The 57,365-nt window shown below is 66.7% G+C and carries 49 protein-coding genes and 4 tRNA genes (2 of these 53 cut by a window edge); 15 read left to right on the forward strand and 38 right to left on the reverse strand.

Going from position 1 to position 57,365, the window contains the following annotated elements; all coding sequences use genetic code 11:
- On the forward strand, positions 1 to 134 hold the 3' end of the coding sequence (locus QZ951_RS11005) for a hypothetical protein (protein ID WP_293000635.1). Its footprint begins 433 nt before the window's first position; only the last 134 of its 567 coding nucleotides appear in the window; the start codon falls outside the window, past its left edge; it ends in the stop codon at positions 132 to 134.
- Positions 135 to 138: 4 nt separating this feature from the next.
- Here QZ951_RS11005 and QZ951_RS11010 read toward each other — a convergent pair whose 3' ends face one another.
- Entirely contained in the window at positions 139 to 678 is a 540-nt protein-coding gene (locus QZ951_RS11010; RefSeq protein WP_293000636.1) for a hypothetical protein, read from the reverse strand.
- A 129-nt stretch (positions 679 to 807) separates the two neighbouring features.
- Positions 808 to 1,239 carry a DUF1801 domain-containing protein gene (locus QZ951_RS11015; protein ID WP_293000637.1) on the reverse strand — a complete coding sequence of 144 codons (432 nt, stop codon included), beginning with the start codon at positions 1,237 to 1,239 and terminating at the stop codon, positions 808 to 810.
- Between the two features lie 335 nt (positions 1,240 to 1,574).
- On the opposite strand from QZ951_RS11015, the gene QZ951_RS11020 reads away from it, so the two are divergent.
- The gene (locus tag QZ951_RS11020; protein ID WP_293000638.1) at positions 1,575 to 2,096 is read left to right on the forward strand and encodes a hypothetical protein; all 522 of its coding nucleotides are present in this window, start codon (positions 1,575 to 1,577) and stop codon (positions 2,094 to 2,096) included.
- A gap of 108 nt (positions 2,097 to 2,204) precedes the next feature.
- Here QZ951_RS11020 and QZ951_RS11025 read toward each other — a convergent pair whose 3' ends face one another.
- The 5 genes from QZ951_RS11025 to QZ951_RS11045 form a co-directional block, all read right to left on the reverse strand.
- Positions 2,205 to 3,017: a nucleotidyltransferase family protein gene (locus QZ951_RS11025; protein WP_293000640.1), complete on the reverse strand. Its 813-nt coding sequence runs from the start codon at positions 3,015 to 3,017 to the stop codon at positions 2,205 to 2,207.
- Position 3,018: 1 nt separating this feature from the next.
- The gene (locus QZ951_RS11030) at positions 3,019 to 4,167 is read right to left on the reverse strand and encodes a dATP pyrophosphohydrolase (RefSeq protein ID WP_293000641.1); all 1,149 of its coding nucleotides are present in this window, start codon (positions 4,165 to 4,167) and stop codon (positions 3,019 to 3,021) included.
- A gap of 105 nt (positions 4,168 to 4,272) precedes the next feature.
- The gene (locus tag QZ951_RS11035) at positions 4,273 to 5,361 is read right to left on the reverse strand and encodes an LptF/LptG family permease (RefSeq protein WP_293000642.1); all 1,089 of its coding nucleotides are present in this window, start codon (positions 5,359 to 5,361) and stop codon (positions 4,273 to 4,275) included.
- Complete coding sequence (locus tag QZ951_RS11040) at positions 5,358 to 6,551, reverse strand: LptF/LptG family permease (RefSeq protein ID WP_293000643.1); 1,194 nt, start codon at positions 6,549 to 6,551, stop codon at positions 5,358 to 5,360. The genes QZ951_RS11035 and QZ951_RS11040 overlap by 4 nt, the downstream gene beginning before the upstream one ends.
- Positions 6,552 to 6,654: 103 nt before the next feature.
- Positions 6,655 to 7,578, reverse strand: coding sequence for a metallophosphoesterase (locus QZ951_RS11045; RefSeq protein WP_293000645.1), 924 nt, complete (start codon positions 7,576 to 7,578; stop codon positions 6,655 to 6,657).
- A 243-nt stretch (positions 7,579 to 7,821) separates the two neighbouring features.
- Between QZ951_RS11045 and QZ951_RS11050 the strand changes: the two genes are divergently transcribed.
- Genes QZ951_RS11050 through QZ951_RS11065 form a run of 4 tightly spaced genes read left to right on the forward strand, consistent with a single transcriptional unit; the run spans position 7,822 to position 12,244 of the window.
- Positions 7,822 to 8,793 carry a diacylglycerol kinase family protein gene (locus QZ951_RS11050; protein ID WP_293000647.1) on the forward strand — a complete coding sequence of 324 codons (972 nt, stop codon included), beginning with the start codon at positions 7,822 to 7,824 and terminating at the stop codon, positions 8,791 to 8,793.
- A gap of 10 nt (positions 8,794 to 8,803) precedes the next feature.
- Positions 8,804 to 9,772, forward strand: a complete 969-nt coding sequence (locus QZ951_RS11055; protein ID WP_293000649.1) for a hypothetical protein — start codon at positions 8,804 to 8,806, stop codon at positions 9,770 to 9,772.
- The gene (locus tag QZ951_RS11060) at positions 9,769 to 11,136 is read left to right on the forward strand and encodes a lipopolysaccharide biosynthesis protein (RefSeq protein ID WP_293000651.1); all 1,368 of its coding nucleotides are present in this window, start codon (positions 9,769 to 9,771) and stop codon (positions 11,134 to 11,136) included. Before QZ951_RS11055 ends, QZ951_RS11060 begins: the two co-directional genes overlap by 4 nt.
- Positions 11,137 to 11,140: 4 nt before the next feature.
- The gene (locus QZ951_RS11065) at positions 11,141 to 12,244 is read left to right on the forward strand and encodes a glycosyltransferase (RefSeq protein ID WP_293000652.1); all 1,104 of its coding nucleotides are present in this window, start codon (positions 11,141 to 11,143) and stop codon (positions 12,242 to 12,244) included.
- A gap of 154 nt (positions 12,245 to 12,398) precedes the next feature.
- On the opposite strand, the gene QZ951_RS11070 is transcribed toward QZ951_RS11065, so the two are convergent.
- From QZ951_RS11070 to QZ951_RS11105, 8 genes are all read right to left on the reverse strand, one after another.
- The gene (locus QZ951_RS11070) at positions 12,399 to 13,385 is read right to left on the reverse strand and encodes a fatty acid desaturase (protein ID WP_293000653.1); all 987 of its coding nucleotides are present in this window, start codon (positions 13,383 to 13,385) and stop codon (positions 12,399 to 12,401) included.
- A 58-nt stretch (positions 13,386 to 13,443) separates the two neighbouring features.
- The gene (locus tag QZ951_RS11075; protein WP_293000654.1) at positions 13,444 to 14,658 is read right to left on the reverse strand and encodes a hypothetical protein; all 1,215 of its coding nucleotides are present in this window, start codon (positions 14,656 to 14,658) and stop codon (positions 13,444 to 13,446) included.
- A 130-nt stretch (positions 14,659 to 14,788) separates the two neighbouring features.
- Positions 14,789 to 16,075: an aminotransferase class I/II-fold pyridoxal phosphate-dependent enzyme gene (locus tag QZ951_RS11080; RefSeq protein WP_293000655.1), complete on the reverse strand. Its 1,287-nt coding sequence runs from the start codon at positions 16,073 to 16,075 to the stop codon at positions 14,789 to 14,791.
- Between the two features lie 4 nt (positions 16,076 to 16,079).
- The gene (locus QZ951_RS11085) at positions 16,080 to 16,331 is read right to left on the reverse strand and encodes an acyl carrier protein (protein ID WP_293000656.1); all 252 of its coding nucleotides are present in this window, start codon (positions 16,329 to 16,331) and stop codon (positions 16,080 to 16,082) included.
- Positions 16,332 to 16,514: 183 nt separating this feature from the next.
- Complete coding sequence (locus tag QZ951_RS11090) at positions 16,515 to 17,468, reverse strand: NAD(P)-dependent oxidoreductase (protein WP_293000657.1); 954 nt, start codon at positions 17,466 to 17,468, stop codon at positions 16,515 to 16,517.
- Positions 17,468 to 19,210, reverse strand: coding sequence for a fatty acyl-AMP ligase (locus tag QZ951_RS11095; protein WP_293000658.1), 1,743 nt, complete (start codon positions 19,208 to 19,210; stop codon positions 17,468 to 17,470). The genes QZ951_RS11090 and QZ951_RS11095 overlap by 1 nt, the downstream gene beginning before the upstream one ends.
- A gap of 264 nt (positions 19,211 to 19,474) precedes the next feature.
- Positions 19,475 to 19,981 (reverse strand): DUF1993 family protein, encoded by a 507-nt coding sequence (locus tag QZ951_RS11100; RefSeq protein ID WP_293000659.1) that lies wholly within the window; start codon positions 19,979 to 19,981, stop codon positions 19,475 to 19,477.
- A 43-nt stretch (positions 19,982 to 20,024) separates the two neighbouring features.
- Positions 20,025 to 21,269: a threonine ammonia-lyase gene (locus tag QZ951_RS11105; protein WP_293000660.1), complete on the reverse strand. Its 1,245-nt coding sequence runs from the start codon at positions 21,267 to 21,269 to the stop codon at positions 20,025 to 20,027.
- Positions 21,270 to 21,391: 122 nt separating this feature from the next.
- On the opposite strand from QZ951_RS11105, the gene ettA reads away from it, so the two are divergent.
- Entirely contained in the window at positions 21,392 to 23,056 is a 1,665-nt protein-coding gene (ettA, locus tag QZ951_RS11110) for an energy-dependent translational throttle protein EttA (protein WP_293000661.1), read from the forward strand.
- 90 nt (positions 23,057 to 23,146) lie between these two features.
- Complete coding sequence (locus QZ951_RS11115; protein ID WP_293000662.1) at positions 23,147 to 23,797, forward strand: HAD hydrolase-like protein; 651 nt, start codon at positions 23,147 to 23,149, stop codon at positions 23,795 to 23,797.
- A 109-nt stretch (positions 23,798 to 23,906) separates the two neighbouring features.
- Here QZ951_RS11115 and QZ951_RS11120 read toward each other — a convergent pair.
- From QZ951_RS11120 to efp, 8 genes are all read right to left on the reverse strand, one after another.
- Positions 23,907 to 23,983 (reverse strand) — tRNA-Arg (locus QZ951_RS11120).
- Between the two features lie 26 nt (positions 23,984 to 24,009).
- Positions 24,010 to 24,104 (reverse strand) — tRNA-Ser (locus QZ951_RS11125).
- A gap of 93 nt (positions 24,105 to 24,197) precedes the next feature.
- The gene (gene csrA / locus QZ951_RS11130) at positions 24,198 to 24,389 is read right to left on the reverse strand and encodes a carbon storage regulator CsrA (RefSeq protein ID WP_293000663.1); all 192 of its coding nucleotides are present in this window, start codon (positions 24,387 to 24,389) and stop codon (positions 24,198 to 24,200) included.
- A gap of 239 nt (positions 24,390 to 24,628) precedes the next feature.
- Positions 24,629 to 25,861 (reverse strand): aspartate kinase, encoded by a 1,233-nt coding sequence (locus QZ951_RS11135; protein ID WP_293000664.1) that lies wholly within the window; start codon positions 25,859 to 25,861, stop codon positions 24,629 to 24,631.
- Positions 25,862 to 25,981: 120 nt separating this feature from the next.
- Positions 25,982 to 28,609: an alanine--tRNA ligase gene (gene alaS, locus QZ951_RS11140; RefSeq protein WP_293000665.1), complete on the reverse strand. Its 2,628-nt coding sequence runs from the start codon at positions 28,607 to 28,609 to the stop codon at positions 25,982 to 25,984.
- A gap of 346 nt (positions 28,610 to 28,955) precedes the next feature.
- Positions 28,956 to 29,456 (reverse strand): regulatory protein RecX, encoded by a 501-nt coding sequence (locus QZ951_RS11145; RefSeq protein WP_293000666.1) that lies wholly within the window; start codon positions 29,454 to 29,456, stop codon positions 28,956 to 28,958.
- Between the two features lie 13 nt (positions 29,457 to 29,469).
- Positions 29,470 to 30,486 (reverse strand): recombinase RecA, encoded by a 1,017-nt coding sequence (gene recA, locus QZ951_RS11150; RefSeq protein WP_293000667.1) that lies wholly within the window; start codon positions 30,484 to 30,486, stop codon positions 29,470 to 29,472.
- 44 nt (positions 30,487 to 30,530) lie between these two features.
- Positions 30,531 to 31,100, reverse strand: a complete 570-nt coding sequence (gene efp, locus QZ951_RS11155) for an elongation factor P (RefSeq protein ID WP_366943879.1) — start codon at positions 31,098 to 31,100, stop codon at positions 30,531 to 30,533.
- Positions 31,101 to 31,343: 243 nt separating this feature from the next.
- Here efp and QZ951_RS11160 point away from each other — a divergent pair.
- The 3 genes from QZ951_RS11160 (at position 31,344) to QZ951_RS11170 (ending at position 33,497) form a co-directional block, all read left to right on the forward strand.
- A tRNA-Ala gene (locus QZ951_RS11160) sits at positions 31,344 to 31,419 on the forward strand.
- Positions 31,420 to 31,461: 42 nt separating this feature from the next.
- Positions 31,462 to 31,537, forward strand: a tRNA-Glu gene (locus QZ951_RS11165).
- Between the two features lie 388 nt (positions 31,538 to 31,925).
- A complete protein-coding gene (locus tag QZ951_RS11170) occupies positions 31,926 to 33,497 on the forward strand; it encodes a long-chain-fatty-acid--CoA ligase (protein ID WP_293000669.1) in 1,572 nt (523 codons plus the stop codon).
- 276 nt (positions 33,498 to 33,773) lie between these two features.
- Here the strand turns inward: QZ951_RS11170 and QZ951_RS11175 are convergent, their stop codons facing one another.
- From QZ951_RS11175 to imuA, 5 genes are all read right to left on the reverse strand, one after another.
- Positions 33,774 to 34,112, reverse strand: coding sequence for a hypothetical protein (locus QZ951_RS11175; protein WP_293000670.1), 339 nt, complete (start codon positions 34,110 to 34,112; stop codon positions 33,774 to 33,776).
- The gene (gene lexA / locus QZ951_RS11180) at positions 34,109 to 34,732 is read right to left on the reverse strand and encodes a transcriptional repressor LexA (protein ID WP_293000672.1); all 624 of its coding nucleotides are present in this window, start codon (positions 34,730 to 34,732) and stop codon (positions 34,109 to 34,111) included. Before lexA ends, QZ951_RS11175 begins: the two co-directional genes overlap by 4 nt.
- A gap of 176 nt (positions 34,733 to 34,908) precedes the next feature.
- Positions 34,909 to 38,106, reverse strand: a complete 3,198-nt coding sequence (locus tag QZ951_RS11185; protein WP_293000673.1) for an error-prone DNA polymerase — start codon at positions 38,104 to 38,106, stop codon at positions 34,909 to 34,911.
- Positions 38,107 to 38,121: 15 nt separating this feature from the next.
- Positions 38,122 to 39,573 carry a DNA polymerase Y family protein gene (locus QZ951_RS11190; protein WP_293000674.1) on the reverse strand — a complete coding sequence of 484 codons (1,452 nt, stop codon included), beginning with the start codon at positions 39,571 to 39,573 and terminating at the stop codon, positions 38,122 to 38,124.
- A 5-nt stretch (positions 39,574 to 39,578) separates the two neighbouring features.
- The gene (gene imuA, locus QZ951_RS11195) at positions 39,579 to 40,214 is read right to left on the reverse strand and encodes a translesion DNA synthesis-associated protein ImuA (RefSeq protein WP_293000675.1); all 636 of its coding nucleotides are present in this window, start codon (positions 40,212 to 40,214) and stop codon (positions 39,579 to 39,581) included.
- Positions 40,215 to 40,362: 148 nt separating this feature from the next.
- Here imuA and QZ951_RS11200 point away from each other — a divergent pair, with 148 nt between their 5' ends.
- A complete protein-coding gene (locus QZ951_RS11200) occupies positions 40,363 to 41,580 on the forward strand; it encodes a hypothetical protein (protein WP_293000676.1) in 1,218 nt (405 codons plus the stop codon).
- A gap of 9 nt (positions 41,581 to 41,589) precedes the next feature.
- Here QZ951_RS11200 and QZ951_RS11205 read toward each other — a convergent pair whose 3' ends face one another.
- Positions 41,590 to 41,880, reverse strand: coding sequence for a SemiSWEET transporter (locus QZ951_RS11205; RefSeq protein WP_293000677.1), 291 nt, complete (start codon positions 41,878 to 41,880; stop codon positions 41,590 to 41,592).
- Positions 41,881 to 42,141: 261 nt separating this feature from the next.
- Here QZ951_RS11205 and panE point away from each other — a divergent pair, with 261 nt between their 5' ends.
- Positions 42,142 to 43,074, forward strand: a complete 933-nt coding sequence (panE, locus tag QZ951_RS11210) for a 2-dehydropantoate 2-reductase (RefSeq protein WP_293000678.1) — start codon at positions 42,142 to 42,144, stop codon at positions 43,072 to 43,074.
- Between the two features lie 64 nt (positions 43,075 to 43,138).
- Here panE and QZ951_RS11215 read toward each other — a convergent pair whose 3' ends face one another.
- Positions 43,139 to 44,866 carry a serine hydrolase gene (locus QZ951_RS11215; protein ID WP_293000679.1) on the reverse strand — a complete coding sequence of 576 codons (1,728 nt, stop codon included), beginning with the start codon at positions 44,864 to 44,866 and terminating at the stop codon, positions 43,139 to 43,141.
- Between the two features lie 352 nt (positions 44,867 to 45,218).
- On the opposite strand from QZ951_RS11215, the gene QZ951_RS11220 reads away from it, so the two are divergent.
- Both QZ951_RS11220 and QZ951_RS11225 read left to right on the forward strand, forming a co-directional pair.
- Positions 45,219 to 48,329 carry an efflux RND transporter permease subunit gene (locus tag QZ951_RS11220; protein ID WP_293000680.1) on the forward strand — a complete coding sequence of 1,037 codons (3,111 nt, stop codon included), beginning with the start codon at positions 45,219 to 45,221 and terminating at the stop codon, positions 48,327 to 48,329.
- 32 nt (positions 48,330 to 48,361) lie between these two features.
- Entirely contained in the window at positions 48,362 to 49,405 is a 1,044-nt protein-coding gene (locus tag QZ951_RS11225) for an efflux RND transporter periplasmic adaptor subunit (protein WP_293000681.1), read from the forward strand.
- 113 nt (positions 49,406 to 49,518) lie between these two features.
- On the opposite strand, the gene alr is transcribed toward QZ951_RS11225, so the two are convergent.
- The 8 genes from alr to QZ951_RS11265 all read right to left on the reverse strand — a co-directional run.
- The gene (gene alr / locus QZ951_RS11230) at positions 49,519 to 50,601 is read right to left on the reverse strand and encodes an alanine racemase (RefSeq protein WP_293000682.1); all 1,083 of its coding nucleotides are present in this window, start codon (positions 50,599 to 50,601) and stop codon (positions 49,519 to 49,521) included.
- Between the two features lie 31 nt (positions 50,602 to 50,632).
- Entirely contained in the window at positions 50,633 to 51,985 is a 1,353-nt protein-coding gene (dnaB, locus tag QZ951_RS11235; RefSeq protein ID WP_366943880.1) for a replicative DNA helicase, read from the reverse strand.
- Positions 51,986 to 52,237: 252 nt separating this feature from the next.
- Entirely contained in the window at positions 52,238 to 52,690 is a 453-nt protein-coding gene (gene rplI, locus QZ951_RS11240) for a 50S ribosomal protein L9 (RefSeq protein ID WP_293000684.1), read from the reverse strand.
- Between the two features lie 11 nt (positions 52,691 to 52,701).
- Positions 52,702 to 52,929 (reverse strand): 30S ribosomal protein S18, encoded by a 228-nt coding sequence (gene rpsR, locus QZ951_RS11245; RefSeq protein WP_293000685.1) that lies wholly within the window; start codon positions 52,927 to 52,929, stop codon positions 52,702 to 52,704.
- 3 nt (positions 52,930 to 52,932) lie between these two features.
- On the reverse strand, positions 52,933 to 53,343 hold the full coding sequence (gene rpsF, locus QZ951_RS11250) for a 30S ribosomal protein S6 (RefSeq protein ID WP_293000686.1): 411 nt from the start codon (positions 53,341 to 53,343) through the stop codon (positions 52,933 to 52,935).
- 211 nt (positions 53,344 to 53,554) lie between these two features.
- Complete coding sequence (locus QZ951_RS11255) at positions 53,555 to 54,508, reverse strand: hypothetical protein (RefSeq protein WP_293000687.1); 954 nt, start codon at positions 54,506 to 54,508, stop codon at positions 53,555 to 53,557.
- 7 nt (positions 54,509 to 54,515) lie between these two features.
- Positions 54,516 to 55,283, reverse strand: a complete 768-nt coding sequence (gene rlmB / locus QZ951_RS11260; protein ID WP_293000688.1) for a 23S rRNA (guanosine(2251)-2'-O)-methyltransferase RlmB — start codon at positions 55,281 to 55,283, stop codon at positions 54,516 to 54,518.
- Between the two features lie 31 nt (positions 55,284 to 55,314).
- Positions 55,315 to 57,365, reverse strand: the 3' portion of a protein-coding gene (locus QZ951_RS11265; protein WP_293000689.1) for a DUF2339 domain-containing protein. Its footprint extends 706 nt past the window's final position; the window shows 2,051 of its 2,757 coding nt (coding positions 707-2,757); its start codon lies beyond the right edge, outside the window; its stop codon occupies positions 55,315 to 55,317.

A 57,365-nucleotide genomic window follows, 5' to 3' on the forward strand; every position in this document is an offset into this window, starting at 1 on the left:
AATTCGAGCCCACCGTGGTCAGCAGCTCGAACAGCCGGATCGAAGACATCGAGGACGCGCTGGCTGTCGCCGTGGCCGAGGCTGTGCGCGGCGCGGAAATGGCGATTCGTCCGGCTGATCGCGGCCCGGGCTGATCGCTCAGACGGTTGCGCGGCGGCGGAAGAAAATCAGGCTCCATAACGGGCCGAACACGAACCAGAAGAAGACCGCACCCAGCGCGTGCTGGTGCCAGATGCGCAAAGGCGCCTTGACGGCCTCATCGGCCAGCACGGCGATCATCAGCTCCAGCAGGCTCAGCGCGATGATCCACGCGACGATCGAGCGCAGCCACAGTGCCAGCTCGTGGCGCACGGCAGCCCATCCGGTGGGCGCTGGCGGCGGAATGGCGCCGCCCGCGAAGCGATGGGCGAAGTTCACGTCAGCCCATCGGATGGCGATGGCGCCGAAAGCGACCGTGAATCCGACATACACCGCCGCGAACCCGTGGGCGAAGGTCGCGGCAGTGCCGGAATGCAGGTCCAGCGCCGTGAACGCGAGCAGCAGCAGATCGATCGCCGGCAGGCTCCGCAGCAGCCAGCGGCTCGCGCCTTCCCGACGCAGCCGGTAGCGGACGACGAGGCTCAGCAGCAGCACCAGCCAGAACCCGATCTCGCAGCCGACGATCAGCAGGTAAAGCATGAATGGCCTCGCAGCGGGTGGCGCGTCGCCCCCGTTGATCCTGACGCCGATGGCGTCGATGCGAATTCGCGCGGCGACTTCAGCAATGAGCGCGGCTTGCTCGCCGTCGCGGAGCCGTCGACGCGGATATCAGGCGCTGGCCGGCCCGGGATGGCGACGCTGGATCTCCGCCACCGACTCGGCAACCAGTTGCGCAAGCACCTGGGCATCGAGATCGGCCAGCCGCCGGAAATAGAGGCAGGCCTTGCCCATCCTGTGCTTGCCGAGCCTTGCCAGCAGCGCCTGCTGTTCGGGGCTTTCGGCCACCAGATAAACGACCAGGTCCTTGCCGCGGACGGCGAAGCCCGTCAGGCACGACTCGCCGGTACGGCCGCTTTCATAGGTGTACCGATAGCTGCCGTAGCCGACGATGCTGGGCCCCCACATCCGGGGCGACTGCCGGGTGACCGTCTTCAGCAGGGTCATCAGCTTCGTGCAGTCGTCCCGCTGTTCGCCGCTGGCCTTCGACGACAAATACTCGTCGACATCGACCGCTGTGGGCTTCGTCTTGGCTTCGGACATCGACTGGGACTCCGTACCGGGTGGATATCGGCGATGACGACGGCTTCGCGCCGCGTCTGACCACGATCAACTTGCCAGAGACACTCGCCACTCGGCAATGACGCGCCTCGCCATCGGCCATCAAAGCCGTTGCTGAATGGTTCTCGCAATGCCTCATCCCGCGTCGGCAACGCGGTCAACCGCTGGACGCTTCTCCGGACACCGCCGTTGGCAAAGCGTTGGATCCCGATGGGTATTCCGTGGGGACCTCGGCGAGCCATCCGGACAAGGCTCGCTTGCCGGTGACGGATCGACCGTCGCCTGCCGCAAGCCGCCCATTCCACGAGGAACTCCCGATGTCCGACAACAACCCGCCGCGCCACCCCATCGTGTTTGGAGAAACGGTGATCGTGGGCGCCAAGCAAACGAGCAGCGTCACCCGCGTCGCTGGCCAGATCTCCGTGCTGTTCGACCGACTGGGAGCCGCGGCCTGGCGCGATCAGCCGTCCGCCAGCCACGCGGTCGAGATCGTGATCCCGATCATCGAGGCTGCGGGGAACGCAGCGGTGATCATCGACATGCGCGGCCAAGGTGGCACCTACAGTGACGGTACCGCCCTGGTGGTGGCCCACGACGGCAATCTCGATCAGACCGCTCGCTTCGACGAACCGCGCGATTTCCATACGGGCTGGGCGTGCCCGGTGTTCGCCGGCCAGCGCCTGCGGCTCAGCCTGCTGGTGACGGCACGGCAGGGCGATCAGGCGAACAGCGATGCGCTGGTGCAGGTCGATTCAATCGACATCACGGCGGCCCAGGCGCCGAGTGGGACGATGTCGAAGCCGCTGCCGACAGCGGAGCGCATGAAAAAGCTGCGTTGAAGGCGTCTGCACGTCGTATGACCGCTCGCGGGTCGCGCTTCGGCGCAACGAGGCCACGGTCGAGGTCGTCGCGCCGTCCGGATGAAACGGACGTTGCCCGGTTTCGATTCAGCTTGAACGGAGGCTGGCGTCCTGTGCCAGCAACCGTTCGACCAGTTCGTGGTCGGCAGGCTTGTCGACGTCCACCGCGGCGCGGCCGAACGGCATGTCGACGACGGCCGGAACCGCCCCGCCGGCCAGCACGCCGAGACGCTGCATCGCACTGGCGAGGCTCAGCCAGCCCACGGCGTAGCGCAGCGCGTAGCTCGGACCGAGCAAGCGCAGCATGCGGATCGGCTGCTTGCGCAGCGCTTCGACATGCTTCCACAGCTCGGCGAGGCCGTTGGCCTTCGGTGTGGCGAAATAGAACAGGTTGCAGCCGCTGTAGTGCGCCTCGCGGAAGCGCAGCCAGGTGCGCTGCGTCCCGGGCGTGGCGGCCAGCACGACGTCCGAACGCGCGAGCCCCAGCGCGGCATCGGCACCGGCCGGCACATGGCCGAGGAAATGGCTGACCCAGGCCGGCTGCAGCAGCGCGTGGTCGGCGGTGGTGATCAGGATCGGGGCCGGATGCTGCGCAAGCGCGGCCACGACACTGCGGCTCGGGCTGCCGGCGGCAGGAAAGGTCTCGACCGGCTTGCCGTTGGCGGCAGCCGCCAGCCCGGGCAGCACGCGAACCAGTTCCGGCGCTTCGATGATGACGACGATCCGGGCGATTTCCGGTGTCTGACCGAGCGCAGCGATCACGCGCAGCAGCATCGGCACGCCGCCCACCGGGATCAGCGCCTTGTGCGGCACGCTGAACGCCTGCGCCATCGGATCATCCGGCCCGCGCGATCCGGCCAGCACGAGCGCGGTCAGGCCGGTCTTGATCGATGCCGCCATGTCAGGCGAGCGTCTTGCCGTAGACCCGATAGGTCTTGTACGCGACACCGCCCAGCGCTTCGTTCAGATGCCGCATCGGCAGGTTGTCTTCCAGAATCCACGACAGCTCGGCACTTTCGTAGCCGAGCTTGCGGGCCTCGGTACGCATCGCGTCGATGATCATCACCGGAATCACGGCCCGGGCCAGACCCGCGCAATGCTTGCTCTTGCGCACGCCCATCAGCGGCACGCGCACGGTCTTGACCTTCTTCACCTTCAGGCGCCACAGCAGCTTGGCCCAGCCGAACGGCAGCAGCTTGCCATCGAGACCTTGCAGCGCCTCGTTGATGTTCGGCAGCGACACGCCGAAGGCGATCGGAATGTCGTCGACGTCGACGAACCAGACCATGCGCTCGCTCAGGATCGGTCGCATGGCCTTGGCCAGATGGTCGGTATCGGCCGCGGTCAGCGGCTCGAACCGCCAGTTTTCGGACCAGGCGTCGTTGAAGATCGCCGTGATCGATTCGATGTCCTTCTCGTACTGCTTGAAGCTCAGGTGGCGCAACTTGAAGTTCGGCGGCAGCGGGCGGCGAATCAGCGCTTCGATGTTGCGCGGCAGCGGCTGGGTGATGTCGGCCAGATACGCGTACATGTCCTTGGCCTTGGCATAGCCCAGCGCTTCGATCTGCGTGGCGACGTACGGCAGGTCGTGCCCCATCATCAGCATCGGCGGCGTGTCGTAGCCCTTGACCAGCACGCCGGTTTCTTCGTTGATCGACAGGTTGAAAGGCCCCAGCACGTCGCGCATGCCCTTGGCCTTGAGCCAGCCTTCGGCGGTGGCGAACAGGGCCTGAAAGATCGCCGGATCGTTGTCCGCCGCGATCATGCCGAAGTGACCGGTGCCGCCCGGTCCCGAAGCCTTGCTGACCTGCGCCGAGATCCGGCCGACATCGCGACCGCCTTGCACCGCAAGCCAGAACTTCACCTCGGTATGCGCGAACAGAGGGTTCTTCTTCGGCGACAGCGCTTCCTCGCGCTCCATGTCCAGCGGCGTGATCCAGTTCGGATCGTGGGCAGAGATCCGCGATGGCAGTCGAATGAAGCGCTTCATCTCCGCCCGCGACTCGACGGGAATGATGCGGATCGGGCCTTCGGCGGCGGCAGCGGTCATCGGGTGCATCTCCAGTTGCAGCGGGCGCGGCCTGCCGTGGTCGGCAGGCCTCTGTGCAGGATAAGGGTCAATGCGATTGGCGGCAGGGTGCCGCCCGTGGCGCGCTCAATGGCGATCCAGCCGCTGGACGAAGAACAGACCCAGCAGCGAGAACGCCAGCGGCGTGCTCCATGCGGCCAGGCGCGGGCTGATCGTCCCGGCTTCGCCGAGTGCCGCCATCATGCCGTTCAGCAGCAGGAACAGCAGGCCGCAGACCAGCGCACCGAGCACCTGCACGCCGCCGGCACCGCCGCGGGTCAGCGCGATGGCGACCGGTGTCGCGATCAGCAGCATGATCAGCGCCGCCAGTGGATCGGTCAGCGCCCGCGCGATGCGCGTGCGGTAGAACGATTCGGTCTTGATGCCGGACTGGTTGCCGGCCAGCACGGCCGCGGCGAGGCCGCTCGACACATAAGGCTCCGACGCCGACAGCCGCATCAGATCGGCCGGCTTCAGGCGCGTGTCCCATGGCATCGCAGCGGCCACCGCGGCGGTACTGCCGGCGCGAAGATCGGTGCTGACCGCGTCAACCAGCGTCCAGGCGCCATTCGCGTATTCCGCTCGGGCGGCGACCACGCGGCTGGTCAGCAAGCCGTCGTCGTCACGGCGATAGATGCGGACATCGTCGAGGCGATGGCCATCCGGCAGCACCTGCGCCACGCCGACCACGGCACCAGCGGTGCGGAACCACAGCAGTTCGGTGTCGACGTCCTTGTCCGGCGACGGCGGCAGGCTGGCCCACCATGCGGTCAGCGCCTTCTGCGATTTCGGCACGATCACTTCGGCCAGCAGCCAGTGCAGCCCGCCGATGACGATGACCGTCGGCAGCAGCGCCAGCAGCACGCGGCGGAACGGCAGGCCGGCGGCGCGCATCGCGCAGATCTCGTTCTGGCGCGACAGGGTCGAGAACGCGAAGATCGCGCCGAGCAGCGCCGCCAGCGGCAACGCCTGCAGCAGCACGCTCGGCGAGCGCAGCGCGGCGTAGTGGCCGATGCCGAGCAAGCCCTGACCGCGGCTCAGGATATCGGTGGAGATTTCAAGCAGATCGAGCACCTGAAACAGCCCGCCGAGCGCGCACAGCACGGCGAACGTGCGCATCGCGAGCAGACCCCGCAGGTAGCCGCCGAGCGATCCCGGCAGGAAGAGCTTGGTCATGCCGCAGCCTTCCTGGCCGGCCGCAGCCGACGCGCGATGGCGCTGGTCACGTCCTCGACGCGGGCCACCGCGCGGGTCACCGGGTTGTCGCCCGGGCGCGCCAGGCTCTGGCTGTAGATCCAGATGCAGATTGCGGCGAACAGCAGCCACGGCCCCCAGACACCGAGCATCGCCGGCACCTTGCCCGATTCGGTCAGGCTTTCGCCGAGCTGCAGGCTGTGATGGAACAGCAGCATCATCACCGCCGCGACGATCAGGCTGGCGGTGCGCTTGCCGCGCTTGGCCGACATGCCGAGCGGAATCGCCAGCAGCGGCAGCAGCGGCAGCGACAAGGTGCGCGCGATGCGGCCGTTCACTTCGCCGCTGATCTTGGCCGGCGTCAGCGGCTCCGCCGGTGCCGGCAGGCCGCCGCGCCACAGTTCGAGGAAGGTCTGTTCGCGCTCGCTGCCACCGCGGGCGCGGAACGGCGGCGCGTCGGGCGTGAACGCGGTGTTGCTGTCCATTTTCTGGAAGCGCACCGCCAGCAGGTCCTGCCCGGGCTTGTCGCGGAAATGCTCGCCGTGATCGAGCGACAGCAGCAGCCAGCGACCATCGCCGGACGGCGTCAGCGTGCCGGTTTCGCCGGTGGTCAGCTCCTCGCGGCCCTCGACGGTGCGGCGGATGAAGACATGCCGCAGGTTGCGGCCGGTGGCGTCGACCTGATCGGCCGTCAGCGTGTAGCCGTTGCCGGCACTGGCGAACGTGCCCGGCTGCAGGCGCGCATCCCAACCCGCGTTCAGTGCCGAATACATGGTGGCGCGATAGGCGTAGCGGGCATACGGCTGCAGTGCGCCGAAGACCCAGGCGGTGAGCAGCATCAGCACGATCGATACCGCGAGGAACGGCCGCGTCAGCCGGGCAATCGACTGGCCGCCGGCCAGGTAGGCATCGAGCTCGTTCTCGTCGCCGAGCTTCGACACGACCACGAACAGCGCCACGAAGAACGCGGCCGGCAGCGCCAGTCCGAGGTAGTGCGGAATCAGGTCGACCACCAGCTTGAACACCGCCGGCAGCGCATGGCTGTTCTCGGCCAGGATGTCGAACAGGCGCAGCAGGCGTTCCAGCAGCAGCGCCACCAGCACGGTGCCGAGGCAGATCAGCAGCGTCGGAATCAGCTGCCGCAGCAGATAACGGTCGAGGATCGTCGGCATCAGCGTCGAGTCGGCAGGCAGCGCGCGGGGGTCGGGAGCATCGTCAGGCGGTGGTGGCGGCTGCGAAAAACGAAGACGGGACGCAAGAAAGTCGAGCGGAAGATTAGCCGGTGACGCCGTTCGCTGCACCGGATGCCGGCAGCAGCAGCCGGTAACTTCCGGCAGCGGCGAAACGCTGGTCCTGCGGCTGCCAGCGCCGCGCGTGCACCGCCAGATGCCAGCCACGCACGGTGCGCTCGATCTCGATCAGGTTCCAGCGCGCGCCTTCGTCCTTCGGGTTCGGGATGGCGGAGATCGATGGCACGCCGAGCACCGGAATCAGACCCTGCGGCCCGCGCAGCGGGTCGAAGCGGGCATCGCGCGAATGGCCGTGCAGCACCAGTTCGGCTCCCGTCCGGGCAAGCACGGCGCGAAACGCGCTGCGATCGACCAGCGCCTTGCGCGCGGTCACCACGCCCTCCGCCGGCGGGTGATGCAGCGTCACGATGCGCGCGAAGCCGCGCTGACCAAGGTCCACGAGCCGCGCTTCGAGCGCCAGCAGCTGTTCGGCGCCCAGTTCGCCGCTGGCAAAACCAGGTGGTGTCGGGATTGCGCTCGACAGGCCGATCAGCGCGACATCGCCGCGAATCCGCACGAACGGAAAACCGGTGGCGCCGTCATCGCCGCGCAGCCACGGCTGCCAATGGTCCCAGCCGTCCGCCGCCGGCATTGGCACCAACGCGTCGTGATTGCCCGGGACCACGGTCACCGCATCGGCCGGGCCCAGCGCTTCGAGCCAGCGGGCGGCCGCCACGAACTCGCTGGGCAGCGAGAAATTGGTGATGTCGCCGCTGACCAGCCAGTGATCCAGCGCGTGGGCGCGAATGTCGGCAACCGCCGCCGCCAGGACTTCCGGCCGCTGCAGCGCGCTGCGGCCGCGCGCCCACGACAGGCGGCTCAGCGCGCGCTTGGAGAAGCGATCGGACAGCGACGGCGCCGGTACGTCGACATGCAGGTGGGGATCGGAGCAGTGCGCGAGACGGAACATCAGACAGGCTTCGGGACAGGGTCGTGGCAGTTTCGGAGCAAGGTCAGGCCGAATCGGGGGTGATTCCCCGCTTGAACCCACTGGGGGATGCAGCGCTCGACCATACGGTGAGCCGCGTTGCGAACCGTCGCAATGCACCATAATACGCGCGCTTTTTCATGGCCTTCTGATGATCTTCCGCCCGCTCCGCACCCGTTCCGACTGCTTCGCCGCCGCGCCGCGTCCGCGCTGCCGCCGGCCGGCATGATCCGGATCGGGATCATCCGCAACCCGAACAGCCAGCGGAACAAGCGTCTCGGAGATCGGCTGTCGTCGGTCGTGGTGCCGGCCGGCATCGAACTGCTGCGGCTGGACCCCCGCTCCGCCGACGATGTCGCCGAGGTCGTCAAGGCTTATGGCGAACGGGGCGTGACGCATCTGATCGTCGATGGCGGCGACGGCACGCTGCGCGACGTGATGAGCGCCCTGCCCCCGGCCTTCGGCGATCGACTGCCGACCCTGATGCTGATGTCCGGCGGCAACGCCAACCTCACCATCCAGGATGTCGGCGGCGCCGGCTACGGGCCAGACGCGCTGCAGCGACTGCTCGGGACGCTGGTCACCGGTCAGGGTGCGCGCCGGGTGCAGCGTCGGCCCGTCGAGCTGCGCTGGCCGGATACCGCCCGGCCACCGGTGCTCGGTTTCTTCGTCGGTGCCGCAGCGTTCCACAAGGGCTGGAAGCTCGCGGTGGGTGCCGTGCACGACCGCGGCCTGCTGCATGGTCCCGCGGTGATGGCGACGATGGCCAGCGCGGTCTGGCAGACGCTGGCCGGCGGGCCGACCAGCGAGTGGCAAGCCGGCACGACGATGGGCATCGGCGTCGACGACGAACCGGAACGCGAAGGCAAGCGTTTCGTGTTCCTGTGCACCAGTCTGCACCGGCTGTTCAACGGCATCTACCCGTTCTTCGATCACGGCGAGTCGGCGCTGCGCTGGCTCGATGTCGATGCGCCGCCGCAGCGGCTGACGCGCTCGCTGCCGGCGCTGCTGAAAGGCCGCCCGAGCGCGTGGATGCGTGAATCCGGCTTGTATCGCAGCGGCGGCGCGCAGAAGCTTTCGCTGCGGATCGAAGGTCCGCTGGTGGTCGATGGCGAGGCGCACACGCCCGGCGTCTACGGCCGCGTCGAACTCCATGCCGGCCCGCTGCTCGACTTCCACTCACCGCTGAACCACTGACGCCTGCCGCATGACCGCTCCGCTGATCTCTGCCGCCGAAGCCGCACGCGCCGCGCTGAAGGCGCTGCTGGCCGACGAACTGGCGCTGGACCTGCCGGACGGCGTGCGCGCGGCGGCCGAGGTGCTGGCCGCGCGCGGCCACGGCTCGGTCAACACCGTGCTGTTCTACGGCTCGAACCTGCGCTCCGGCGCGCTGGATGGCGTGCTCGACTTCTACGTGCTGGTCGACTCGCTGCGCGGCTGGTATCGGCGCCGCCTGCCGGCCGCCGCCAATCGCGTGCTGCCGCCGAACATCCTGTATCTCGAACACGATTACGAAGGCCACAAGCTGCGCGCCAAGGTCGCCGTGCTGCGCAGCGATCAGTTTCTCGGCGCGATGGCACGCGGCAGCCTCGACACGACGATGTGGGCGCGCTACAGCCAGCCCGCCGCGATTGCCTGGGCGCGCGATGGCGACGCCCGCGATGCCGCTGCCGAAGCGATCACCGAAGCCGTGATCAGCGCATCCGGCTGGGCGGCGCGGCTCGGGCCATTGTCCGGTCGTGCGCGGGACTTCTGGCAGGCGCTGTACAAGCGCACCTACAGCGCTGAACTGCGGGTCGAGAAAGCCAGCCGCACCGACACGCTCATGGCCTATGGCGGCGAGCGCTACGACACCGTGCTGCCACTGGCCTGGACCGCCGCCGGCCTGCCGTACTCGGCCGACAGCGAAGGCCGCCTGCAGCCGCAGATCGATGACATGACCCGCCACGCTGCCAAAGCCGGCTGGGCGCTGCGCCACGGCATCGGCAAGCCGCTGAACTTCATCCGGCTGGTCAAGAGCGCGTACACCTTCGATGGTGGTGTCGACTACCTGCTGTGGAAGATCGAACGGCACAGCGGCCTGAAGGTCGAGCTGAAGCCGTGGCAGCGGCGCCACCCGATTCTCGCCGCGCCCGGCGTGCTGTGGATGCTGCGGCGGAAAGGCGCGATCCGGTGACGGAGCCGCCAGCCGCTGCCCCGGCGCCCGATCTCGCGCCCGCAGCAGCCGTTGCGCCCGGCGGTGCGCTGGGCCGCGTGTTCCGCAATGCCGGCAAGCTGCTCGGCGGCAAGGTGGCGGCCGGTCTGATCGGGCTGGTCTACCTGTCGCTCGGCGCGCGTACGCTCGGCCCCACCGACTTCGGTCTGCTGGTGTCGATCAACTTCTACGCGCTGCTGGTCGGCAACTTCTGCGTGCTGCAGGGCTGGCACACCCTGGTGCGCTACGGCAGTGGCGACCTGATGACGCAGCACCCGGAAGACTTCGTCGCGCTGTGGCGCTACGTCGCGAAGATCGAGATCGCCAGCGGCGCTGCCGCCATCGCGCTGTGCGCGGCACTTTCAGGCATCGTCGGCCAGCATCTCGGCTGGCCGGACTCGATCGCCGCCCTCGCCGTGCTGTATTCGCTGGCGATCATCTCGAACACGCAGACCACCCCGGCCGCGGTGCTGAACCTGTTCGGGCGCTTCGACCTGCTGTCGTTCCAGCAGGCCAGCGGCCCGCTGGTGCGGCTGATCGGCGCGGGGCTCGCGTGGTGGCTCGATGGCGGGCTGACCGGCTTCATCCTGGCCTGGCTCGCCGGTTCGATACTCGAGGGGCTGATCCAGTGGGCGCTGGGCCTCGGCGAGCTGCATCGGCGCGGCCTGCTGCGCCAGCCGCGCGAGCACGCGGCGGTCATGGCGATCCGGCAGCGCCATCCCGGCATCATCAAGTTCCTGCTGACCAACAATCTCGACATCGGCCTGACCGATGCCTCGAACCGCATCACCCCGCTCGCCGTCGGCGCGCTGCTGACGCCGGCCGCGGTCGGCCTGTATCACGTGGCGCTGCGCATCGGCATGGTGCTGCAGCAGCCGATGCTGATCATCAGCCGCACCGTCTACCCGGAGCTGGCGGCGATTGCGGCCCGAGGTGAGCAGGCGCGGCTGCGGCGGCTGGTGCTGCGCACCGGCGCGATCTCGATGGCCGGCGGCATCGTGCTGGTCGGCGCCTTCGCGCTGATCGGCCGCTGGCTGCTGACGACGATCGGCGGCGCCGGCTTCGACGCGACATACGGCCTGCTGCTGCTGATCGCCGTCGCGCGCACCGTGCACCTGCTCGGCTTCCCGTTCGGTTCGGCACTGGTGGCGCTGGGTCGCCCGAACACGACCCTGACCATCAACCTGATCGCCAGTCTCGGCCTGCTGCCGGTGCTGTACCTGCTGCTGCAAGCCTTCCAGCTCGAAGGCGCCGGCCTGCATGCGCTCGCGTATGCGGTCGTCACCGTCGGCGCGCTGATCGTCGCGCTGCTGCGGCTGCCGCCCGATCCTCCGAAGACGGCCTGAGCCGATGCGCATCCTGTATCTGATCAATGGCCTGAACGGCGGCGGCGCGGCGTTTCCGGTGCCGGAACTGATCGCCACCGCCGAACGCCACGGCGACACCGTGCGCGTGCTGGCGCTGATGCCGCAGGATGGCCGCGCCGCCGAGCGCTTCGATCGCGCCGGGCTCGACTGGGCGCTGATCGGCCGCGGCCCACGCGACTTCATCCCGAGCTTCCGCAAGCTGCTCGCCGAGATCCGGGCGTGGCGGCCGGACTTCATTTGGACATCGCTAAGCCGCGCCTGCGTCTACGGCCAGATCGCGGGCCGCATCACTGGCGTGCCGGTGCTGAGCTGGCAGCACAACGCCTGGCTCAAGCCCGGCAACGTTCGCCTGCTGCGCCTGACCGGCCGGTGGGCCGATCGCTGGGTTGCCGATTCCGATACCGTGGCTACGTTCACCCACGACACGCTGGGCGTCGCGCACGAGTTGATCGATGTCTGGCCGATCTTCCGCGCCCGCGGCGACGTGCCGCAGGCCAAGCCCTGCGAGCCCGGCGGCCGTTTTCGCATCGGCAGCCTCGGCCGGCTGCACCCGAACAAGCGCTACGCAGATCTGATCGATGCCACCATCTGGCTGCGTGATCGGCATCCGGAGGCGTCGAAGCGTCTCGAAATCCTGATCGGCGGCGAAGGTCCGGAACAGGCGGCACTGGCCGCGCGGATCGAACGCGCCGGCCTCGACAATCTGCGGCTGGTCGGCTTCATCGAGCGTCCCGCGGATTTCCTCGCCGGGTTGCATGGCTACGTGCAGCCGTCGCATCACGAAGGCATGTGCATCGCCGCGCATGAAGCGATGCAGGCGGCGCTGCCGATCATCGCGACACCGGTCGGCGAGTTGCAGCGCAGTGTCATCGACGGCGAAACCGGGCATGTCGTGCCGGTCGGCGATCCACCGGCGCTGGCCAAGGCGTCGCTGGCCCTGGCCGACGACCGCGCACGCGCCGCGCAGATGGGTCAGGCCAGCCGCGACCGCGTGATCGAGCGCTTCGGCGAATCGGCGTTCGATCGCGCCGGGTTTGCGGTGCTGGACAAGATGGCGGCAGTGGTGGCGCGGCGGCAGCGAGCCTGATCCTCGACCATCACGCGATCAAGCCGCCTTGCGCACTCGAACGGACATCGAGTGGCTCGGTGTCCTGCCGACGAACGCCGATGCCGGGCGGCACCGGCGTCAATGCCTCGCCTTCGAATGCAGCGCTCGCCGGGATGACCGCGCGGCGTGCCGCTCAGTCGTCCGTAGCGACCGGAATCGCCGCACCGGCCGGCATCGTCGATGGATGCACCATGCGGCTGTAGCCGGACATCGAGCGGTCGAAGATGAAGTGGCGCAGCACGCTGAGCCACGAATCGTAGGACTTCAGGTTGTCGTACGACTCCGGCGCAATCTCGCGCAGCTTCGGCAGCTTGTTCCACGGCACGGCCGGGAAGTCATGGTGCTCGTTGTGGAAACCCATGTTGAAGCACAGCTTGTTCAGCGGACCGTAGTAAGAGTACGTGTCCTGGCCTTCCTTCGTGACGTGGTGCTCCTGAATCCAGCGACCGCCAAGCGGATGCAGGCCCAGCGCGAACAGGGTCGACAGCGCCAGATAGCCGAGGGCCGCCGGCCCGAGCCAGAGATAGATCGCGACATTCACGGCGATCACCGCCAACAGGTTGGCGACGACCCAGGCGTCCCACAGTTCGACGCCGCGCTGGGCCTTGAGCTTCATCGGCCGCAGCGCCTGCGAGATCGGCAGCAGCGCCACCCACAGCGCCTTGCGCCACGGCGAGTTGCCGATCAGCTCGGCTTCCTTGTGGCTGACGATGTCCGGGTCCATGTCGTACTGGCCCAGATAGCGGTGGTGATGCAGGTGGAACTTGCGGAAGCCCATCGCCGACGGCAGCACCAGCGCAAAGTCGCAGAAGATCGCGAACAGGCGGTTCAGCGTCTGGTTCTTGAACACCAGCGCGTGCGTGCACTCGTGGATCATCACGTACAGCGCGTGATTGACGAAGGCGCCGAACAGGAAGGCGACGGCGATGAAGACCCAGGCGTCGAAGCCCGGCGCGAACGACGCGACCAACCACTGTGACGACACCAGCGCCACGATCCAGACCGCCGACATCGGATTGCGCGACATCAGCGCCCGTACTTCCGGATGTTTGGCGGCAATTTCGCGCCGCCGCGTGACATGGGAAATCGGCTCGTCGACGTAGATGAAATCGTGGCTCATGGTCAGCTCAGGACTTTCTTGAAAGGAATTCGGGCTGCGATCACGCACATCGGGCGGATCAGCGAGCAGCGGCTTCGGCGGCAATCCACCGCTCCGCAGCGGCAAGAATAGCATTCGCACCCCGCCGGGCCGAGGGCTCGTCGGTCAGGTCGAAGCTGTAGCGGAACAGTTGGCGCTGGGTGTCGAGGTAGTCGCCATGGCTGGCGAACGCATCGTCGACGTCGTCCAGAATGTGGTCGGCATTCTCGATCACCGGGCCGCTGGTCCAGTGCCGGTAGTTGCTGTCGGCCTGCCAGTCCGCGCGCTGGGCGTTGATGAACAGGCACGGCCGCGGCGTGTGCAGGAACTCGTAGATCTGGCTCGACGCGTCGCCGAGATACAGGTCGGCCGCACGGACATAGGTCATGTCGACGCTCCGCTCGCTGCCGAGGTCGACGAGGATGTTCGGGCAGTCGCGCACCCAGTCCGGGATTTCGCCCGGCGTGTCGAGCGACAGCTTGTCGATCGAGACCTGCACCTGCTTCCGGAACAGCATCACGTGCGGCGCGACGATCAGGTTGTAGCGGTCGGACTTCGCGAACGCCTCCAGCACCTTCAAGCCTTCCGCGTACCACGACGAGAAGCGCGGCGAAAAATGCGGGTTGTAGACGACGGTCGGGCGGTCGTTGTCGAACAGCTTCGGCCGCGGCCCGCGGGTGTGCAGATCGAACTTGGCGTAGCCGACGATCGCGTGACCGTCTTCCTTCAGCAGCCCGGCCGCGCGCAGGCGATCGCGGATCTTCGGGCCGGACATCAGCACCAGATCGAACTCGCCGCTGGACTTGTCGAAGCCGACTTCGCGGTCCCCCGCCCCGTGCCGCGTGTGCACGAATTTCAGATGCTTGACGCCGAATCGCCGCCGCAGGATCAGGCTGGTCTTTTCCGGCACCACCAGCACATCGAGCGCCGCAAACGTCTTTCGATGCGCCCACAGGGTCATCAGCCGGGTGAACGGCGCGATCTGGTCCAGACGTCGACGGAAACCCGCCAGCGATGGATTCAGCGTCAGCAACCGGAAGTCGAGCCGGCTTCCCGGGTAGTCCTTGGCAAGCTCGCGCAGATAATCGAGCTGGCGCGCGTCGGACGCCAGCAAAGTCACGGTCAGATCCGGCCGCAGACGGCCGAGTTCGAACGCGATCGGCGCGCTGTGCGCGATCTGATGCAGATGCTCGTGGTTGAACAGGAAACCGATGGTCGGCGCACGCGGCGCGGCACCGGCATCGGGCTTGGTCATCGACACGATTCAGCGCTCGCAGGGCGTCGACAGCAACGAAAACGAACAAGGCCCGGAAATCCGGGCCTTGTTGCGGCAACTCACGGGCATCGACGTCGAACCGCGACGCTGGATCCCGCGAGACGGCGGATCAGCGCGCGCCGCCCGAAGCGAGCATCGCGACTTCGGCATGCGCCGGGATCGCGCTGGCGACCGGCGCCCGCTTGCGCGCGGGCGCCACCGCCGGCGGCAGCACGCCGAGCTGGCGACCGACGGTCTCGAACAGCTGCACCGCACGGTCGATCTGTGCCGGCGTGTGCACGGCGCTGACGCTCGACCGCAGCAGCGGCGACGGCGTCGGCGTGGCCGGCGGCATCGCCAGATTCAGGTACACGCCGCCTTCGAGCAGACGGTTCCAGAACTCGACCGCGACCGGCACTTCCGGCACGGCGACCGACACGATCGGGCTGCACTGCGGGCCGACCGCGAAGCCGAGCTTGCGCAGGCCGTGATACAGGCGCTGGGCATTCTCGTGCAGGCGCTGGCGGCGCTCCGGCTGCTCCTGCATGCGGCGCAACGCGGTGATCGTCGACGCCATCACCGCCGGCGGCAGCGAGGCCGTGAACATGTACGGACGGCAGGCCACGCGCAGGATGTCGAACTCCGGCACGTTGGACACGCAGAAGCCGCCGACGCTGCCAAGGCTCTTCGAGAACGTGCCGACGATGAAGTCGCAATCCGCTTCAACGCCCGCCTCTTCGGCCAGACCGCGGCCGTGCTCCCCGAGCACGCCGAGCGAATGCGCCTCGTCGACCATCAGCCAGGCGCCCATCTCGCGCTTCACTTCGGCGAATTCACGCAGCGGCGCGGTGTCGCCGAGCATCGAGTAGATGCCTTCGACGACCACCAGCTTCTGGCCCGGCTCGTTCGCGAGGCGCTTCAGGCGCTTGCGCAGGTCATCCGGATCGTTGTGGCGGAAGCGCACGACTTCGGCGTGGCCCAGACGGGCGCCGTCGTAGATGCTGGCGTGGCTGTCGGTGTCGAGCAGCAGATAGTCGCCCTTGCCCGCCAGGGTCGACAACATGCCGAGGTTCGCCTGATAGCCGGTCGAGAAGACCATGCAGTGCTGGCGATTGAAGTACTTGGCGAGATCGCTTTCGAGCTTGCGGTGGGTGCCGTAGCTGCCATTGGCGATGCGCGAGCCGGTGGTGCCGGTGCCGTGGGCACGGACGGCGGCGACCGATTCCTCGATGCAGGCTTCATCGAACGTCAGGCCCAGATAGTTGTTGGTGCCGAGCAGAATGGTCTTCTTGCCGCGGTAGATGCCTTCAGTCGAGGACAGCATGTCCTCGAACACCATCTCGAACGGGTTCTGGCCGACCGAACGCAGCTGGTCGTAGGTCTGCCGCAGAGGGGCAAACTTCGAAAGTATGCTCACTATTTCAATTCCTTCCGCGCAATTGATCGACGACTCGCGCCAGATCACCGAGGGTTTCGACTTCTGCCACGCGATCCAGCGGGATCACGATTTCGAAGCGATCCTCGAGCGACATGATGAAGTCCATTACCACCAACGAATCCAGCTGCAGGTCGCGGACGATGTTGGTCGTCGCGTCGAGCTGAGCCGGTCTTTTCAGAATTTCCTTGAGGCCTTCAATGATTTCGGCCTGAGTGTTCTGCAACGTCTCGGTCATCGTCCGATCTTCCCCTGATATTGCACCGGATACGCCCATCGGGCCGAAACAGATGTCGGCAGTCTGAGGACTCGGATCGGCGGATTGTAAAGCACGGATAACGGTTTTGTCATAGCGCCTTCACAATGGCCGCGGCCGCCGCCGTCAGCCGACAAGTCTGCGTAAGTCACTGCTTTGTGAAGCTTACAGCCAGCCGGCCTGACGATACCAGACCGCCGTTGCGGCGAAACCGGCCGAAAGCGCAGGCCCGGTTCCACCATCCGGCGAGCGGCGCAACTGCTCTTCCGGCACGCTCCAGTCTTCGTGCAGCAATTCTCGAATCTTCCCAGCATTGACCATGCCGGATTGCCCGAAAAAGCTTGCAAGCGCGCCAACGCTGCCGCCGATTCCGCGCAACAAGCCCCCCGGAACCGAAAAATACCGCGGCGCGCGATTGCCGACGGCATCGGCGGCGGCGTCGAGAATTTCGCGCCAGCCATAACCATCGGCCTTGCCGTCGGCGATCGCCTGCACCTGGCCGCTAGGCGCTTCGGACAGGCAGTCCGCCAGCAATCGTGCCGCTTCGTGGACATGGATCAGGCTGATGCGGGCACGCGCGGAGCCCGGCAGCGGCACGTGGCGCCGTGACGCAAGCTGGAAGAACACGAGCGTCTCGCGGTCGCCGGGCCCGTAGATCGCCGGCGGACGAATCACGCTGACGCGGTCCCGGCCGAGTGCCGCAAACACCACGTCTTCGCTGGCCCGCTTGCTGGCGGCATAGCCGGAGAGTTCCGGGTGGCGCGCCGCGAGGCTCGACACGTGGACAAAGTGCCGGATCGACGCCGTGGCGGCAGCCGCTTCGGCCAGCGCGCGGCTGCCGTCGCGATTGACGGTCAGGAACTCGGCATCGTGCCGGGCCTTGATCGCACCGGCGAGATGAAGAACCGCGTCAGCACCGTCGACCAGCCTGGCGAGCGAGGCGCGATCCGACAGCGAGCCGAGCACGACCTCCGGAACGAGCCCGCCCCAGCTTCCGTCCAGCGGTTCGCGTCGCGCGAGCAGACGCACGGCATGGCCGCGGGTTGCGAGTGCAGCGACAACGTGGCGGCCCAGAAAGCCGGTGGCGCCAGTGACAGCGACCGTCAGGCCGGCCGACATCAGCTCGCGGTCGCGATCACGGACAGCGCGAACGAGCCCTGCAGATACAGAGCCTTCGCCTTGGAGCGGCTGAGCTTGCCGGACGAGGTCCGCGGCAGCGCGCGCGGCGGAATCGTGACCACATCCGTCTCCACGCCATGCCGCAGGCGCAGCACACCCGCCACTTCCTTCTTCAGGTTGTCGCGGCTCTCGTCGTCCGGCGCACGGTACTCGACCAGCACCACGATCTTTTCCGCACCGCCTTCGTCGACGGAGACCGCCGCGACGTCGCCGCTGCGAAGCGCGGAAACTTCGCGTTCGACCGTCCACTCCAGATCCTGCGGCCAGATATTGCGGCCGTTGACGATGATCAGATCCTTGGCACGGCCCGAGATCACGATCTGGCCATCGCGGAAGTAGCCGAGATCGCCGGTGTCGAGCCAGCCATCGGCCGACAGGACTTCCTCGGTCGCTTCCGGTTGGCCGAAATACGAATGCATCAGGCTCGGACCACTGGCGTAGATGCGGCCGACCTTGCCCGGCGGGAGCACTTCGCCGAACTCGCTGCGAACTTCGAACGCGTGATCCGGCAGCGCCGGACCGCAAAGCACGAAATCACGCTTGCGCGGCGCATCGGGCCCGGCGGTGACCGCGAGATGGTCGCGCTCCAGCCGGTCGGTATCGAGCGTGTCGTAGCGGATGCCCTGACCCAGCGGGGCGAAGCTCAGCGCCAGCGACGCCTCGGCCATGCCATAGCTCGGCACGAAGGCCGAGGCCTTGAAGCCACGGCTCTCGAACTGCGCGGCGAACTTGGCCAGCGGTTCTGGACGCACCATGTCGCCACCGATGCCGGCGGCGCGCCAGTGCGACAGGTCCAGCGCTTCCGACGATGCCGTTTCGGCGCGGCGCGCAGCCAGTTCGTAACCGAACGTCGGGCTGTACGACAGCGTGCCGCCGTTGCGCGTGATCAAGTCCAGCCACAGCAGCGGACGGCGCGCGAAATCGCGGGTGGCGAACAGATCCACCGAAATCTGGCAGCCCAGCGGCGTCAGCAGGAAGCCGACCAGCCCCATGTCGTGATACAGCGGCAGCCACGATACGCAGCGATCGGTCGGACCGATCTTCAGGCCGTTGCAGGCGATGCCGCGGATATTGGCCAGCAGGGCGCGCTGGGTCACGGCCACGCCCTTCGGGAAACGCGTGCTGCCGGACGAGAACTGCAGGTAGCTCAGGTCTTCGGGGCCGACCGTGGGCAGCGGGATGTCTTCCCAGCCTTCGGTGGCGTCGACCACGGCCAGCGTGCCGGACACTTTCAGGCCGAGGCCTTCGACGGCATCGCCCAGCCATTCCTGCAGCGCCACCGGCGCGATCGCAGCGGCGGTATCGGCCACTTCGATCATGCCGCGGATGTGCGCGACATAGGCCGCGCGCCCCCCGAAGGCCGCCGGCAGCGGCAGGGCGGTGGGCACCAGACCGGCGTACTCGCAGGCGAAGAACGCTCTTGCGAAGTCGCCATCGGTATCGGCCACCAGCGCCACGCGTTCGCCGGGAACCAGACCGCGCGCCAGCAGCTTGCGCGCGAGCACCTGCGCCTGATCACGCAGCTCGCGGTAGCTCAGGGCCTCCAGCAGTGTCCCTTTCCCGGAATAGATGTTGATCCCGGTGGCACCCTGAGCGGCGTAATCCAGCGCTTGCGGCAGAGTGTCGAAGTCGGCGGGACGATAGTCGGAGAGCTCGCTCGCCGTCGGAGTAGGCAACAGCATCGATGGAAATTCGGAAAGGTTTTTCGAGTTCTGGGGAAAACAACGCTTGTCGGCAATTATATCACATCCGACGGGCTGCTCCTTTTGCCGTCCGGAGGCGACGTCGAGCGCCGGTTCCAACGCAAAAAGCGCCGATCAATCAGCGGCTTGGCAATCGATCATGATCGGCATCATGGTGCGACGCGACTGCCGTCGCATTCCGCAGCGCAGGCGCCCGAAGGGCTGCCGAACGATGCCCGGAAGCGCGTCGTTCGGGCGGCAAGTTCAGGCTTTGCCCAGAAAATCGCGCTTGCCGACGACGACGCCGGCGTGACGCAGGATGTTGTAGGCAGTGGCCGAGTGGAAATACAGATTCGGCAGCACGAACGCGGTCAGATACTGATGGCCCGTGAAGTTCAGATCGCCGAACGGCGTCTTGAGCACGATCGGCCGATCTTCCGAACCGTCGACCTGTGCCGGCGTCACGCCGTTGAGGAATTCGATGGTCCAGGCAATGCGCGCCTTCAGTTCATCGAACGTGGTTTCCGTGTCCGGCTTCGGTGGCGGCTCGATGGCGGCAAGGCGTGCGGCCCCACCCTTGACCATGTCGCAAGCGATCTGGACCTGACGCGCCAGCGGAAACATGTCCGGATAAAGCCGCGACTGCAGCAGCACGCTCGGATCGATCTTGCGAGCCTCGGCCGATGCCGCGCCAAGCTCAAGGATGTGCGCCAGATTCTCGAGGGCCCGGACGAACACCGGAACCGACGCGGAATACATCGAAATCGTCATGTCAGACAGTCCTGATTGAAAAGGAAAACTGCGGGCCGGCAGCTTACTCGAACTCGCCGTAACCTCCCTGCACCCGGCGGACGACGAAACCGGCCGTGGTCAGAACGGCCATGATCTGGTTGGTGTGCGCCTCGTCCTGGGCCTCGATCAGCATCTCCAGCGTCGCGCTCTTGGCGTGACGCCCCGCGGACAGGCGCTCGTGGTGAACCTGCACGATGTTGCCGCCGGTGCTGCCGACACAGCCGGCGACCCGCGCCAGAAACCCCGGGCTGTCCTCGATATCGATCGAGAGGTTGATCAAGCGCGATTCGTGCACCAGCTGGCGCAGCAGCACCGATGCCAGCAGCCGCGGATCGATGTTGCCGCCGCAGACGATGAGTCCGACCTTGCGTCCTGCGTACTTCGCCGGGTCGGCCAGCAGCGCGGCAAGCCCGGTGGCGCCAGCGCCTTCCGCAACCACCTTCTCGACATTGGCCAGCAGGCCGACGGCTCGCTCGATCGACGGCTCATCGACCCGCACCAGATCGTCGGCATGAGCCTTGATCACCGGCAGGGTCAGCTTGCCGACACCCTTCACGGCAATGCCTTCGGCGATCGTCGGCCCACCGCGAACGAGACTGGCGTCGCCCTGTAGCGCCGCGTATGCCGAACAGTAGCCGGCCGATTCGACACCGATCATGCGCAGTGCCGGGTTCAGCGCATGCGCGGCCACGGCGTTGCCGGAAAACAGGCCGCCGCCACCAATCGGAACCACCAGCGTGTCCAGCTCCGGCACATCCTCGAGCATTTCCAGCGCGATCGTGCCCTGTCCGGCCATCACGTGACGATCGTCATACGGGTGGACCAGCGTCATGCCCCGCGCTTCGACCAGCTCGCGCTGCATGTATTCGAACGCGTCACCCAGCGTCTCGCCGTGCATGATCACTTCGCCACCTAGTTCGCGGGTATTGCGAACCTTGGTGAACGGCGTGTTGGTCGGCATCACGATGGTGCTGCGAATGCCGAGCCGGGTCGCATGATGCGCGACTGCCTGTGCGTGATTGCCGGCCGACATCGCGGCCACGCCGGCGTCGCGCTCAGCCTGGGTCAGGCGCGACAGCTTGTTGATGGCCCCGCGTTCCTTGAAAGAGGCCGTGAACTGGAAGTTCTCGAATTTCAGCCAGACCTCCGCGCCGGTCAGCTTCGACAGCACGAGCGATGGCGCGCACGGCGTCCGCAGCACCTGTCCGCGGATGACGCGAGCGGCGTCACGGACATCCTCCAAGGTAATTGCCAATCCTTCGGACATCGTCTTCCCCCGCGATTCAGTCTTGGATTATAGGACGTGCGCGCTCGGCACCCGCATGACAGCACCGGCGCGAGTCGCGGATAATCCGCGCCCAGTCTCCCCTGCACGCCAAGCCAGCCGTCATGAGCCAATACGTCTACACGATGAACCGGGTCGGCAAGACCGTTCCGCCGAAGAAGGAAATCCTGCGCAACATCAGTCTGAGCTTCTTCCCGGGCGCCAAGATCGGCGTGCTCGGCTACAACGGCTCCGGCAAGTCGACCCTGCTCAAGATCATGGCCGGTGTCGACAAGGAATTCTCCGGCGAAGCGCGGCCGATGCCGGGGCTGAAGGTCGGCTATCTCCCGCAGGAACCGCAGCTCGATCCGGCCAAGGACGTGCGCGGCAACGTCGAGGAAGCGCTGAAGGAAATCACCGATACGCAGGCCGCGCTCGATGCCGTCTACGCCGCCTACGCCGATGAGAACGCGGACTTCGACAAGCTGTCGGCCAAGCAGCAGGAACTGGAAGCGAAGCTCGAAGCGCTCGACGGTCACAACCTCAACGTGATCATGGACAAGGCGGCCGAAGCGCTGAACCTGCCGCCGTGGGAGGCCGATGTCACCAAGCTGTCCGGTGGCGAACGCCGTCGCGTGGCGCTGTGCCGGCTGCTGCTGTCGAAGCCGGACATGATCCTGCTCGACGAGCCGACCAACCATCTCGACGCCGAATCGGTCGCCTGGCTGGAGAAATTCCTCAAGGATTTCCCCGGCACGATCATCGCGGTCACCCATGACCGCTACTTCCTCGACAACGTCGCCGGCTGGATTCTCGAACTCGATCGCGGGCACGGCATTCCGTGGCAGGGCAACTATTCGAGCTGGCTGGAACAGAAGACCAATCGCCTGAAGCAGGAAGAGAAGTCCGAAGACGCGCGCCAGAAGGCGCTGTCGGAAGAACTCGAATGGGTGCGCAAGAACCCGAAGGGCCGACAGTCGAAATCGAAGGCGCGCATCAAGGCCTACGAGGAACTGGCGTCGCAGGAATACCAGACGCGCGCCGAAACGCAGGAGCTGTACATTCCGCCCGGTCCGCGCCTCGGCGACATGGTCATCGAGGTCAAGGACGTCGCGATGAAGTTCGGCGACCGCACCTTGTACGAAGGCCTGAACTTCACGGTGCCGAAAGGCGCGATCGTCGGCATCATCGGCGCCAACGGCCGCGGCAAGACCACGCTGTTCAAGCTGCTGCTCGGCACCGAAAAGCCGGCAGCCGGCTCGATCCGCATCGGCGATACGGTGAAGTTCGCCTATGTCGACCAGAGCCGCGATGCGCTCGACGGCGACAAGACGGTGTTCGAGGAAATCAGCCAGGGCCAGGACATCATCCGTGCCGGCTCGTTCGAAATGCCGTCGCGCGCCTACATCGGCCGCTTCAATTTCAAGGGCGAAGCGCAGGGCAAGCGGCTGAAGGAGCTGTCCGGCGGTGAACGCAACCGCGTCCATCTGGCCAAGATGCTGCTGACCGGCGGCAACGTGCTGATGCTCGACGAACCGACCAACGATCTCGACGTCGAAACGCTGCGCGCGCTCGAAGAAGCGGTACTGAACTTCGCCGGTTGCGCGCTGGTCATTTCCCATGACCGCTGGTTCCTCGACCGCGTCGCCACCCACATCCTCGCGTTCGAGGATTCCGGCGAAATCGTGTTCCTGGAAGGCAACTACCGCGAGTACGAGGACGACTTCCGCCGCCGGACCGGCTCGGAGCCGGGCGTCAACCGTCGTGCGCGGCACAAGAAGCTGGCCTGATCGCAGCGTCGCAGGACTCGGCCCGGCCGACACGGCAGCCATCGTGCTTGCCGCGTCGGCCGGGTCTCTTCGTTCACGGACACGAACACGATGAAAGCCAATCTGCTGTTCGATCTCGACGGCACGCTGAGCGATCCCTACGAAGGCTTCGCCATATCGATTCGCGAAGCCTTCGCGACGCTGCAGCGACCCACGCCCACCGACCTGCAGCTGCGGGCGATGATCGGCCCGCCGATCGAGCAAGGCATGGCCGAGCTGCTTGGCACGCGGGACGCTCGCCTGATCAACGAAGCGATCGCCCTGTATCGACAGCGCTACAGCCGGCTTGGTCTGTTCGAAAACACGCTCTATCCGGGAATCGGCGAGGCCCTGACGGAATTGAGATCACGTGGCGCGCGGCTGTATCTGGCCACCTCGAAGCCGCTGGTCTTCGCCTCGAGGATCCTTGATCACTTCGCGCTGACGCCGCTGTTCAGCGGACAGTACGGCAGCGGGCTCGACGGCAGCCTGTCGAACAAGTCCGACCTGCTGGCACATCTGCTGACGATCGAAGGACTTGCCGCCGACGATTGCCGGATGGTCGGCGATCGTCGGCATGACGTGACGGCCGCCGTGAACAATGGCATGACATCGCTCGCGGTGCTGTGGGGCTATGGCAGTCGCGAGGAATTGGCCGCTGCCGGCGCCACGGCGTTCTGCGAGCATCCGGCTGACCTCGTCGAGGCCCTGAGCCGCAACTGACAGCCGTCGGCCGCCGTGATTCGGGCGCCAGATGCAAGCACGCGCCGCCGTGAACGGCAGGCACAAAAAAACCCGGCGGTCATCCCGTCGGGTTTCTTGCTGCTGCCAATGGTGCGCCCGGAAGGATTCGAACCTCCGACCCCTTAGTTCGTAGCCAAGTGCTCTATCCAACTGAGCTACGGGCGCATTGATCGTTGCCTGCTGCTGCCTGATGGCGGAGAGAGAGGGATTCGAACCCTCGATAAGGTTTTTAAGACCCTATACTCCCTTAGCAGGGGAGCGCCTTCGTCCACTCGGCCATCTCTCCACAACGCAGAGAGCAGGCCTGCGATACATCCAAAACATTATAGCCCGGCACTACCGGACCGTAAAGCCCAAAATCGTGATTTGTTTCAGAACATCAGTTCGGAATGGTCGTGTCTTCGCCGCGTTCGATGCGGATGCGCTCGAAGATTTCCTCGCGGTGAACCGACACGTCCTTCGGGGCCTTGACGCCGATCCGGACCTGGTTGCCCTTGATGCCGAGCACAGTCACGGTGACGTCTTCGCCGATCACTAAAGTCTCACCGACTCGCCTGGTCAAAATGAGCATTTGAATTCTCCGTGGCCTGAGTATTTATTCCGAACACCGTGCTTTTCTGCCGGCCCCGGTAATTTTCTACATCATTTTTAAGATGATACGTTGGTCACGTACTGCTTTGGCAGGCCAAAAACTACTACGTGACACTTTTCCGACAAAAGGAGCACAACCTCACGTAAACGGCTGAAAATTGGCCCGATTCCTGTCTGATTCATGAACAGGAAATGGGCCAATTCACATCGCTTCCGACCTCAGGCAGCAACTTCCAGATCAAAGGCCTTGTGCAGCGCCCGAACGGCCAGTTCGAGATACTTGTCTTCAATAACGACCGAAATCTTGATCTCTGACGTCGAAATCATCCGGATGTTGATACTTTCCGCCGCCAGCGTCTTGAACATGCGCGCCGCGATGCCGGCATGCGAACGCATGCCCACACCCACCAGCGATACCTTGCAGATATCGGTCGCAGTCCGGATTCCTTTAGCGCCCAGTGCGTCGGCGACCTTCTTCGAGACCTCGGTTGCCCGGTCAAGTTCGCCGCGCGACACGGTGAAGGTGAAGTCCGTCGTGCCGTCGGCACCGACGTTCTGCACGATCATGTCGACTTCGATGTTGGCGTCGCCGATCGGGCCCAGGATCGCCGCGGCGATTCCCGGACGATCCGGCACGCCGGCCACGGTCAGCTGCGCTTCGTCCCGGCTGAAGGCAATGCCGGCAATCAGGGGTTCTTCCACACCACTCTCCGTCTTGAATTCATCCAGCGTGATCAATGTTCCCGGACCGTCGACGAAGGTCGACAGCACGCGCAACGGCACCTTGTACTTGCCCGCAAACTCCACCGACCGGATCTGCAGCACCTTGGAGCCGAGGCTCGCCAGTTCCAGCATTTCCTCGAACGTGATCCGGTTCAATCGCCGCGCTTTCGGCTCGACACGCGGATCCGTCGTGTAGACGCCGTCGACATCGGTATAGATCTGACACTCGTCCGCCTTCAGTGCGGCAGCGAGCGCAACGCCGGTGGTGTCCGAGCCGCCGCGGCCAAGCGTGGTGATGTTGCCGTCGTCGTCGATTCCCTGAAACCCAGCCACCACCGGCACGATGCCGGCATTGCAGTCGGCCAGCAGGCGCTCGGTCTCGATGTGCTTGATCCGCGCCTTGTTGTAGGCCTGATCGGTACGGATCGCGACCTGCGCGCCCGTGTAGGATCGCGCGCGCACGCCCATTTTTTCGAGCGCGATCGCCAGCATCGCGATCGTCACCTGCTCGCCGGTTGCGATCATCTGGTCGAGCTCGCGCGACACCGGCCGCGGGTCGATGGCCTTCGCCAGCTTGATCAGACGATCGGTCTCGCCGGACATCGCCGACACCACGACCACCACCTGATCACCGCGCGCACGCGCCGCAGCCACCTTTGACGCCACATGCTCGATGCGCTCGACCGAGCCCATCGACGTGCCGCCGTACTTCTGAACTAGCAAAGCCATGTAAGCGATTCCAAACCCAGGTTTTCTTGATTAATCCGAGCAACCGTCACGATCTGTCGCGAGCCATTGCACGCGTCCGTTCAGGCCCGCGGCCCGGCGACAAAACGGAACAGCCCAGCGTCAGGACGCAAGCTTCTGTTCGATCCAGCCGAGCGCGGACGCAATCGCCGCCGGAAGATTCTCCGGCTGCGTTCCGCCGCCCTGCGCCATGTCCGGACGGCCACCGCCCTTGCCGCCGACCTGTGCTGCGGCAAACGCCAGCAGTTCGCCTGCTTTCACGCGCGCAGTCAGGTCTGCCGTGACACCGGCGATCAGGCTGACCTTGCCGCCAGCGGCCACACCCAGCAGCACCACGCCCGATCCAAGCTTGTTCTTCAGCTGATCGAGCAGGCCGCGCAACTCGCCACCGTCCACGCCTTCGACAATCGTCGACAGGACCTTCACGCCGTGCACGAGCTTCGCCTGCCCGGCCAGTTCATCGCCGGCGCTTGCCGCGAGCCGGCTCTTGAGCTGCGCCAGTTCCTTCTCCAGCGCTTTCTGGCCGTCAAGCACCGCCACGATGCGAGTGCCGACTTCCGATGGCGGCACGCGCAGCAAGCCGGCTGCAGCATTGAGACGCGCCTGCAGATCATTGACATAGGCCAAGGCGTTGTCGCCGGTCACGGCTTCGACACGGCGGATGCCGGCTGCGACGCCGCTTTCGGACACGATCTTGAACAGGCCGATGTCGCCGGTGCGCGCCACATGGGTGCCGCCGCACAGTTCGCGCGACGTGCCGATGTCGAGCACACGGACCTCATCACCGTACTTTTCGCCGAACAGCATCATCGCGCCGGTCTTCTTCGCTTCCTCGATCGGCAGCACGCGCGCCTGCGTTGCGGCATTGGCCAGGATCTCGGCGTTGACGATGCGCTCGACTTCGGCCACTTCGGCCGCCGTCATCGGGCCGGTGTGCGCGAAATCGAAGCGGGTCTTGTCGGCATCGACCAATGAGCCCTTCTGCTGAACGTGCGGCCCCAGCACCTCGCGCAGCGCCTTGTGCATCAGGTGCGTGGCCGAGTGGTTGCGCACCGTCGCGCGGCGCTGGCTGCTGGCCACCGCGGCGGCCACGGTGGCACCGACGGTCAGCGTGCCGGATTCAAGCTTGCCGACATGGGCGAACGCGCCGCCCTTGATCTTCTGCGTGTCGACGACGGCGAAGCCGCCGATGCTGCCGGCATCGCCGGCCTGACCACCGCTTTCGGCATAGAACGGCGTCTTGTCGAGCACGACGGCCCCTTCATCGCCGGCCTTCAGTGCGTCGACAGCGACGCTGCCGCGGTACAGCGCAACCACCGTGGCGCCTTCGACCTGCAGGTGCTCGTAACCGTGGAATTCGGTGGCCGTGCCTTCGTATTTCAGGCCTTCGCCGGCCGTGAACTTACTGGCGGCGCGGGCGCGTGTGCGCTGGGCTTCCATCTCGCGCTCGTAGCCGGCCTCGTCGAGCTTGAGGCTGCGCTCGCGGGCAATGTCGGCGGTCAAGTCGAACGGGAAACCGTAGGTGTCATACAGCTTGAACACGACCTCGCCGGGGATCGTGTCGCTGGCGAGATTACCGATCGCCTCGTCGAGCAGTTTCATGCCCTTGTCGAGCGTCGAGGCGAAACTGTCCTCCTCCGCTCGGATCACCTGCTCGATGCGCGCGCGCTGTTCGATCAATTCCGGATAGGCGCCACCCATCGCTTCCGCGAGCGGACCCACCAGCTTCCAGAAGAAGGCTTCGTTGAGCCCCAGCTTGTAGCCATGGCGGATCGCGCGGCGCATGACGCGGCGCAGCACGTAGCCGCGGCCTTCATTGCCCGGAACGACGCCGTCGATGATCAGGAACGCTGCCGAGCGGATGTGATCGGCGACGACCTTCTGCGACGCACTGGCATACGGTGCTGTGTTCGACAGCTTCGCCACCGCGCTCACCAGCGTCTTGAACGTGTCGATCTGGTAGTTGTCGTTGGTGCCCTGCATCAAGGCACTGATGCGCTCCAGACCCATGCCGGTATCGACACTCGGGGCCGGCAGCTTGGTCAGCTGGCCGTCCTTCGAACGCTCGAACTGCATGAACACGACGTTCCAGATCTCGATCCAGCGATCGCCATCTTCCTCGGGCGAGCCCGGCGGGCCGCCGTAGATGCCCTTGGAGCCATCGGGATCGTGGTCGTAGAAGATTTCGGTGCACGGCCCACAGGGGCCGGTATCGCCCATCGCCCAGAAATTGTCCGAGGCGTACGGCGCACCCTTGTTGTCACCGATCCGCACGATGCGGTCGGCCGGGATGCCCATCTGCTCGTGCCAGATCGAATACGCCTCGTCGTCCGTGTGATAGACGGTGACCAGCAGGCGGTTCTTGTCGATCGCCAGCCAGTTCGCGCCGGTGATGAACTCCCAGGCGAAGCGGATCGCGTCCTGCTTGAAGTAGTCGCCGAAGCTGAAGTTGCCCAGCATCTCGAAGAAGGTGTGATGCCGGGCGGTGTAGCCGACGTTCTCGAGATCGTTGTGCTTGCCACCGGCGCGCACGCAGCGCTGGCTCGACGTGGCGCGCGTGTACGGCCGCTTGTCCTGACCGGTGAACACGTCCTTGAACTGGACCATGCCGGAGTTAGTGAACAGCAAGGTCGGGTCGTTGCCCGGCACCAGCGACGACGACGGCACGACCGCGTGGCCCTGCTGCCGGAAGTATTCGAGAAAGCGTGCGCGAAGCTCGTTGCTGTTCATGGCAGCAGGTCAGGCCGTGAAAAAAGTCGCGCATGTTAGCGCGCAAGGCCCTGTAGCCGCTAGGTTTTAGGGGGTTTTCAAGCACCAATCAGGAATCAGCCGGACGCGACTGCCGATCTGGCCATCAGCTGGCCGGTGCCCGCAGTCGGTCACGGCGGCCCGGCCGGGCATGCCTCGATGAGAGCGATGGCGAGGCGAACTGCGCCCCAAAAGGCGACAGGTCTTGTGGGTGCTGCCGCTTGGGTGAAATACCGCGACGCTGCCCGTCATCGCGAGCTGCTTCGAGCGATTCCGGAAGGCAGAGCCGACACCCGCCCGGGGAAATCGGGCACTCGGAATCGTGAAATCAGCCATCCAGCGAGGGGTCGGTATCGTCGACGTCCGCCATCACGGCGCGGATCTGCGACGACGTGAAGCCGCGCGCGGCCAGAAAGCGATAGCGGCTGGCCTGCTCCTTCGCGTTGGTCGGCGGGCTCGGGTAACGCCGCTCGTACAGTCGCCCGACGATATCGGCCCAGTCGGGATCAGCTTCTTCGAGCGCCGCACGGATCAGCGCATCGTCGACGCCGCGAGACGACAGCTCCATCCTGATCCGGAGTGGGCCATAGCCTTGCGCGATCCGGGACCGGGTCAGCAGACCTGCGTAACGTGCATCGCTTTGCCAGCCGGTTTCGCCCAGTTCGCCGACGACTTCGCTGGCAATCTCGCGATCCAGCCCGTCGTGCGTCAGCTTGGTGGTCAGCTCGCGAGCACTGTGCTCGCGCCGTCCGAGCGCCCGAAGCGCCCTGCTGCGGGCATCTTCGGGTGCCAGCGGCGCTGGCGGCTTGCGCCCGCGCCGCTTGTCCATCGCCGGAACCGAACTATTCGGCTGCCGGCGTCCGGACCTTCGCCGGCATCAGCTTCGCGCGCAGCGAGGCTTCGATGGCGTCGGCAATTTCCGGATGCTCCTTCAGGTAGGTGCGGGAGTTGTCCTTGCCCTGCCCGATCTTGTCGCCCTTGTACGCGTACCACGCACCGGACTTCTCGACGAAGCCATTCTCGACGCCGAGATCGATCAGTTCGCCGAGCTTGGAGATGCCTTCGTTGTAGAGAATCTCGAAGTGCGCTTCGCGGAACGGCGGCGCCATCTTGTTCTTGACGACCTTGACCCGCGTTTCGTTGCCGACCACTTCTTCGCCCTTCTTGATCGCGCCGGTGCGGCGGATGTCGAGGCGCACCGAGGCGTAAAACTTCAACGCATTGCCGCCGGTAGTGGTTTCCGGCGAGCCGTACATCACACCGATCTTCATGCGGATCTGGTTGATGAAGATCACCAGCGTGTTCGAGCGCTTGATGTTCGAGGTCAGCTTGCGCAGGGCCTGCGACATCAGACGGGCCTGCAGGCCGACATGGCTGTCGCCCATCTCGCCTTCGATTTCCGCCTTCGGCACGAGTGCCGCCACCGAGTCGACGACGATGCAGTCGACGCTGTTCGAGCGAACCAGCATGTCGGCAATTTCAAGCGCCTGCTCGCCGGTGTCGGGCTGCGAGATCAGCATGTCCGACACCTGTACGCCCAGACGCTCGGCGTACTGCGGGTCGAGCGCATTCTCGGCGTCGATGTAGGCCGCAGTGCCGCCATGCTTCTGGATTTCGGCCACGACCTGCAGGCAGAGCGTGGTCTTGCCCGACGATTCCGGACCGTAGATCTCGATCACGCGGCCTTTCGGCAGTCCGCCGATGCCGAGCGCCACATCCAGCGCCAGCGAGCCGGTCGAAACGACGTCGACATCCCGTGCCGGATCGTCCGCGCCCATGCGCATGACGGCACCCTTGCCGAACTGTTTCTCGATCTGGGCAAGCGCGGCTTCCAGTGCCTTCTTGCGATTGTCGTCCATGGTTGCTGCCGCTCCTGCGCTCGATCCCGAGCTCGCCTTTGCCATTACTTGCCTGCCCGGGCGAGATACTCGCCAGTTCGTGTATCGACCTTGACCAATTCATCCTGCTGTACGAACAGCGGGACACGCACCATTGCACCGGTTTCCAGCTTGGCCGGCTTGCCGCCACCACCCGAAGTGTCGCCACGCAGACCCGGATCGGTTTCGATGATCTTGAGGATCACCGTGTTCGGAGCAGCGACGCTCAGCGGCACGCCGTTCCACAACAGCACGGTGCAGGTTTCCTCGCCCTTCAGCCACTGCTTGGCGTCGGTCATCGCGGCATCGTTGGCCTGAATCTGCTCGAAGCTGACCGGATCCATGAAGGTCCAGAATTCGCCATCGTTGTACAGGTACTGCATTTCCGTCTGTTCGACATCCGCCAGTTCCCACGTGTCGCCGGACTTCAGCGTGCGCTCGAGCACTCGGCCAGTCTTCAGCGCGCGGATCTTGATGGTGTTGGTCGCCTGGCCCTTGCCTGGCTTGCGGTATTCGTTATCGAGAATCGCGTACGGTTCGCCGTCGATGAGGACTTTGACGCCCGATTTCATTTCGTTGGTGCTGACAGAAGCCATGGGATGTGTCGTCGTGATGGATGCTGGTCGGATGAGGCCGACCTTGCTGCGAGCACGGTTCGGCGGGGTGAAAAACGCGCTGCAGTTTAAAGGATCGGTGCCGAACCGGTCACGGCAATGCAACGACCATGATCCAGCCCGCCGGAACATCGCGTGCCGGGCTGCCAAACGACCTGAATCTTTTTGATCAAAAAAGGCTTGAGTCCGGATACCGATACCCCCTATACTTTCGCTCCGCTGCACGGGGCCATAGCTCAGCTGGGAGAGCGCTTGCATGGCATGCAAGAGGTCGCCGGTTCGATCCCGGCTGGCTCCACCACGATTCACGCTGCAAAGTTTCATGTTCGTTGCACGCCTCGCTGTCCCTATCGTCTAGAGGCCTAGGACACTACCCTTTCACGGTAAGAACCGGGGTTCGAATCCCCGTAGGGACGCCATCTTTTCAGCCGCAGCATGAGCTGAGTGGCACGCTTCAGTGGCATCGAGATTTGTCGAATTTTGCGGCAACTCCCTCATAGTCGAATCAAGCATTGTCTGGAACATCTCAAGGCCCGAACGGGCCTTTTGTCGTTGTTGCGTCCGAAACGTGCCAAGACGGGTCGGTCCCGAACTGCTTGCCGGCAAAGCCATCCCGCTCGGATGCGCTTCGGCCGCCCTCGTGCAGCCCGAAAGGCATGAGCCGTCTCTGCGGACACATGGCCAATGCCAGCTTTCGACCATCCGCCGATATCGTTCGTGCTTCAGGCTCGGTAATCTCTCGAGCAGCGACTCTGCTCGTTTGCCAGTGTCGCCCTGCCTAGAAAAACGAACGGAGGAGTGCCGCACGTGGAAACCCCACTGAGCCCGCTGGATTTCGCGCGTCGTGCGCGCAAGCTGCACCCGAACCGCGAGGCGGTTGTCGACGGTGATCGTCGCTACACCTACACGCAGTTCCTCGATCGCTGCGATCGCTGGTCGTCGGCCCTGCAACAGCTTGGCGTCAAGCAAGGCGACCGCGTCGCGACCATCGCGCCGAACACGCACAGCCACCTCGAAGCCTTTTATGCCGTGCCGCAGATCGGTGCCGTGCTGGTGCCGTGCAACTATCGGCTCACCGCCAGCGACTTCGTCTATCTGATCAACCACAGCGGCTCGACGGTTGTCTGCGCGCACCCGGACTACTTCGACGCGCTTGACAGCGTTCGCGAGCAATTGCCGAACGTCCGGCACTTCGTGGCACTCGAAGGCACCCGCACCGGCTGGCTGGATTACGAAGCGGCCATTGCTTCCGCGTCGCCGGAATTCGTGCGTCCGGAAATCGCCGAAACCGACCTGCTGACGATCAATTACACCAGCGGCACGACGTCGCGTCCGAAGGGCGTGATGATCACGCATCGCAATGCCTGGATGAACTCGGTCGGCGTGCTGACCCATCTGCACATGACGCCGGCCGATCGCTACCTGTGGACGCTGCCGATGTTCCATGCCAACGGCTGGACCTTCACCTGGACGGTGACCGGCGTCGGCGGCACTCACGTCTGCCTGCGCAAGGTCGAGGCGACCGCAATCTACGATCATGTCAACCGCGAAGGCGTGACGATGCTCTGTGCCGCGCCCACCGTACTGATCGGCATCGCCAATGGACCGGAAGCCCAGCGCAAGGCCGTGCGCGCGGGCGTTCGCGTGGTCACGGCCGGCGCACCGCCGGCACCGGCGACGATCGAACGCATCGAAGGCGATCTCGGCTGGACCATCACTCAAGCTTATGGTCTGACCGAGACCGCGCCATTCATCTCGATCTGCGAGCCGCTGCCGGCGCACGATGCGCTGTCGTCCGAATCGCGCGCGCAAATCAAGGCGCGACAAGGCGTGGAACTGATCACGTCCGGTGAACTGGCGGTGTTCGACGACCATGACCGGCCGGTTCCGCATGATGGCGCGACGATGGGCGAAATCGTAGCGCGCGGAAACACGGTGATGCGGGGCTACTACAACGATCCGGAGGCGAGCGCCAAGGCGCTGAAGGGCGGCTGGTTCCGCAGCGGCGATGCGGCCGTCGTGCACCCGGATGGCTATGTCGAGATTCGCGATCGAATCAAGGACGTGATCATTTCCGGCGGCGAGAACATTTCGTCGATCGAGGTCGAAGCGGCATTGCTGCGCCATCCAGCCGTGATCGAGGTGGCGGTGGTCGGCATGCCGCACGAGAAATGGGGCGAGTCCCCGGAAGCCTTTCTGGTGCTGCGCGACGGTCATGCGCTAGCCGATGGCGAGATGCGAACCTTTGCCCGCAGCCATCTGGCGCACTTCAAGGTGCCGACGGCATTTCATGTCGTCACCGAGTTGCCGAAGACCGCGACCGGCAAGATCCAGAAGTTCGTGCTGCGCGGCAAGCGCGCAGCGATCAGCACGCAGTAGGCCTTTCGACCGTGACCTGCGCCTGAGCCGATCATCCTGATCGGCTCAGGCGTACTGCGCGGCGGCATTCCATGCCACCGATCGGCCCGGAGGCGGATTCTGGTTCCCGGCCGATGCGCCGGCCAGCAACGGCTCGACGCGCTGACGGATCTGATCCGGCAGCGCTGCCCAGCAGGAGTTGAAATCGACGGGGGCGGCGTTGCGGCCACCCGCGATTCGCGGTGATGACGCCCCCGACAGCAGGGCGGAGCCCACTCCCGACGGTGCCATGGCCGTTCAGCCCGCCAGGCCTGACGGCAGCAGCGCGACGGCGGCGGCCAGCAGCGGTTCGCGAAACTGGACAAGCATGCCGAGCATGGTCAGCACGATGCCGCCCTTCACGATCAGCGTCATCGCCGAGTGGTCGGCCCGATCATGGTCTTGAGCCGAATCGAAGCCGCCATCGAAACGGTCGTCGACCCGGCCAGCCACGCGCAGCGAACGGCGAACTGACGCGCTCCCGACGTTGACGACACCGCGACGGACATCCTCGAAGTACAGCTGGCGATGCTGCGCCACGCTGCGATTGACCAGACGACGGCGGCGCGCTTCTTCGCGGTTCTGTTGCAGGTTCATCGACGTACTCCTATGACGCCCAGTGCCAGTCCTTCGATCACCAGTTCCTGCTCGCGCAGGTCGAGGACGATCGGCTGGTAGGCCGGGTCGCTGTTTTCGGGAATCAGGCTGACGACATGGCCGTCGCGCTTGAAGCGCTTGACCGTCGCTTCATCGCCGATGCGGGCGACGACGATCTGGCCGTTCATGGCGTTGCTGGCGCGCTTCACGGCCAGCAGGTCGCCGTCGAGAATGCCGGCGTCGCGCATCGACTGACCCTTGACGCGCAGCAGGAAGTCCGGAGCCGGCTCGAACAGGTTGGCGGCGAGGTCCCGGTGGTCGTCGAGGTTCTCGACCGCCAGGATCGGAAGACCGGCAGCGACGCGGCCGACGACCGGAATCTTCAGCATCTCGACCCTGCGCTCGCGGTGCTGGGCAGCGAGACGAATGCCGCGGGCCTGACCGGTGACTTCCAGATGACCCTTCTCGGCGAGCGTGCGCAGGTACTGTTCGGCCGAGTTCGCCGAGCGCAGGCCGAAGGCCGCCGCGATCTCCGCACGCGTTGGCGCACCGCCGTTTTCCGCGATGTGTTCGCGAATGAACGCTAGAACTTCGGCCTGCCGCGCGGTAAGGTTAGTCATTGCTGATGGGTTTGCCGTGATATGTATATTTATACAAGTCACCGGTTAGGCCTGTAAAGCGCCGTTTGTCGGCGCTTTACCAATCCGCTCCAGCGCCGTTTGTCGGCGCTTTACCAGTCTGCTCGAGCGCCGTTCGTCGGCGCTTTTTTGTGGGCGACGCCTTCTTGGGAACGCACTCAGTGGAAATTGCGCGACGACACCGGCAGCCCAGCGATCCAGTCGCTGGCATCCCGGAAGCGCTTGGCGACGATGTGCGTCACGCCATCGACTTTCTGCAGTTCGCCGACCACGATCAGCATCCGGCTGCCGAGCACCGTGGCGCGCTGGGCATCGAAGGCGCGCTTCCAGACGATCAGGTTGTGGCAGCCGGTCTCATCTTCCAGCGTCATGAACAGCACGCCTTTCGCGGTCTGCGGGCGTTGCCGGTTCAGCACCAGACCGGCAACGCGCACGCCCTGCCCGTGCGCCAGTGCGGCCATATCGGCCGACGTGCGCACCCCCAGCTGCGCCAGCTTCGGCCTTAACAGCGCCAGCGGATGACGCCGCAAGGTAAGCCCGGTGCTCTGGTAATCGGCCAGCACGTCTTCGGCTTCTTCAGGCGCACGCAGCGTCACATCGGGGTCGGTCGCCGCATGGCCGGCCAGCATCGGCGGCAAATCGTCGAGCCCCTGCACCTGCCAGTTGGCATCGTGGCGATGACCGGCGAGCCGGCGCAGCGCATCGGCCTTGGCCAGCAGGCGGCGTTCGCGGGTCTCGATGCCGGCCCGCGCGACCAGATCCTCGACATCGGCGAACGGCCGCTGCCGCCGCGCCGCGACGATCCGCCGGGCAATCTCTTCCGACAATCCGGACACCAGCCGCAGCCCGAGCCGGATCGCCGGCCGGCCGTTGCGATCACGGACCACGCTGCAATCCCAGTCGCTGTTGACGACATCGACCGGCCGCACCTCGACACCGGACCGCCGCGCTTCGCGGATCAGCTGCGCCGGCGCGTAGAAGCCCATCGGCTGGCTGTTGACCAGTGCTGCGAAGAACGCCGCCGGGTGATGGCACTTGATCCATGACGAGACATAGGCCAACAGCGCGAAACTGGCCGAATGCGACTCCGGAAAGCCGTAGCTGCCGAAGCCCTTGATCATCTCGAAGATCTGTTCGGCGAACGCGCGTTCGTAGCCCTTGACGGTCATGCCGTCGAGCAGGCGCTGCCGCATCGGCAGCAGCGAACCGTCCTTGCCCCAGGCCGCCATCGAGCGGCGAAGCTGGTCGGCCTCGCCCTGCGTGAAGCCGGCAGCGACATTGGCGATCTCGATCACCTGCTCCTGGAACAGCGGCACACCGAGCGTTCGGCCCAGCACCTGCTCCAGCGCTTCGCTCGGGTAGATCACCGGTTCCAGCCCGCTGCGGCGCTTCAGGTACGGGTGAACCATGCCGCCCTGGATCGGCCCCGGCCGGACGATCGCGATCTGGATCACCAGATCGTAGAAGTTGGCGGGTTTCAGCCGCGGCAACATGCTCATCTGTGCGCGCGATTCGATCTGGAACACGCCGACCGTCTCGCCGCGCTGGATCATCGCGAAGGTCTCGGGGTCGTCGCGCGGGATGCTGGCAATGGTCGGCGCACTGCCGGTCTGGCGCTCGATGAACGCGAACATCCGGCGGATCGCGCTCAGCATGCCGAGCGCCAGGCAATCGACCTTCAAGAGACCCAGCGCTTCAAGATCGTCCTTCTCCCACTGGATGATCGTGCGGTCCGGCATCGCCGCGTTCTCGACCGGCACCAGCTCGTGCAGCGGATGCTCGGAAATGACGAAGCCGCCGACATGCTGCGACAGATGGCGCGGCGTACCGATCAGCGCCTTGACCAGCATCAGCCAGCGCGCGACGACCGGTGCGTCCGGATCGAAACCCTGCTCGCGCAGGCGGGTCGGCAGGCTGTCCGGCTCGTCCCACCAGGCCAGCGAATTGGCGAGGCGGTCGATCTCGTCGGGGCCGATGCCCAAGGCCTTGCCGACATCCCGGATCGCCGATTTCCGGCGATAGCGGATCACCGTTGCCGCCAGCGCGGCGCGCTCGCGGCCGTACTTGGCGTAGATGTACTGCATCACCTCCTCGCGGCGCTGATGCTCGAAATCGACGTCGATGTCCGGCGGCTCGTTGCGCTCGCGCGACAGGAAACGGCCGAACAGCAGCCGCTGCTCGGCCGGGTTCACCGAGGTGATGCCCAACGCATAGCAGACCGCCGAATTGGCCGCCGAACCGCGCCCCTGGCACAGGATTTCCGGAGTGCGCGCCCGCGCCCAGCGGACGATGTCGTGAACCGTCAGGAAAAACGCTTCGTACTTCAGCTCGGTGATCAGTTCGAGTTCCATCTCGATGGTCTTGCGCACTGCGGCCGATTCGCCTTCTGGCCAGCGCTCGCGCACACCCTGCTCGGTCAGCACCCGCAGCCAGCTCGCACGGGTTTCGCCGGCCGGCACCAGTTCGTGCGGATACTCGTAGTTCAGCCCGGCCATCGTGAACGTGCAGCGGGCGGCGATGGCGGCTGCTTCAGCCAGCAGCGCATCCGGATACAGGCTGCGCAGTTCGGCGATCGGCCGCAGATGGCGCTCGCCATTCGGGAACAGCCGCGCGCCGCAATCTTCCAGCGCCAGGCCGTGACGGATCGCGGTCACCGTGTCCTGCAGCGCGCGCGCTTCGCGGACATGCATGTGGACGTCGCCGGCGGCCGTGCAGCGCAGGTTGAGATGACGGCCCAAGCTCTGCAGGCGGTTCAATCGGGCACGATCGTCGCCGTTGCGATGCAGTTCGACGGCGATCCAGGCGCGATCGCCGAAGATGGTGGCAATGAAGCGGCCCTCGCCTTCGGCCTGCGCATCGTCATCCGGCGGCAGCCACAGCGCCAGGGTGCGGTCGAGCTGGATCAGATCGGCGCGAGTCAGGAAGTAGTCACCTTTCTCGGCGGCGCGGCGGCCGACGGTGATCAGCCGGCAGATCTGGCTGTAGGCCGCGTGATCCGGGGCCAGCAGCACGAAGCGCAGGCCATCGTCGAGCCGGAACTCGGCGCCGATGATCAGCTTGAAACCGCGCGCTTTCGCCGCGACATGGGCCTGCACCGCGCCAGCCATCGAGCATTCATCGGTGATCGCCAGTGCCGTGTAGCCCTGCGCCTGCGCGGCCTCGATCAATTGCGCCGGCGACGAGGCGCCGCGCAGGAAGCTGTAGTGCGACAGGCAATGCAGCTCGGCGTAATCGATGGCCGGCCCGATCGACAATTCGCGCTGCGCTGCCGCCGGCAGTGGCGCCACCAGCCGCGCCAGCTGCCGGCCGCGTTCGGCCGCAGGCGTCTCGTCGACCGGATTCCGTCCTTCGGGCATCGTGCTGCCGCGCGATCAGGCCCAGACGCCGTGCAGGAACCAGCCTTCGCTGCGGCGGTCGCGGTAGACCCACAGGCCGCTGCCGTGGACCTCGCTGCGGTAGTAGTCGCGCTGCACGTCGTCGCCGTCCCACCAGCCGCCTTCCAGACGCTCGAAGCCGGCGATCCGCGCCGGTGGTGCCGCCAGCGGCTTCGGCGGGTCGATCAGCCAGATCGGCCGTGGCGGCAGTTCGGCGAGACTCGGAAGCGCAGCCGGAGACGGCGGCGGTGCATCGCAGGCGCGCAGCCGCCAGCTGCGTTCGGGACGGTGATCGGCGATCAGGCCGAGCGCGGTCACCGCCTCGGCACCGAGCCGGGCGATCAGCTTTTCGACCAGCTGGCTCCAGGCTTCGTCATCGCCGGCATGGTTGTCGAACAGGTCGCCCTGACCGGTCGGCGGCTCGATGAAATGCTCGGCAGTCAGCTTCAGGCTGCGCACCGGGGCCGGCAGCGGCAGGCGGCCGAGCCGTTCGCGCAGCACCCGCAGCAGGCGTTCGGCATCGCGTGCGGGACTCGCCAGCCGCAGGTCGAGCACGGTGTCCGGCTGCGGTTTGCCGCCGCTGGCGCGGCCGTGGTTCAGGGTCAGCCGAAACGCCTGCAGGCCGGTGTCACGGGCTTTCAGGAAATGGCCGAGTTCGCGGGTCATGCGCTGCAACGGGAACAGCAGGCCTTCGCTGTGCTCGACTTCGCCGAGCAGATCGAAACGCCGCTGGTACTTCGGCGGCAGACGGTAGCGCGGCCGCACGTCCGGGCGACGGCCGAGCAGGCGATCCAGATACAGCGTGAACGCCGGGCCGTGGCGCTTGGCCAGCGGCGCAGCGGGCAGATTCAGCAGTTCGCCGACCGTGCTCAGGCCGACCGCCTTCAAGGCGTCCTGCACCTTCGGCTCCAGCGGCAGTGCCGGCAGCGGCAGCGGATCGAGCACGGCCGGCAGTTCGGTGAGGTCGCCGATCGGCCGCGACAGCCCGAGCCGCGCCAGCACCGCCGCGGCTTCCAGGGTCGGCGCCACGCCGCGCTGGCCACGGTGACCGCTGTCGGCAAAGCCGGCATCGAAATCCGCCAGCAAGGCGTCCAGCCCGCCGAACAGCTTCAGGCTGGCGCCGATGTCGACCCACAGCAGCGCGCACGGCAGACCGTAGTCCAGCTCGCTTTCGGTGATTTCCCAGACCAGTTCCGAGCCGTAGCGATAGGCCCAGGCCGCCAGTGCCGCCATCGCATCACGCTCGGCGCGCGGCCGGCGTTCGACGGCACGAATCTCCGGGTGCAAGGTCTGCACCGTGCCCCAGTCAGTGCCCGGCGCGATGCGATCGGCCGCACCCGCGATCACCCAGCGGCGCGCGCCACGACGGCCGGTGACCACGTGATCCGGTCCGCTTTCGCCGATCGCCTCGATCGCGAACTGCGGCAGATGCAGGCAGAGCCAGAGCATGGCGATCAGCCGGTGGCGGCGAGCGCTGGCAGCAGCAGGTCGACCGCCGCCGGCGTGCCGCCGCGGCACTTGAAGACATCGATCCTCAGTCCGCCGGGCCGGGCCGCGAGCTTCAGGCGCAATGCGGCCGGCGAGAATTCGGCCGCAGCCGCAGGTTCGCGGAACATCAGCGCCGTGGTCTTGCCGGCTTCGGCGGCGAGCTGGAAGCGCTTGAGTTCGACCTGCCCAAGCCGCCCCGGCCAGGCCAGCACCGCGCCGCAGGGGCCGGCGCGCAGGATCTGTTCGGTCGCCCACAGGCCGCCATCCTCGGATTGCGGCCGCACCAGCAGCAAACGGCTCAGCACCACGCCGGCCCGCGCCAGGGCTGGCGCGAACGGCAGATGCGGCGGATCGACCATCGCCACCCGGCCGCCGGCCTGCGTCAGCCGCGCCACCCACGGCAGCACCAATTGCATCTCGCCGATGCCCTGCCGCTCCGGAAACAGCTCGGTCAGCGCACCGACCGGCCAGCCACCGCCCGGCAGTCGCCGATCCAGCTCGGAGTAGCCGCTGGGCTCGGCAGTGACCCGGGCAAAATCGCCGCCGCGCCAGATGTCCGGCCGGGCCAGCACCTCGCTCAGGGACGGTGCCGGGGCGGTCACGGCGCTGCCCCAGACCCGTCAATCACTTCATGAAGTGACGGCAAGTCATTGATTGAATGGGATGAAACGGAATTGACGATGTTCATGGCCACCTCGCACGCCACAAGATATGTATATTTATACAGTCCCCTGTGGCGGTGTGCATCCCATGCCCGTGCTAGCGCTTGATCTCAATTCGTTTTTTGCTTCCGTCGAACAGCAGGACGCGCCGGAACTGCGCAACCGGCCGGTCGCGGTGGCGCCGGTGCAGTCCGAAACCACCTCGTGCATCGCCGCCAGTCAGGCTGCGAAACGCCATGGCGTGAAGACCGGCACGCGCATCGCCGAGGCCCGCGTGCTGTGTCCGGACATCGTCATCGTGCAGGCGCGACCGCCGCGCTACGTGCAGGTGCACGAGGCGATCAAGGCCGTGGTCGAACGGCTGGCACCGCTGCTGGGGCCGCCGCCGTCGATCGACGAGTTCATCTGCGAGCTGCCGGCCGGCTTCCAGACCTGGGACGGTGCGGTGCAGCTCGGCCGGCGGATCAAGCGGGCGATCGTCGAGGAAGTCGGCGAATGCCTGACCTGCTCGGTCGGCATTGCCGAGAACCCGTGGCTGGCCAAGACCGCCAGCGACATGCAGAAGCCCGATGGCCTGGTCGTGCTGCGTCCGGAAGACCTGCCGCAGGCGCTGTACCGGCTGGAACTGCGCGATCTCTGCGGCATCGGCGCGAACATGGAGCGGCGGCTGAACGAGGCCGGCATCCGGAGCGTCGAGCAGCTGTGCGCGGCCAGCAAGCTGCAGTTGCGCGAGATCTGGGGTGGCGTCGGTGGCGAGGATTTCTGGCGGCGGCTGCGCGGCGAAGCCTGGTACCAGGCTTCGACCGAGCGCCGCAGCATCGGCCATTCGCACGTGCTGCCGCCGGAGATGCGCAACGAGCGCGACGGTCACGCCGTGATCCACCGGATGCTGCAGAAGGCGGCGATGCGCCTGCGCCGGCTGGGCCTGAGCACGGGCGCGATGCAGATCAGCCTGCGCACCATCGACCGCCGCCACTGGCAGGCCGACGGCCGCTTCGGCGCCACCAGCGACAGTCTGGCGCTCGGCCATCACCTCGACGCGCTGTGGGCGCGGCGGCCGCGCGGGCCGGGTCAGCCGAAGCTGCTGAAGGTCGGCGTGGTGCTGGGCGAACTGAGCGAACAGGGCCACGAAACGCTGCCGCTGTTCGCCGAGGATCGTCCGAAGCCCGCGCTGAACGGGATGGTCGACAGGATCAACCAGAAGTTCGGCAAGAACACGCTGTATTTCGGTGCCGCCCACCGCGCCAAGGACCGCGCGCCGATGCGCATCGCGTTCAGCCGCATTCCGGATGCCGAAGTCGAATAGCGCCCGGTCTCAGCGGCGCGGCCGGTCAAAGCGCCATTTCATCAGCAACACCGAGCCGGCCAGCAACAGGGTCGTGACGTTGGCGAGGATGATCGGCCACGCATTCAGCACCCAGCCGTACAACGCCCACAGCGCCACGCCGATCACGAAGAAACCGTACATGACCCCGGAAATGTCGCGCGCCGAGCGCGTGCGCCAGACCTGCCAGACCTGCGGCACGAACGACAGCGTGGTGCAGCCGGCGGCAAGGTAGCCGAGCAGGTCGAGTTGCGGCGGCGTGAGGGCGAATGGAGCGGTCATCGAAGGCAGCACGGCGGACGCGGAGCGGGTCCGGCAACCTTACCGAATCCGGCGCTCCGGCTGCGGAGCATCCGCGCTGCCGTCGCGGGCTCCGCGCGAACCGAAGCGCCCGCGCCAGACGGACCGATCTCGACGCCTTCGTCGGCACGGCCCTTGCTCACGCGGTTGCCGATCCTGTTCTCGAAAAACTGCTCGACGAGGACACTGCCGCCGTGCCACGGTCAGCGGCATCGGTTCAGAACCACAGGCCCTGTCACGACGATGAAAGTGCTGATCCTCGGAGCCGGCGCCACCGGCGGTTACTTCGGCGGGCGAATGCTGGATGCCGGCCGCGATGTCAGTTTTCTGGTGCGCGAGCATCGTGCCGCGCAACTGCGCGGCAACGGGCTGGTGATCCGCAGCCCGCACGGCGATCTGCGCCTGAAGCCGCGCGTGCTGATCAGCGGCCATGTCCATGAAACCTTCGATCTGGTGATCCTCGCCTGCAAGGCCTACGACCTTGATTCGGCGATCGAGGCGATCGCCCCGGCCGTGGGGCCGGAAACCGCCGTGCTGCCGCTGCTGAACGGCTTGCGCCATTTCGAGGTGCTCGACAACCGCTTCGGTCCCGAACAGGTGCTGCGCGGGCTGTGCTCGATCGCCGTGCGCCTGGGCGGCGATGGCGCGATCGAACACATGTCGGAGATGCACGCGCTGCGTTTCGGAGAGCCGGACGATCAGCACACGCCGCGGGTGGAACTGATCGACCGGCTGCTGAACGGCTGCCGCTTCGACGGCCGCTCCAGCGCCAGCATCCGCCAGGCGCTGTGGGAAAAATGGGTGATGCTGGCCAGCCTTGCCGGCATGACTTGCCTGATGCGCACCGATGTCGGCCACATCGTCGCCACCGATCAGGGCCGGGAACTGATGCTGGCGCTGATCGACGAATGCCAGACCATTGCCGAATCGCATGGTCGCGCGCCCCGCCCGGCCGTGCTCGACGGCATCCGCACGCTGCTGACCGAGCCGGGCTCGCCAGCCAAGGCCTCGATGCTGCGCGATCTCGAAAGCGGTGGGCAGGTCGAAGCCGATCACATCCTCGGCGACCTGATCGACCGCGGTGACGCGCATGGACTGGCATCGCCGCTGCTGAAGGCCGCGTACGCCAGCCTGAAGATCTACGAGTCCGGTCTCAAGAAATCGCGCAAGCGCTGACCGGCAGCCGGACGCCGCCCGGAAACTGGATGCTCTCCGGGCGGCGCGGGCTGCATCGTGACGCTTACGGCGTCAGCTCGTCGGCAATGGCATCGACCAGCTTCGACAGCGCGCTCACGTCGCGGTCGCAATTGGCGACCACGGCGACATGCAGGCCATCGAGGCTGTTGCCAGCGCCGTCGGTGCTGCCGGGGCCGAAGATCGTCATGTGCGCCATGCCGCCGCCGAGCAAACCATTGTGGCTCAGCTTCTTGTCGCTGCCGCCCCAGCCCATCTCGTTCATCTGGCTTGGCGTGTACGCGTCGCGGAGCGCGGAGGTCAGGCGCGTCAACCCGAGTGCCGAAGCGCGGAAGCCGCCGGCCGCCAGGCCGGTGCCGGCGTTGGCCGGCGGCACGATCTTGATTCCGCCCTTGCCATCGCCGGTGTAGTCCACCGAGTCACGGCCGGCCGGCTGGGCCGAATTGGGCACGATTTCCTCGGCCAGCCCCAGCGGCCCGAGGAACTCCTCGCGGACGTAGTCGCGGAATGCCTTCTTCGACAGTTTCTCGATCATCAGCGTCCAGACCCCGAAGCCGTGATTGGAGTACGACGACACGCTGCCCGGCGCACCCAGCAGCTTGCGGGTGCGCAGGAAATGCCGATGGATTTCGCGGTATTTGACGGTCGTGGCGTTGCCGCCAAACATCGCCGCCGCCCCTTCGGCATCGCCGCTGCGGGTGAAGCCGGCGCGGTGGTCGTACAGGTGCCGTGCCGTGATGTCGTTGAACCAGGTGCCCAGATCGTGGCTGGCTCCCGGTGACGGGGCGATGTATTCGTAGTCGTACAGCGGGATGCGCGACGCGAGATGGGTCGAGCTGCCGCAGCTGGCCTTGGCGTTGCTGTACCAGCCGTAGACGTTGTCGTCCTGCGAGATGGCCATGCCGCGCACGTGGTACGAGGCAATGCCCGGCGGCAGCTGGTACGGCTTCGGCGCTTCGTGCGCATCGAGATCGGTCGCCGTGCCGACGCTGACCGTGCCGTTGTCGAACCAGGTGTAGACGCGGCCGCTCGACTTGGCGATGGCCATGCCGACGATGTTGAACACGGTCAGGCCGCTGCCGGCCGGCAGGCTCACCGTATCCTCGAAACCTTTGCTCTCCGAGCCCAGATCGCTGACCTTGCCGATCGACAGCCGCAGCTTCGGGCTGTCGGTCGAATCGACCCGGGCATTGTCCCACCAGGAGTAGACATTGCCGGATGCGTTGATCGACACCGCCACCAGGTCTTCGATCGCAAAGCCGGGCGGCAGCTTGAACGGCTGTGCCGGCTCGTGGCGATTGAGATCGGTGCTGGCGCCGATCGTGTACGTTCCGTTGCGATACCAGGTGTAGACCCGGTCTTCGGCGCCGATGTCCATGTCGATGGCCGGCTGCCAGCGCCGCGCATGGATCGCGATGTCGTCGGCGAAATCGCCCGCCAGCACGCCGCCGGCGCCGTAGATCTTGGCGTCGATGCTCAAGCGGGCCTTGGCCAGCGCCTGATAGCCGCTGGGGCCGGTGACCGTTGCCTTGCTGACGCTGCCGATGCGGGCGCGCGTGTCGGTGGTCATCGCCTTGCCGGAGGCGACATCGGCGTGGCCGTACGCCTTGCTGAACACGGTCTTGCCGTTGCGCTTGGCCGCCACGGTCATGCCGGGAATGCCCTGGGACTTCATTTCGGCTTCGACTCGCGCGCGGATGCGCTTCTCGCTCGCGCTTTCACTGATGGACAACGGATCGGCCGGCGGGCCGCTCTGCAGCGTGGTGCTGGACATGGGATGGCTCCTGAGGTGCCTCGAATCGCCGGTGGTCGTCGCGCAGGGGCTGCGCGGATCGATTCCGGCCCGGTGGTGGGTGCGGGAACCGGCTACGGACCCGCTGAGCACCACGCTACGGAGCGGCGGTATCCGGTCTGTTTCCGAACCCTGACATCCGGTGTCAGGCGCATGTCGGCGCGACGGCGCTGTGCTTCAGCGCACAGTGCGGGGGCGCGGCACCGCTCGCGATGACGACCGTGATGACACGAGTGACCTCGGCCGGCGACTCAAACCATCGGCCGCCGGCGCGAGTCCAACACTAACGGACCGCGCGTCCGACTGGCGGCACGGCGATCGGGGGATCGGACACATGCGAATCACGCAATACGCGGCAGCGAATCCGGCGGCCATCGCCGCGGCAGGCCTGCTGGTGCTGCTGTTCGGCCTGCTGGCGCTGATCCGGCTGCCGGCGCAGCTGCTGCCGGATACGGCCGAGCCGCAGATCTTCATCAACGTCGGCTGGCGCGAAGCGGCTCCGAGCGAAGTCGAGGAAGCGCTGATCGAGCCGGTCGAGGACGCTATGCGCGGCCTGCCCGGCGTCACCCGGATGCGTTCGCAGATCTTCCGCGGTGGCGGCAGCGTCAGCCTGAACTTCGCCATCGGCACCGACATGACCCGCGTCATGCTCGACGTGATCTCGCGCATCAACCGCCTGCCGCCGCTGCCGCCGGATGCCGACGAGCCGCAGGTCTTCGACGGCGGTGGCGGCTTGCGCGAGAACGCCGCATCGATCCTCGTGCGCCCGCTGCCCGGCAACGACACCAAGGACCTCGCCGCGACCTACCAGAAGCTGATGGAGGAAGTGGTCGAACCGCGTCTGGCGCGCGTCGACGGCGTGTCGCAGGTGCAGCTCGAGGGCGGCCGGCCGAGCGAGGTGCAGATCCGCTTCGATCCACATCGCCTCGCCGCCCAGAACCTGACGCCGCAGCAGCTGGCGCAGGCGGTGATCGCGGCACGTGACGCGTCCGCGGGCTTCGTCAACATCGGCCGGCGCCAGTTCACCGTGCGCTTCACCGGCCGCGAGCCAGTGGCCGAGCTCGGCAGCCTGATCGTCGGCTGGAGCGGCGACCGCCCGCTGTACCTGCGCGAGGTCGCCGACATCGCCATCGGCCTGCAGGACCAGCAGGCGTTCAGCTACCGCAACGGTGTGCCCGGCTACTACATGACCGTGCAGCGCACGTCGCAAGCCAACATCGTCGCCGTGCTCGAAGGCGTGAAGCTGGCGCTGGCCGAACTCAACGCCGGCCCGCTGGCACAGGAAAAGCTGATCGCCGACCTGTCGTGGGACGCCAGCCTGTACGTGCGCCGCGCGATCGGCTTCGTGCAGGAGTCGCTGATCGTCGGCGTGCTGCTGGTGGTCGGCGGCCTCTGGTACTTCCTCCGGGGTCCGCGCGCGCTGCTGGTGATTGCCGCGAGCATTCCGCTGTCGCTGGCCTTCGCCGTGCTGACGCTGCAGCTGCTCGGGCGCAGCCTGAACGTGATCTCGCTGGCCGGGCTGGCGTTTTCCACCGGCATCGTCATCGACGCTGCCCTGATCGTCCAGGGCAACGTGCTGCGCTATCTGCAACTGGGCCGCACGGCGCGGGAAGCGACGCTCGAAGGGACAGCGGAAGTGGTGCCGGCGCTGCTGGCCTCGATGATGACCAGCGTGGCGATCTTCCTGCCGGTGCTGTTCATCGAAGGCCTCGAAGGCCAGCTGTTCCGCGACCTGGCGATCACCATGAGCGTCAGCCACGCCGCTTCGCTGCTGGTGGCGATGACGCTGATTCCGGCCGCGAACCGCTGGGCGCTGGCCCGGAAGATCGACGAGGACCAGCATCCGCACTGGTGGCGCAGCATGGCGCGCCTCGCGATGAGGGCGACCGACCGGCCGCTGGCGCGCGCCGCCTGGATTGCCGTGCTGGTGCCGGGCAGCCTGCTGTTCGTCTGGCTGGCCGCGCCGAAGCCGGACTATCTGCCGGTGGCGCAGACCGACAACGTCTGGGGCAGTTTCCGGACGCCGCCCGGCGGCAACATCGCGACCTTCGAGAAGGAGATCGCGCCGCTGGTGATCGAGCGCCTGCGGCCGCATCTCGAAGGCACGGCATCCCCGGCCATCCGGTACTACAACTTTTCCGCCGGCGGCAACTGGGGCGGCGGCGTGGTGGTGGCGTACGCGAAGAATCCGCGCGAAACCCAGGCCGTGGTCGATCTGCTGCGGACGAAGGTGCTGGCCGGCCTGCCGGACGTGCGCGCATTCGCCTATCAGGGCTCGCTGTTCAGCCTCGACGGCAACAACGCCCGCAATATCGAACTGCTCCTGCAGGGGCCTGATCTCGAAGCGCTGATGGCCGCCGCCGCAGTGGCCGAAAAGGCGATTCCGCAGGCGATTCCCGGCACCTTTCCGCAGACCCAGCCAGCGCTGGAGCTGAACCAGCCGGAACTGCAGCTCAAGCCGGACGAATGGCGCATTGCCCGCGCCGGGCTCGATCGCAACGGAGTCGGCAGCGCGCTGCGCGCGTTCACCGGCGGGCTGTGGGCCGGCGAGTACTTCGACGGCAACGAGCGGCTCGACATCATCATCAAGAGCCACGACTGGCACACCCCGGAAGCGCTGGCCGAGCTGCCGATCGCCACGCCGAACGCCGGCGTGCAGACGGTGGGCGAACTGGCGACGATCTCGCAGACGGTCGGACCATCGCAGCTGATCCGGGTCAACGGCCGCAAGACCGTGTCGGTGAACTTCGAGCCGCCGGACACCATGAGCATCGACGAGGCGCTGGATCGGCTCAAGGACCAGGTCGAGCCGTCGGTGCGCGCGGCCATGGCGCCGAACGTCCAGCTGTCCTATGCCGGTACCGCCAACGACCTGCAGCAGGCGCTCGGCACCATGGCCAGCAATTTCGCACTGGCGTTGCTGATCCTGCTGGCGCTCATGGCCGCGCTGTTCCGTTCGCTGTGGGATGCCACCCTGGTGATGCTGGTGATCCCGGTATCGATGGCCGGCGGCATCGCCACCCTGCGGCTGCTGGGCCTGTTCGGGTTCCAGGCGCTGGACCTGCTGACGATGATCGGCTTCATCATCCTGCTGGGTCTCGTCGTCAACGCCGCGATCCTGCTGGTCGATCAGGCGCGCGCCCGCCTGCGCGAGGGTGCCGCGCCCCGCGATTCCGTGCTCGACGCCCTGACCACGCGCGCCCGGCCGATCGTGCTGTCGACGCTGACCGCCGTGCTCGGCATGCTGCCGCTGATCTTCCTGCCCGGCGTCGGCGCCGAGATCTATCGCGGGCTGGCCGCGGTGGTCGCCGGCGGCATGACCGTCGGCACCCTGTTCACCTGGTTCCTGATGCCGGCGCTGCTGCGGCTCGGCGAAGCTCGGCTGCTGGCTCGCGCGCCGTCGCCCTCGTCGGCCTCGACAGCCGTTTCCCCCATCCAATCATGAGTGTGCCGATGAAAGTTCAGGTGCTCTTCGCAATGCTGGCAGTCGCTGCCGCGCCGCTGCAGGCGCAGCCGGGCAAACCGCCGGTGGCCGTTGAAGTGACGGCCGCGGCGATCAAGTCGATGACGCCGCAGGTCATCGCGACCGGCCAGGTGCAGTCGCGCAGCGGCGCCGACATCGCCGCCGGAATCCAGGGCCGGCTCAGTTACGTGGCCGAGCCCGGCACGACGGTGGCGCGCGGGGGGCTGATCGCGCGGGTCGATGTCGACGACGTGCGGCTGCTGCGCGCGGAGCAGGCGGCCCGGGTCAGCCGTGGCGAAGTCGCGCTGCGGCAGGCACAACGCGAATTCGAGCGCCTGAAGGCCAGCGGCGATGCCATCAGCCGCGTGCAGCTCGATCAGGCCGAGAACACGCGCGATCTGGCCGAGGCCGATCTGCAGATCGCGAAAGCCACGCTCAGCCAGACCGACGAGCGCCTGTCCCGCGCCGAAGTCCGCTCGCCATTCGCCGGCGTCGTGGCCGAACGGCTGCGCCGCGTCGGCGAGGAAGTGAACCGTGGCGATGTCGTGGCGCGCCTGCAGGACGCCGGCCGTGCCGAGATTCGCCTGTTCCTGCCGCTGCGCCATGTCGCTGCGATCCATCCCGGCAGCATGGTGCGCCTGCGCCTTGGCGACGGCCGCACGGCCAATGCCACCGTGCGCGCGGTGGTGCCGGTCGGCGATGCCCGCACGCAGAGCTTCGAGGCGCTGATCGACGTGCCGGCCAGCGATCCGCCGATCGCCGTCGGCCGCAGCCTGTCGGTCGAAGTGCCGCTCGGCACGCCGCAGCAGGCGCTGGCCGTGCCGCGCGACGCGGTCGTCATCCGTCAGGACGGTCTCGCCGTGTTCCGCGTCGCCGGCGACGGCAAGACCGTGGTCCGGGTCCCGGTCAAGACCGGCGTCGCCGAAGGCGAATGGGTGGTGATCGACGGCGCGCTGAAGCCCGGCGAGCGCGTCATCATCCGCGGTGCCGAAGGCCTGCGCGACGGCGACGCCATCGACATCGTCAAAGTCCGCACCGACGGCCGTTCGGCGACTTAATTGGGGTCAGATACGACTTAATTGGGGTCAGATACAGATTATCGACTTAATTGGGGTCAGATACAGATTATCGACTTAATTGGGGTCAGATACACACTATCGCCGCCGCCTGCTCAGACGTAGCGGTAATGCACGCGATTGGTCAGGCCGCAGAACAGCTCGTACGCCAGGGTGCCGGCCCAGTTCGCGACTTCCTCGGCCGGCAGGCCGTCGCCCCACAGCAGCACCGGATCGCCGACGGCGGCCTGCGGCAGCGCGCGCAGGTCGACCGTGATCATGTCCATCGACACCCGGCCGATGATCGGCACCCGGGTGTCGTGGATCAGCACCGGCGCGCCGGTCGGCAGGATGCGGTGCACGCCGTCGGCGTAGCCGACCGCAACGACTCCGACGCGCATCGTTTCCGGACACACGAAGGTTGCGCCGTAACCGATTGATTCGCCGACAGCAACCTCGTGCACGGCAATGAGGCGGCTGGCCACGTTCATCGCCGGCTTCAGGCCGAGATCGCGGCCGACCTTGCCCGGCATCGGGCTCGCGCCGTACAGCATGAGCCCCGGCCGGACCCAGTTCGCGCGCGCCTGCGGCCAGGCGATCAGGCCGGCGGAATTGCCGATCGAACGCTCGCCGGCAATGCCGGCCATCGCCGTCTCGAACGCGGCGATCTGCCTTACGGTCATCGGGCTGTCGACGTCATCGGCGCAGGCCAGATGGGTGATCCAGCCCTGCAGCGTCCAGTTCGGATGCGCCGCCAGCGCCTCGCACAGCATCGGCACCGCGGTCAGCGGGAATCCGAGCCGGTGCATGCCGCTGTCGAGCTTGAACCAGACGGCGAGCCGGGTCTCCGCCGGCAGCGAGGCCAGCAGGTCGAGCTGCCAGCGATCGTGGATGACGATTTCCAAGGTGAGCCGCGCGGCTTCCTCGGCCTCGTCGCGCGACAGGACTCCTTCCAGCAGCGCGATGCGGGTGGCGATGCCGGCATCGCGCAAGGTCACGGCTTCCTCGAGACAGGCCACGGCGAAGGCATCGACACCGGCCTCGGCCAGTGTCGTGGCGACCGGCACGGCACCGTGGCCGTAGGCATCGGCCTTGATCGCGGCCATCACTTTCGATTGCGGCGCGAATGCGCGCACGCAGCAGAGGTTGTGGCGAACGGCGGCGAGATCGACCGTCGCGGTGACGCGGGGAATGGGCATTGCGGCTGGCGAAGAAGGGTTCAGCGGTGCATCAGGTGTTGTACATATACTCCGGCGCCAGATTGTCGAAGCGCGTGTACTTGCCGAGGAACGCGGTCTTGATCTTGCCGGTCGGGCCGGAACGCTGCTTGGCGATGATGATTTCCGCCGTGCCCGCCTGCGCCGATTCCTTGTTGTGGTAATCGTCGCGGTAGACGAACAGGACCATGTCGGCGTCCTGTTCGATCGAGCCGGATTCGCGCAGGTCGGACATGATCGGGCGCTTGTCCTGCCGCGCTTCCAGCGAGCGCGACAGCTGCGACAGCGCGATGATCGGCACCTTCAGTTCCTTGGCCAGCGCCTTGAGCGATCGGGAGATTTCCGAGATCTCGTTGGTGCGGTTCTCGCGGTTGGTCGGCACCTGCATCAGCTGGATGTAATCGACCACGATCAGCGCCAGACCGCTGTGCTTGATCGCCATGCGCCGGGCGCGGCCGGCCAGTTCCTGCGGCGACAGCGAGCCGGTCTCGTCGATGTACAGCGGCGCTTCGCGCAGCAGGCCGCTGGCCGACACCAGCTTGTCGAAATCGTGATCTTCCATCTGGCCGCTGCGCAGCGCCTGCTGGTCGATGCGGCCGAACGACGACAGCACGCGCAGCGCCAGCTGTTCGGCCGACATTTCCATCGAGAACACCGCCGTCGGCTTCTTCAGCACGATCGCGACATGCTCGGCGATGTTCATCGCGAAGCTGGTCTTGCCCATGCCGGGACGGCCACCGACGATGATCAGATCGCCGGCATGCATGCCCTGCGTCATGTTGTCGAGATCGGTGAAGCCGGTCGGCGTGCCGGCGAGGCTGTCCGGGTTGTTGCGCAGGCGCTCCAGCCGGTCCTCGATGGCATCCATCAGGGTCGGCATGTCCTTGGCCTGACTCGCCGCCTTCGAGCCGCGCGCGCGGATCGCGAACACCTGCTGCTCGGCGACGTCGATCAGATCGCCCGGTCGGCGGCCGTCGGGCTGGTAGCCCATCTCGGCAATGTCCTGCCCGGCCGCGATCAGGCTGCGCAGCACCGAGCGTTCGCGCACGATCTCGGCGTAGGCCTTGATGTTCGCGGCCGACGGCGTATCCGCCGCCAGAGTGCCGAGATAGCTGATGCCGCCCGCCTCGTCGAGCTTGCCCTGATGGCGCAGATGCTCGGACAGCGTGACGAAATCGCAGGGTCGCGCCGCATTCAGCAATTCGGCGATCGCGTGGAAGATCAGCCGGTGGTCCTGCGTGTAGAAATCGTCCTCGCTGATCTGGTCGACGAGTTCGTACCAGGCGCGATTGTTGAGCAGCAGGCCGCCGAGCACCGACTGCTCGGCCTCGATCGAATGCGGCGGATGCTTCGGGCTGGCGGCCAGCCGCAGGCTGCCCTGCGCGGCACCGGGAGCGTTCGGATTCGGAAACGGAGTGGCCATCGTGGATTCTCGAAGCGGCCTGACAGCTTGCGCGCAATCGCGTGCGGCTGCGATGGAACAACCTGTGGAAAAGTACTGCAAAAGACCGCCTGCCGCGACTCGGGATGCGATCGATCCGTCGCCGTCCGCAGCGCCGTCACAAACGAATCGGCCCGCGCGAGGCGGGCCGATCCGGTGTCACCGAGACGATCAGGCTTACGCCTTTTCTTCCTCGACGACGACGATCAGCGAGGCTTCGACTTCCGAGTGCAGGCGCACCGACACCGTGTAGGTGCCGACGGTGCGGATCGGGCCTTCCGGCAGATCGATCTCGCTCTTTTCGAGCACATACGGCGTGCCGACGGTGGCGCGGGCGATGTCGGTCGGGCCGACCGAGCCGTACAGCTTGCCTTCGTCGGCGGCCAGCGCCTTGATCGTCACGTGCTTGCCGGCGAGTGCCGCGGCGCGCAGCTTGGCGGCGTTCAGGGTTTCGGCGTACTTCTTCATCAGTTCGGCCTTGCGAACTTCGAAGACTTCCTTGTTGCCGGCGGTCGCGGTCAGCGCCTTGCCCTTCGGCAGCAGGTAGTTGCGGCCGTAGCCGGACTTGACCTTGACGATGTCGCCCAGTTCGCCGAGGTTCGTCACTTTTTCGAGCAGAATCAGTTCCATGGGTTCTTCTCTTATTCGTGGGCGTCGGTGTACGGCAGCAGCGCGAGGTAGCGCGCGTTCTTGATCGCCGAACCGAGCTGACGCTGGTAGCGCGCCTTGGTGCCGGTGATGCGGCTCGGCACGATCTTGCCGTTCTCGGAGACGTACTGCTTCAGCGTGGCCAGATCCTTGTAGTCGATCCGGACGGTGCCTTCAGCCGTGAACTTGCAGCTCTTCTTCTTGCGGAAAAAACGGGACATGGCTTACGCGCTCTCTTCGGTCGTGGTGGCGGCGGCGTCGGCAGCAGCGGCCTCGCCTTCGGCATTGCGCTTGTATTCCGGCTTCTTGTCTTCTTCCGGCGCCTTGAACAGCGGCGACTGCTCGGTTTCCGCCTTGTCCATGCGGATGACCAGCTTGCGGATGACGGCATCGTTGAAGCGGAAGGCGCTTTCGAGTTCCTTCAGCACGGCGTCGGAGCACTCGACGTTCAGCAGCACGTAGTGCGCCTTGTGCAGCTTGGCGACCGGATAGGCCAGCTGGCGTCGGCCCCAGTCTTCCATGCGGTGGACCTTGCCACCGTCGGATTCGACCATGTTCTTGTAGCGCTCGATCATGGCCGGAACCTGATCGCTCTGGTCCGGATGGACCATGACAACAATTTCGTAATGACGCATTGAGACTCCTGAAACAGCCTTGTGGATGCGGTCTGGCTGGTGCCGGACCTGACAGTCCCCCGCTTAAGACGCAAGCGCAACGGGCGGTGGGACAAGGTTTTCCGGTTGGACCACGCAGCGTCCTGCCGGAAAGGTCGCGGAGTTTAAGGGCTGGCGACTTTTCGCGCAATTCAACGGAGTTGGACGCTCGCCGACGTTCCGCCGGCACGGATCACGGCGTGATCACGCAGCAATTGGGATTCGACAGCAGCTCGCGCGAGCGCGCCTCGCCCGCGTCGACATCGACCGGGCGCAGGCGCTGGCGCATGCCGGCCAGCAGCTTGTCGAAGCGCGGCGTCTGTTTCGCGGCGGCGTTGATCTGATCCAGCGCGCGGAAATGGGCGTAGGCCTCGATGTCGTTCTGCGGCAGCACTTCGCCTTCGGCGTACCACGCGGCGAACGTCCACAGTGCGGCGACCGAACCCGCTTCGCGCGCGCGGCCCACGTAGTCGATGGCTTCGGCCTGCAGCGCTTCCTGCTTGGCGCGTTGTTCCGGCGAGCATTCGGCGAGGAACTGGCAGTAATCGTCCGGCGGAATCTTCAGCGGCAGGTTGATCTGGGCCTCGATCACGCCGGCATCTGCAGCCTGCTTCAACCAGTCGCGGAAACCGGTGCGCGCATCCTGTGGAATGCCGTCGCACTGCGCGTACAGATGGCGCAGGGTCGCTTCCTCGGCCTTTGGCGCCGACACTTCCCAGCCGCTGCGACGGCGGGTCTGGTGGATCGCTTCGACGTCCCGGTCGAGCCCGGCCTGATCGACCGGAACCTCGCGGCATTCGTACAGCAGCAGCCCCAGCCGGTACTGCGACACGCGATTGCCGCTCATCGCTTCCGGCAGCAGCGCGGCGTAGCCATCGGCCAGCCGACCTGCCGGCGGCTTGATCCGCACGCGCCGGACCAGCCGCACGGGAATGCCGGACTCGACGACGGCCTTCTCCACGGTCTGCCGCGGCGCGGCCGGCACCGCAGCCTTCGCCGGCTCTGCCGCTTCCGCAGCAGCGGGCGTCGATTCGGCAACGATCGGCGGCGCTGGAACCGGGGCCGACGCACGCTCGGCGATCAGCCACCAGAGAACGACGGCGAGCGTCAGCAGCCCCAGCAGCAGCAGCGCACGCCCGCGGCGCATGCCGATCTCAGCCCTTCTTCTTCAGATTCGCCTTGGCCGGCTTGTGATGACGCTGGCGGAAGGCCTCGTACAGGCAGACGGCCGCCGCAACCGACACGTTGAGGCTTTCGATGCGGCCGCCGTGCATCGGAATGCCGACCACGCGGTCGCAGGTTTCGCGCGTCAGCCGGCGCAGGCCTTCGGCTTCACCGCCCATGACGATCACCAGCGGCCCGGTCAGGTCGACGTCGTAGATCGACTCGCCGCTTTCGCCGGCGAGGCCGACGACCCAATAGCCGAGCTGCTTCAGCTGTTCGAGCTTGCGCACGAGGTTGGTCACCGCGACCACCGGCACGCGTTCGGCCGAGCCGGCGGCCGCCGAGCGCACGGCCGGCGTCAGGCCGACGGCGCGATCCTTCGGGATGACCACGGCATCCACCCCGACAGCATCGGACGTGCGCAGGCAGGCGCCGAGGTTGTGCGGGTCCTGCACGCCATCGAGCACGAGAATGAGGTTATCCGGCGTCGCCGGAAGATCCAGCATCTCTTCGCCGCCGAGATCGCTGGCTTCGATCGCCGCGAGCACGCCCTGATGGCGCAGGCCCGGCGCGCGCAGGTCCAGCGTGTCACGCGAGACCTTGCGCACGGTGATGTTGCGCTTGGCCGCGAGGTCGATCAGCTTTTCGGCGCGGGCATCGCGACGGGTGTCGGCGAGCAGGATCTCGCGCGGCTTGACGCCACCGTCTTCGATCGCCGCGATGACGGCATGAAAGCCGCCGATATAGGTCTCTGCCATGGCACACCGCTGCTGGGGAACGGCGCGCAGTTTAGTCGCTGCGCTCCGACGCTGCCGCCGATCCTCGCTCCGGCAGCGGCGCGAAATAGCCGGCCACCAGCAGGATCACGCCGACGAACAGGAACGCGGTGATCCGCGCCAAGGTGCCGGTGCCGGCGGTATCGACCGCGAACAGCTTGATCGCGACGACGACCATCAGCGCCGCCCCGACCAGCCAGACCGCGCGCAGGCCGCGCCGCGCGGCCCACCACATCGCGCCGAAACCCACGCCGCTCCAGAACACCGAGAACGAGGCCTGCAGCAGCGCCGAATCGAGCAGCGCCAGCCCTTTCAGCGGCGTGCCGGCGGCATAGTGCAGACCGCGCACCAAGGCACCGTTGGCCCAGGCAAAGGCTGCGATGGCCGCCAATGTCGGGGCCAGCGCAAGTTCCGCGTGCGGCATCGGCAACCGCGCCAGCCACTGCCAGTCGACCGGATCACGGCGACGCCACCAGAATACGAGTGCCGCAGCCACTGCCAGCACGCTGAGATCGAGCGGATTCAGCAGCGGCCATGTCGGCAGTGGCGCGGCATTGCCATTGGCGTACAGGCTGCCGTGAACGATCCACAGCAGCAGCCATGCGGCGATCGGGGCGGCAACACCGTGCGCGTACAGCCGCGCATGGTGATGCACCGGCCAGCTGCGCGGAAACGCGGCGATCAGCGCCAGCGCAAACGCGGGGGCCAGACCATGGGCGAGCATCTGCCAGTCGCCGCCGAGCTGATCGCGCAGATGCCAGGCCAGTTCGAGGCTGCCGAGCCAGACCTTCAGCAGCGCCGGCAGCACATGCGCCGCGGGATCGGGCGGAGTGGCCGCATCGCGCTCCGAGCGCCACAGGCCCCAGTAATGCGCGGCGAGCAGCAGCAGCCAGCCGACCGCCCCGCCCTCGTATGACGGCCGGTGATCCAGTGCGATGACCATGCCGCCGATCGCGAACAGCAGCGCCGTGGCGTGGCCGAGCCGCTGCAGCCACGGCCAGACCCGCCGATGGGCCAGAGCCGCGAGCAGTGCCACGGTCAGCGCGCCGAAGGCCAGCGCAAGGCCGGTGGCCCACGGCGAGCGCAGATGCTCGATCTGGCTCAAGCCGGCGAACAGCCACCAGCCAAGCGCCCAGACCGGCGTCAGCTGCGGCAACAGGCGCTCGCGCGGCGTCAACGCATCCGGCGCAGCGCGGTGCAGCGCGATCGCGCTGAACAGGCCCGCAGCGGCCAGCAGCAGCGCACCCGGCACGCCGGTCGCGAACGCGCCGTTCGCCACTCCCGCCCGGTCGATCGCGATCAACAGCGAGATGCCGGCCAGCAGCTGGATCACGACGCCGAAGCCACGCGTCCACGCGCTGCGCTGGCGCAGGCCCAGCCATATGGCACCCGCGCCTTCGAGCGCCCAGGTCGCGGCCGTGGCCTGATCGTCCCAGTACAGCGGCACGGCCAGAGTCAGCAGCACGACACCGATCGCGACGAACGCGGTGCCCGTGGTCTGCCAGTGCTCGCGCCCGCTGCGCAGCAGCCCTGCGGCGACCAGCAGATAGAACAGGCCAAACCCGGCCGAACTGATCGCCAGCCCGTGCGCGAAGTCGATCACGAGGCTTGCCTGCAGCGACAGCACGATCGCCGGCAGTCCGAAGATCAAGGTGCCGGATACCGCGCCGCGCCGCGGCCCGCTGCGCGCCGACAGCACCGTCACCAGCACATACATCCCGAAGAACAGCAGCAGGAAGCATTCGAAACTCGCGAACCATTCCGGGCGATACGCCGTGGCTCGCCACAGAGACGTGATCACGAAGGTGAACACGAAGCCGAGCAGGTTCAGCAGCGCCCAGCCGCGGAACGCCGCCACCGTGAACACGCCGAGGTTCAGCACCGTGTAGTAGCCGAACAGCGCGAGATGACTGCCGTCGCCACCCAGCAGCAGCGGAGCCGCGAAACCGCCGGCAAACCCGATCACGGCCAGCGGCAGCGCGTTCTGGGTCACCGCCAGACCGGCCGATGCGCCGGCGACGATGACCAGCAGCGCGAACGCGAACGTCGGCGGCAGCAGTTGAT

The organism is Nevskia sp. (genome assembly GCF_021732705.1).
GTDB lineage: Bacteria > Pseudomonadota > Gammaproteobacteria > Nevskiales > Nevskiaceae > Nevskia.

Coding starts and splice junctions, on each gene's coding strand:
- QZ951_RS11010 (WP_293000636.1), bottom strand. CDS start 678: ATGCTTTACCTGCTGATCGTCGGCTGCGAGATCGGGTTCTGGCTGGTG.
- QZ951_RS11015 (WP_293000637.1), bottom strand. CDS start 1,239: ATGTCCGAAGCCAAGACGAAGCCCACAGCGGTCGATGTCGACGAGTAT.
- QZ951_RS11020 (WP_293000638.1), top strand. CDS start 1,575: ATGTCCGACAACAACCCGCCGCGCCACCCCATCGTGTTTGGAGAAACG.
- QZ951_RS11025 (WP_293000640.1), bottom strand. CDS start 3,017: ATGGCGGCATCGATCAAGACCGGCCTGACCGCGCTCGTGCTGGCCGGA.
- QZ951_RS11030 (WP_293000641.1), bottom strand. CDS start 4,167: ATGACCGCTGCCGCCGCCGAAGGCCCGATCCGCATCATTCCCGTCGAG.
- QZ951_RS11035 (WP_293000642.1), bottom strand. CDS start 5,361: ATGACCAAGCTCTTCCTGCCGGGATCGCTCGGCGGCTACCTGCGGGGT.
- QZ951_RS11040 (WP_293000643.1), bottom strand. CDS start 6,551: ATGCCGACGATCCTCGACCGTTATCTGCTGCGGCAGCTGATTCCGACG.
- QZ951_RS11045 (WP_293000645.1), bottom strand. CDS start 7,578: ATGTTCCGTCTCGCGCACTGCTCCGATCCCCACCTGCATGTCGACGTA.
- QZ951_RS11050 (WP_293000647.1), top strand. CDS start 7,822: ATGATCCGGATCGGGATCATCCGCAACCCGAACAGCCAGCGGAACAAG.
- QZ951_RS11055 (WP_293000649.1), top strand. CDS start 8,804: ATGACCGCTCCGCTGATCTCTGCCGCCGAAGCCGCACGCGCCGCGCTG.
- QZ951_RS11065 (WP_293000652.1), top strand. CDS start 11,141: ATGCGCATCCTGTATCTGATCAATGGCCTGAACGGCGGCGGCGCGGCG.
- QZ951_RS11070 (WP_293000653.1), bottom strand. CDS start 13,385: ATGAGCCACGATTTCATCTACGTCGACGAGCCGATTTCCCATGTCACG.
- QZ951_RS11075 (WP_293000654.1), bottom strand. CDS start 14,658: ATGACCAAGCCCGATGCCGGTGCCGCGCCGCGTGCGCCGACCATCGGT.
- QZ951_RS11085 (WP_293000656.1), bottom strand. CDS start 16,331: ATGACCGAGACGTTGCAGAACACTCAGGCCGAAATCATTGAAGGCCTC.
- QZ951_RS11090 (WP_293000657.1), bottom strand. CDS start 17,468: ATGTCGGCCGGCCTGACGGTCGCTGTCACTGGCGCCACCGGCTTTCTG.
- QZ951_RS11095 (WP_293000658.1), bottom strand. CDS start 19,210: ATGCTGTTGCCTACTCCGACGGCGAGCGAGCTCTCCGACTATCGTCCC.
- QZ951_RS11100 (WP_293000659.1), bottom strand. CDS start 19,981: ATGACGATTTCGATGTATTCCGCGTCGGTTCCGGTGTTCGTCCGGGCC.
- QZ951_RS11105 (WP_293000660.1), bottom strand. CDS start 21,269: ATGTCCGAAGGATTGGCAATTACCTTGGAGGATGTCCGTGACGCCGCT.
- ettA (WP_293000661.1), top strand. CDS start 21,392: ATGAGCCAATACGTCTACACGATGAACCGGGTCGGCAAGACCGTTCCG.
- QZ951_RS11115 (WP_293000662.1), top strand. CDS start 23,147: ATGAAAGCCAATCTGCTGTTCGATCTCGACGGCACGCTGAGCGATCCC.
- csrA (WP_293000663.1), bottom strand. CDS start 24,389: ATGCTCATTTTGACCAGGCGAGTCGGTGAGACTTTAGTGATCGGCGAA.
- QZ951_RS11135 (WP_293000664.1), bottom strand. CDS start 25,861: ATGGCTTTGCTAGTTCAGAAGTACGGCGGCACGTCGATGGGCTCGGTC.
- alaS (WP_293000665.1), bottom strand. CDS start 28,609: ATGAACAGCAACGAGCTTCGCGCACGCTTTCTCGAATACTTCCGGCAG.
- QZ951_RS11145 (WP_293000666.1), bottom strand. CDS start 29,456: ATGGACAAGCGGCGCGGGCGCAAGCCGCCAGCGCCGCTGGCACCCGAA.
- recA (WP_293000667.1), bottom strand. CDS start 30,486: ATGGACGACAATCGCAAGAAGGCACTGGAAGCCGCGCTTGCCCAGATC.
- efp (WP_366943879.1), bottom strand. CDS start 31,100: ATGGCTTCTGTCAGCACCAACGAAATGAAATCGGGCGTCAAAGTCCTC.
- QZ951_RS11175 (WP_293000670.1), bottom strand. CDS start 34,112: ATGAACCTGCAACAGAACCGCGAAGAAGCGCGCCGCCGTCGTCTGGTC.
- lexA (WP_293000672.1), bottom strand. CDS start 34,732: ATGACTAACCTTACCGCGCGGCAGGCCGAAGTTCTAGCGTTCATTCGC.
- QZ951_RS11185 (WP_293000673.1), bottom strand. CDS start 38,106: ATGCCCGAAGGACGGAATCCGGTCGACGAGACGCCTGCGGCCGAACGC.
- QZ951_RS11190 (WP_293000674.1), bottom strand. CDS start 39,573: ATGCTCTGGCTCTGCCTGCATCTGCCGCAGTTCGCGATCGAGGCGATC.
- QZ951_RS11200 (WP_293000676.1), top strand. CDS start 40,363: ATGCCCGTGCTAGCGCTTGATCTCAATTCGTTTTTTGCTTCCGTCGAA.
- QZ951_RS11205 (WP_293000677.1), bottom strand. CDS start 41,880: ATGACCGCTCCATTCGCCCTCACGCCGCCGCAACTCGACCTGCTCGGC.
- panE (WP_293000678.1), top strand. CDS start 42,142: ATGAAAGTGCTGATCCTCGGAGCCGGCGCCACCGGCGGTTACTTCGGC.
- QZ951_RS11215 (WP_293000679.1), bottom strand. CDS start 44,866: ATGTCCAGCACCACGCTGCAGAGCGGCCCGCCGGCCGATCCGTTGTCC.
- QZ951_RS11220 (WP_293000680.1), top strand. CDS start 45,219: ATGCGAATCACGCAATACGCGGCAGCGAATCCGGCGGCCATCGCCGCG.
- QZ951_RS11225 (WP_293000681.1), top strand. CDS start 48,362: ATGCTGGCAGTCGCTGCCGCGCCGCTGCAGGCGCAGCCGGGCAAACCG.
- alr (WP_293000682.1), bottom strand. CDS start 50,601: ATGCCCATTCCCCGCGTCACCGCGACGGTCGATCTCGCCGCCGTTCGC.
- rplI (WP_293000684.1), bottom strand. CDS start 52,690: ATGGAACTGATTCTGCTCGAAAAAGTGACGAACCTCGGCGAACTGGGC.
- rpsR (WP_293000685.1), bottom strand. CDS start 52,929: ATGTCCCGTTTTTTCCGCAAGAAGAAGAGCTGCAAGTTCACGGCTGAA.
- rpsF (WP_293000686.1), bottom strand. CDS start 53,343: ATGCGTCATTACGAAATTGTTGTCATGGTCCATCCGGACCAGAGCGAT.
- QZ951_RS11255 (WP_293000687.1), bottom strand. CDS start 54,508: ATGCGCCGCGGGCGTGCGCTGCTGCTGCTGGGGCTGCTGACGCTCGCC.
- rlmB (WP_293000688.1), bottom strand. CDS start 55,283: ATGGCAGAGACCTATATCGGCGGCTTTCATGCCGTCATCGCGGCGATC.